Below are 57,671 nucleotides of genomic sequence, written 5' to 3'. Positions count from 1 at the left end.
AAGTTGCTCTGAAAATTGATTAGGATCTGCAGCGGCTTTAAAAGCTTCTTGCGCTAGAATAGCGGAAGCTTGATGATGGCCATGGCCACCCCTTGAATCGGGAGGAAAACGTGTAATAATTACATCGGGCCTAAATTTTCTGATGATCCATACGGCCTCTCCAAGAACACGTTTTTTATCCCAAAATTCGAAAGTTTCTTCTGGGGTCTTCGAGAATCCGAAGTCATAGGCAGAGGAAAAAAATTGTTCACCTTTATCAATTTTTCGAGCAGCCAGTAATTCTTGCGTTCGTATCAAGCCAAGTTCAATACCCTGTTCTGTTCCGATCAGATTTTGTCCACCATCGCCTCTAGTTAACGATAAGTAAGCTGTTTTATATTTTTTTTCTTGGGCTAACCATGCAATCAATCGCGTATTTTCGTCATCGGGGTGTGCCGCAAAATAGAGTACCGATCCCAATGTGTTAAGTTTTTCCAGATTAAGTTTTATTTCAGCAGCATCCCACTGTGGGTTTTGTGCTTTAACGCTTGAAGTTGACAAGATACCCGCCAAAATTATGATAACAGAGATAAAAGGTCTTCGCATTTTTAAAGATAAAGATTTTGCTCAACAACAGATTGTTGATTATTGTAATTTTATTGAAAGCCTTTATAATGTTTGATTGATCCATATATATACTATATCGTACAAAGGTTATCATCCTGCTTAGGCTAATACAAAGTGTAGGTTTCAGTTATAGGTAAAAGCGCTGTAAAATCTTAATTATCGATGCTTGAACGAATAATATGGCATAGATAAAAAAAACGGAAATCCCAATCAAGTTGGAATTTCCGTTTAACAATTAAAATATTTTTTCCTGAAACGAATTTTTAGAGAATAGTTATTTTGTCGCTTCGCTCCAAGTGGCAACCTTTAACATAGTAAATATATGTAGAAAATATTGAGTTCTGTCAAATTACTTTAATTAGTTTTCCACATCGCTAAATTTTGTCAACATTTTAGTTTTTGGGAAATGTATACTACATTGTTACTATACGCTTAAGAGACTATAGTGCCACGACACTTATTGTTTAATAGACAGACTGCTATCTTCATACCATCTAAATAACGTCGTAAGATTTGCTTAATTGTTTGGGCAAAGTGAAATTCATATTAATCGCTATACTTCAAACGTTCAAAAAAAACTTAGACACATTAAAGAAAGTTTCAAAATCATACTTTTAAGTAAAAGCTATTTATCAATGGCACCAAGAACACGTTTCATAAATAAATTTAACGCGTCTTTTTTAGAATGACCTTCTTTAATTAATTTATCAACCTCAACTGCTCCATAAAGGTTTGAAATCAATTCACCAAGAACGTCTAGTTCCTCATCTTTCAAGGGAGCCTCTGTTAATGCTTCAAGTGTCTCTATGGTCTCTAGGACGTAGTCCACATCATTTTGCTCGATGAATTCTGTTAAATGCTTAATTACTGGAAGTTTCATTGAATAATTCTACTAATGCGTCCAACTTATTTGTTTGTACTTGATTAACCAATTTACCATTCTTGAAGGCAGCAAAAGTGGGTAAATTATTCACATTTGCCAATTTACGCGATTCAGGAAATTTTTCTGCATCAGCGATTATAAAAGGCACACTTTCATTTTCGCCTGCTAACTTTTTAAATTTTGGTTTCATTATTTTGCAATTACCACACCAGGTAGCGGAATATTGAACCATAACAATATCGTTGCTATTTACAATTTCTTGTAAATTATCATTTTCTAATTCTTGTAACATGATTTTATTATTAAGGTGATTGATGGAAGTCAACAGGAATCAGGAGCGACTCCTGTTGACGAGACTTGTCGTCTTCGTTTTTTGTTAGTGTTTCGCTAAATAATCAGCTACACCTTTTCTATCTGCATTCATGGCATCTTTACCTTCTTCCCAATTTGCAGGACATACTTCACCGAATTTTTGTACGTGTGCATAGGCATCGATCAGACGCAAATATTCTTTCACGTTACGACCTAAAGGCATATCGTTTACCGACTCGTGAAATACACGGCCAGTTTCGTCGATCAAATAGGTTGCTCTGTAAGTGACAGCAGAACCTTGTGCTAATGTGCCGTATTCCGGGTGTTCGACTTCTTGAACATCTAATATTCCCAATATACTTGATAAGTTACGGTTTGTATCTGCTAAGATCGGGTATTCAACACCTTCAATACCGCCGTTATCTTTTGCTGTATTTAACCAGGCGAAGTGCACTTCATTTGTGTCACAAGAAGCACCGATTAAGATTGTATTGCGTTTTTCAAACTCGGCAGCTGCCTCTTGGAAAGCGTGTAACTCAGTAGGACATACGAAAGTGAAGTCTTTTGGATACCAAAATAAGAGCACTTTTTTACCTTCTTTGACTGCTTTTTCAAAAATGTTAATTTGTAAATTATCGCCTAAATAATCGATTGCATCTACTGTAATGTTTGGAAAACTTTTACCTGTAAAACTCATAATATATCTTTCTTTTTTTGTTGTTACAAAGATACGGCAACTACGGTCAAAAAGCGAATTGATTTTGCCAATACACTATCGTCAAAATCTATTTTGACTCGATTCGAACAATAAATTTTTATTATAATAATGATACGTTAATCAAATGATCGGTAGATCGATTGAATACCTTTAAAAAATAAATAGATTAATAATGCGGCAGTTACAAATTTATGAACTCAAATAATTGCAGTTTTGCAAATCAAAACCTACTTTTGCGCTGTTCAATTTAAGAACAGCACAATGCTGGAGGGGTTCCAGAGCGGTCAAATGGGACGGACTGTAAATCCGTTGCTTCGGCTTCGAAGGTTCGAATCCTTCTCCCTCCACATTTTTTCTTTCTCACCAAATTCCATCTTATCGTATAAGTTTTAAGTTTGTTTGCGTGTTAATTATTGCAGATTACATGAAATCTTTTGATGAGGTTTTTGGGTATATCCAACGTCAATGGCATGAATAAAGCTATTCCGTTTAGGTCAAGACTTTTCTAAGGAAAAAAAATCTCTCGATTTGAGACTTACTATTGACTTATTTACAAAATAAGATTAAGTTTGGCTTTTGAAATGGCCCCGTAGTTCAACGGATAGAATAGATGTTTCCTAAACATTTGATAGCAGTTCGATTCTGCTCGGGGCTACACCAAAGAATGCGATGGTATCTATCGCATTTTTTGTTTAATAAGCCTTTTTATTTTGGTGTCAAAATTAAATCGTAATAGAATTGTCAATTTTTAATAATATTTCTATATTAGAATAATCAAATGATAATACAACAATTTTATCATGGGCTTTAATATAGATTGAATGGGAAAATTTTTGGTATGCCAATTTAGAAGGGTATATGCAGCTAATCCTGCTTTTTTTATCTTCTTTTCCATTTGGGTGGTTCTATTGACCTTTTTGGTAGCTTTTGTTCCCAAAGGAGATTCATTTCATTTCATAAACTCACACCACACTTTTTGGGCCGATATCCTCTTTACCATCTATACCTATTTTGGAGATGGTCTCTTTGTTATCGCTGTTTTTATTGCTTACTGTTGTATGCAGCAATGGAATTATGCTCGAGCTATACTTGGTACATATATCTTTTCGGGCGTCATCTGCTGTATGCTAAAAAATCTTTTCCATGCGGGTAGGCCTGCCAGTATATTCTATGGAGATCGAACATTCCATGTTGTCTCTTGGCTGCCTGTAGCCTACATCAATTCGTTTCCTTCAGGCCATACAACTTCAGCCTTTGCTATGTCAGCCACGATAGCGATTGTTTCAAAAAATAAATCTTTTGGGATCATTACCTTTGTTTTCGCGGCACTAACTGCATACTCACGTGTGTATTTGGGACAGCATTTTGTGATAGATGTATGGTTTGGCGCGATGTTGGGCACGGTCACGGCTTGCTTTTATTTGCTCGCAATGCCCTATGTTTTAAAAAGTAAACGCATGTCATTTAGCCTAAGATTTCTCCAGATCAAGTTTTAAATCCAAATGTCGAGCAGCTGCCTCTTCCAAAAATTAGGCGGGGCTTGTTTCTTTAAATAAAGATAGTCGCCCTACCATAAAAAACATGAGTAGTCCGAAGCAGGCAAAAATACCGTAAGAATAGCGCAGGCTAAACACTTCGGCGATATATCCAATTAAAGGTGGCCCCATTAAAAATCCTAGGTAGCTGATGCTTGAAACCATAGCTAAGGCTACGCCAGAAGGTACATTTTTATTTTGTCCGGCAAGGCTATAGATCGAAGGGACATTGCAGGCTACGCCTATACCTACCAACATAAACGCGAGGGTACAGATGATAAATTCAGGGTAAATAACCGAGGTCATCATTCCGATGAACATTAACAGGCCACTGTATTGCAGCGTTCTTTTTCTACCTAATTTGCGGATGACCGCATCGCCAACAAAGCGACCTGTGGCCATCATGATCATAAAAGAAGCGTATCCAACGACAACGAATTTTTCGGGCGCTTGTACGATTTCTTTAAAATATACCCCACTCCAGTCAAACATTGCTCCCTCTGTTGCCATACTGAAAAAGCCAATTATACCAAGTTGAAGTAGTCCGCCTTCTGGTTTAGCGAAGAAACTGCGTTTTTCCTTTTGGGGAGATTTTCCTGGCACCAAATACTTGTGGTTGATTAGCGTATTTCCGATGACAATGATTAATATGAGTAAGAAATGGGAGAGCGTATTCAGTCCAAAGTTCATCGTCAATAAACCGACTAAAGCTCCAGTAAAGCCTGCGATACTCCAAGCGCCGTGAAAAGAGGTCATAATTGATTTTTTGAAAATCTGTTCGGTGGCAACTCCTTGGGTATTAACCGAAATATTACACATATTACCGCTTACCCCGAATAGGAGCAATATGGCCCCCAATTGCCAGGCATTCTGTGCAAACGGTATGGAACATAATACTAGGGCATAGGCAATGGGTACAATGCGTAATACACTAGCGCTACCATATTTTGTGACCAGTTTTCCTGAGAGTGCCATCGTGGCTAGTTGACCAACGGGGAGCATTAATAATATGGTACCTAATTGCCCTTCACTTAAGTTGAGATGTGCTTTAATAATTGGAATGCGACTCGCCCACGATGCAAACGCAATTCCCTGGCAAAAAAAGAAAAGTGAAACCGCGATTCTTATACGATGTCGCTTCTTATAAAGATCTTCTTCTGAGTGAGTTAACGTTGCGTCCATAGTTTCTGATTTGAGGGTGCAAAGTTAAGGATAAGTATTTCATTAAAGAATATATTGAGTCAAAAAATACGTAAACTTTTAGATTTCGAGATAGGTACGTTAATATGCTGCTACTTTATGTCGGTCTAAGCAGAAGATATTTATGTGCGACACATTTGTTTTGACTTATTTTAAACACGATCGGATTAAAAATCTTCTTTATTTCATGGTGGTTTGTTCACTACCTATTTTAACTTTGTATTGGCAAAAAATTATGAGCCTCCTAGATAACATGATAAAGAAACTATTTTTAAGTATACTACTGGCCTATGCTGGAACAGCCTCTGTTGTTGCCCAGCAACCCACATTTCTATCCCATCCGACACTAAGTCCCGATGGTAAAGAATTGGTATTTAGCTATGAAGGCGACCTTTGGAAAGTGGGCAGTCAAGGTGGGGTTGCTGTTCGGCTGACCGGAATGGAAGGAAACGAGATCAATCCGCGCATTTCTCCGGATGGAAAATGGCTGGCATTCTCAGCCAATCAAAATGGTAATATGGATATCTATGTGATGCCGCTGGCGGGTGGAGATATTCGTCAGCTTACTCATCATGATGCTTCGGATGAAGTGGACAGCTGGAGCTGGGATAGTAAATCACTTTATTTTACCTCATCCCGTTATAATAGAATGAGTGCCTTTCAGGTTGCCTTGAATGGTGGAACGGCAACAAGATTGTTTCTCCATATCTTTAATTATATCAGCAATGTGGTGCCCACACCATCAGGCGAATTATTGTTCAATGACAGCTGGGAAGGTTATAGTTCAGTGAACCGCAAACGCTATAAAGGAGCTTTCAATCCAGATATTAAGGCTTATAATCCCAAAACAAAAGTTTTTCACCAGTATACGGATTATATTGGTAAAGATTTTTGGCCGACAGTAGACCAGAAGGGAAATATATATTATGTGTCCGACGAAAGCAATGGTGAGTACAACCTCTATCAAATAGCGGGAAGGACAAAAACTCAATTGACCTCTTTCCCAGAATCGATCAAACGCCCGTTTGTCGCGGCAGATGGTAGTAAAGTCGCATTTGAAAAGGGGTACCAACTTTATATTTACGTTGTCAATGCAAAGAAAACAATGCAGCCTAGCATCGCCCTTAACCGCAACCAGGTCTTAGGAAAGCTGAAGGAGTTTAACATTTCAGGTAACATCAGTAATTTCGACGTTGCTCCGGACGGAAAAAAATTGGCGTTCGTATCCCGTGGGGAATTGTTTGTGTCGGATATCGAAGGAAAGTTTGTTCGTCAGATGCCAAGTCAGGGCGAGCGTATTATGGAAGTTAAATGGCTTAAAGACAGTAAAACATTGCTCTATAACCAAACGTATCTAGGGTATCAAAATTGGTTTTCACGCACAGCAGACGGCAAAGGTGAGGTAAATCAATTGACAAAAGATCTGCGTAACAATCGTGACATTACATTTAATGCAGATAAAACAAAAGCTGTATACTTGAGCGGGCGTGATGAAGTTCGTATACTGGATTTGACAAGTTTGAAAAGCCAGACGGTAGTTAAGGATGAAATCTGGGCGTTTCAAAATTCTTTACCTTCATTTTCTCCGGACGGGAATTATCTTTTGTTCACGGCTATACGCAATTTTGAACAAGATATCTTTGTGCATAATCTGAGAAATGGGCAAACGACAAATTTGACAAATACAGGTGTTACGGAGGCTGCACCATATTGGTCTCCTGATGGCAAATACATTTATTTTGCGAGCAATAGAACCAAACCGTCCTACCCTACCGGTATGCAAAACTCAAGTATTTTTCGGATGGCATTGACCAACTTTGATCAACCTTATCGTAGCACAAAGTTTGATGAATTATTTATAACACCTGAAAAGAAAGATACGACAGTAAATAAAACTGGTGCAACTAAGAAGGAAAATGCTGCTAAGGATAACAAGAAAACTGGTGCCGACAAGGTAAAGTCAACCCCAACACCAACTGCCGAAGTCAAGAAAGCCGTTTTGGTCCAATTGGATTTAGAAGGATTACGTGACCGAATTGAGCAAGTCAGTCCAGCATTTGGAACACAATCTGATCCTTTGGTGATACAAAAGGGAGATAAATCTTATTTGTTCTATTCATCCAATCACGAAGGGAAATATAGTGCATATCGTACCGTATATGAGTTGTTTACTCCATCCAAAACCGAAAAGGTCGCTGATGGAGGCATGGGCCAATTTGTAGAGGCTGCTGGTAAATACTTCGTATTGAGCCGAGGAACAATTCAGAAATATAACCTGGATCTGAATAAACTTGATGCGGTCACAATGAGTTTTAAATTCAATCGGGATCTTGAGAAGGAATTCAGTCAAATGTTTTACGAAACATGGGCCAATCTGGAGGAAAATTACTACGATAGTCACTTTCATGGGGTAGATTGGGTAGCTGTTAAGAAGAGATATGAACAGTATCTTCCAGGGATAAACGATCGGACAGATTTGCGTATCCTATTAAATGATATGTTGGGTGAACTCAATTCTTCGCATTTGGGTTTTAGTTCAATGGGGCAGGAAGAACGTAAACCGTTTGGTTTTGTAACGAATGAAATCGGTGTACTTTATGATTCCACTAACCCCTACAGGGCTAGCTATATTGTCCCAAATGGCCCGGCTGCAAAAAAGGAAGTTGATATTCGAGAGGGGGATGTCCTTGTTGCTATCAACGGAACAAAATTAAACACACAGGCCGACCGAGATAATTATTTCACCTGGCCTTCTTTGGAGGAAGAGATCCAATTGACCCTCGATCGCAAGGGAAAGGAAATCAAGACAAATATTCGCCCGGTATCAAGTGCAGCTTTTAAAGATCTGCTTTATGACCAATGGATTAGAGACAATCGTAGCCGGGTGGACGAGTTGAGCGGGAGCAAGATTGCTTATTCCCATATGAAGAATATGTCTGATAGCGAGTTGCAACGCTTTTTGATTGACATGGCTGAGCAGGAGAACAACAAACAGGGGATTATTTTAGACTTAAGGTATAATACAGGAGGAAATGTTCATGATGAAGTTTTAAGGTTCTTGTCTCAGCGTCCTTACCTAAAATGGCAATATCGTGGCGGTAAGCGTGCACCACAAAGTAATTTTGCACCGGCAGCCAAACCGATTGTCCTGTTAATTAATGAGCAATCTTTGAGCGATGCAGAAATGACCGCAGCGGGCTTTAAGGCATTAAAACTGGGTAAAATCATTGGTAACGAGACCTATCGTTGGATTATTTTTACGTCAGCAAAAGGCTTAGTTGACGGATCAAACTATCGACTTCCTTCTTGGGGATGTTACACCCTGGATGGTCAGGATCTCGAGCAAACTGGAGTTGCACCAGATATCCTTGTGAAAAATACAGTCCAGGATCGGATGGAAAATAAGGATCCGCAATTGGAAAGAGCAATTAAGGAGATCCTAGGTTCTATAAAATAATGCTATTATCCACTAGAATTATTTCATAAAAATGGGCTGTCCAACTTTGTTAAACAGCCTATTCTTTTGCAACGCTTTTTTTTCCTGAATATATTTTTTCGCACCTAGTCATTTGTCGTATTTGCTATTCTTCGCTTTTCATTCTATAATTTAACTCATCTAGTTCTAACGGATGTACTGTGGAGATTAGTAGCTGAATTTAAATGGTTTTTTATTTTTAAGTTTCTGTCTATTAGTTGTTAATGGGTTTTTGAATTTAATTTTGAAATTGCTAATTGTGTTGCATCCTTTCCAAAAAACTAAAGAAGAGATCATATGAAAAAGATTCTTTTAGCGGTAAAAAAGGCTTGATCGGCAGATTGGGATAAGATGACTCCACAGGAGCAAGGCCATTTCTATGGTCAATGTAAGAGGATAGTTGTGGATTTTTCTTAGATGGATGATTAGGAAGTTGTAAATGAAAAAATGAAATCAATGCATTTGGATAAACCGATAGCAATGCAAGTTAGGCGAATGATTATGGGAAAGATGACTGTTTCAAAAACAATGTACAATATAAAGCGGAAGATCAATTAAACTCTAGGACTCTTTATACAGTCCGCATGATCATTACAAATGCATTAGCAATCTCCCTTGAATGTCATAAAAGTGAAAGAAATATTCTTTTCCACTTGACATTTTCTACGGTGAAGCTTACATTTGGATTATCGAATGACTTCGTAGCTCAGTTGGTAGAGCAACAGACTCTTAATCTGTGGGTCCTGAGTTCGAGCCTCAGCGGGGTCACTTTCAAAAAGCCGTTTTACGTGAGTAGGATGGCTTTTTTTGTTTCTAAAACGACGAGATAATTTACTCTTTTCAGTTTTTAGCTTAATATTATTAGTAGCGTGGGAGGTTATAAAATTTGGCTATGAGATCCGCTTATTGAATTTGTCAGCGAATATTTTCTGCTAGGAAAACATAAAACTCTTTAATCTGTTATTAATTCAGGAAATTAATTGCGTAAATTTGTATTTCAGAAGATAAGCTTATGGAAGACAAGAAGATTTCGATATTGTACGTTGATGATGAAGAAAACAATTTGTTTTCTTTTAAAGCGACATTTCGGCTAAAGTATACTGTATTTACCGCCATTAGTGGCGCTGATGCAATCGATATTGTCAAAAACAATCAAATACACGTTATTATTACGGATCAACGTATGCCAGAAATGACTGGGGTAGAGTTTTTAGAGCAGATTATTAAAATTAATGCTGCCCCTATGCGTATCCTTTTGACAGGATATACGGACATGGCTGCTGTTGTTGACGCCGTTAATAAAGGAAAAATCTTTCATTACCTCAATAAGCCTTGGAGTGAAGAGGAGCTTGATCAGACGATTCAGCGCGCTTATGATGTATATGCAGAACGTCAAAAGATTGTAGAGACAAACTCTCAGCTAGAGACTTCTAACGACCAATTGGAGTTTTTGTTACGCCAGAAGCTACTTTCGTAACAATGAGATAAGTTTAGGAAAGTAAGCTTTTAAGCTTTGTTGATGTTTTCTGGCAGTTTGATGATAAGCTTTCCATCGTCTATAATGGTTTGTGAAAGCATTATTTGCTCGGTATGACGACTGTAAAAGTTGTTCCTTGATCGGGTTGTGATTGCACTTCAATTTTTCCCTGGAGCTTCAAAAGTGCATTTTGGACATTGTAGAGTCCAAACCCCATCCCTTTAGCTTGATCACTAGCTCTAAAGAATAGTTTGAATATATCGTCAACATATTCTGGCGATATCCCTATTCCATTGTCGCTCACAACTATTTTGGCTTTACGTTGTGATACCAAAACAGATAGCTTGACGAATTGATTCTCTCGCCCCTTACTTTGATATTTAAAAGCATTAGAAAGAAGATTATGTAAAATGAGCTCAAGAAGTGCCTTGTCTCCATTAAAAGTCTCCTTTTGATCCACTGAAATTTCAAAGGCTACATCTTTGTTTTGCGTATACATGCTGTAAAATTGACGTATATTGCCGAAGAGCTCTTCAAAATTTATCTCGGACAGCAGTAGCTCGCCTCTTCTTAGTAAATAATAGTCACGTAGGCTGTCAATATAGGCGTCTAAACTAACTAATGAACTATCCATTAGCGAGAGCAACTCATGAATTCGGTCTACGCTGTCAAACTCCAGTCCAAGTTTCACAGCGGAAAGAACTCCGGTCAAGGGATCACGAAGATCGTGGCTAACACTATAAGCAAACTTATCTAATTCATCATAAGCCTTTTGTAGCTCGCGATTTTTTACTTCAAGCATGGAGTTTGCAACATAAAATTTATTTGCCTCTTCTATAGCCGAAACAATCTCTTCATTCATCCAGGGTTTACGAACAAATCTAAATATATGTCCTTTATTGACTGCTTCAATTACAGTTTCCATATTGGCGTAAGCTGTTAGAAGGATACGGATTGGCTTTGGAAAGTCTTTTTTTATGCGGTGTAAAAAATCAATGCCCATCTCATCAGGCATGCGTTGATCGCAGAATATGATACGAATATCCGGATGAGTATGAAGTATCTTTTCAGCTTCAGTTGTGTTCGATGCTGTATAGATCGTATAATCGTATCTAAAGTTCGCTTTAAAGCTAACTAAATTGTTGGCTTCATCATCGATATATAGTATTTCAAACTCCCTCTGCATAATTTTATTATATGGTTTTATTCCCTTACAAAAGATATGAAAAAATAATAGTTAATTGACTATTTTAAGTTTATAGTTACACTAATCATTCTGCTGAATTGGAATGATTAGTGTAAAACTTGTACCCTGCCCCACTTTTGAATCTAAAACAATCCGACCATGATGTTTTGCAATAGTATTGTAGGCAATGGACATTCCCAGACCAGTCCCCTCGCCGACGTCTTTCGTTGTAAAAAATGGTTCAAAAATGCGTTCATGAATTTCTTTTGGAATACCAATACCATTATCGGCGATTTTAATAAAAACTGAAGAATCATCGCTATAAACTCCGGTCTCAATATATATTTTTCCACCGATTTCGTGGTTGAATTTTTTATTTACAGCATAAATAGCATTTGTAACAATATTCAGAAATACTTGATTAAGTTTACCTGCATGACATTCTACTTTTGGCATATTTCCATAGATCTTATCAACCTCTATTGTGTTATTCAATAGACTATTGAGAATAACCATCGTTGATTCAAGTCCCTCATTCAGATCGGCAAATTTTAATGTATCCTCATCCACACGTGAAAAAATCCGTAAACTTTTGACTATTTCCGCGGTACGGTGAGCTCCATCGTGCATACCTTTTAATAAAAAATCTACCTCTGTTTTTAAATAATCAATATCTAGATCGTCTTTAAATTTTTTGATCTGAATTTGTTTTTCCGTATCCGATATACCCTCTTTAAAGGCAATACGTTCCACTTCCTCCAGTGTTTCCCAGATCATCTTTATGTCACGTTTTAATGGGGCAACGTTCGATGTGACAAAATTGATAGGGTTATTGATTTCATGGGCAACACCGGCTGTCAACTGACCAAGGGACGCCATCTTTTCAGCCTCAACAAGCTGAGATTGTGTTTCCTTTAGGTGCGTAAGCGTGGTCTGTAGAGACTCGTTAGATTGTGTCAATTCACGTGTTCGCTCATCCACTTTTTGTTCCAACACTATGTTTTGCTCACGTATTAATCTTTCGTTTTCTAATGAAATCGCTAATTCCCTGACTTGTGACGCTTCTTTCTCTTCTTTTAAGATATTGATACTATAAGCGAGACCGAATGATAATAGAGCCATTTCAACAACGGAAGCAATTTGTACCGCATTGCTTGTAAAATCGTTGTACTGTAGGATGCCATAGTCCTTTAGTAAGAATACTACTGAACCCAACAATAAAACCGTCCAACCATAAACAAAATATTTAGCGGGCTTATAGCCTCTTATCATCACACCATAGGATAAGTAAAGGACGAATAAAGACCCTGCTCCAGTTGTTAATTGCATCACTGTAAATGCCAGTTGTGTAAGGTTTAATAGCGTAAGAATTACACCAATGGCAAAGAGGACAATAAAAAAAGTGATCACACGCCGTGATCTAGGAGCATTTTTCGATAATTGGAGGAATGAATCTGCAAAAAGTAAGGCACATAATCCTGATAGACATCCAAAAATAATCGGCCCTTTTGTTGCGAAATATGTCCAATTTGGCCATAAATATTGAAAACTGTAACCTTTAATTCCCATTTGTGTTATTCCTGCACAGAGAACATATAGTACATAATATAGATAGCCCCTCTCCCGAACAGAGAAAAATAAAAATAAATTATATATTGCCATGATGCAGACGATTCCGATATAAATACCGCTTAATAAGCTATCATCATTCATTTCTTTTAAGAAACTTCGTTCGTTACTTAAATAGATTGGTAGAATAATCTGTTCGGTACTCTTAACTCGAATAAAAAATATGGTTTTCTTATTCCCTGTTAATTGAATGTCAAATGCGTAATTGGGTACCTTATATTTTCTAGCCGAAAAAGGGCGATGCTCTCCCAGCTTGATCGATTTATAACTCCCATCTGATGATGGTATAAATAATTCGACCTCGTCAAGAAGAGGATAGGAGATCTCGAGAAGGAGCTCAAGTTTATCTTTGCCCTTATTTATCATCGGCAACCGGAGCCAAATATCAGACGATGATGTACCTAAATTGGGGACTTTGCTGCCCAAAGATTGGAAGGATGAACCCGAAGTGTCTGCAAAATTAGGCTGTCCATTGCCTTCGTAGCGTTCTAGGCCATATCCGATCAATAAACGCTGCGTTGGGTGTTCTATAATTACCTCTCCAAAACAAGGCGAACTATATGTACAGATAAATAGGAAAATTAGATTAAGCCAGCATCTCATCACAATATGCTATTTTTTTGCTTCTGCGATAACTAAATTCATAGAGACAAGGAAGCAGCCCGCTTCGTCAGCTTGATCCAATGCTTTTTGAAATTCCTCCATCTCGGCGGTGCTCAATTGTTCTTTTTCGACCATTTCTAGAAGGATTTTATCTAAAAATAGATACCGGTTAGCTTCTTCTTTCGAGCGAGTAACCATACAAAATGTTTGCAATTCTACGTGTTTAAAACCTTGATTTAATAGATCAGAGGTTAATTTATTTCCGGCCCAGCCATTATTAACTTTTTCATCGGTCAAATAATGGCATATTTTTGCCTCAATACCGACGTGTTTACTATAAAATGTCAGACTATTCCAGATGGTCTCAACGATAACCAGCGGTTTACCCTCGATCAAAACACGGTGAACCTCGGCAAACATTTTTTGTGCCTCCAATAGATGTTGTACAACGCGTTCCATTCTAATACCGGAGATGGAATTGTCTGGAAAGCTAAGTTTGTAAACCTCACCTTGAACGAAGTCCACATTTTTTATGTTTGCAGCGCTTGATTTCGCATGCTCAATTAGGTTGTTATCATGATCTAAACCAACGACTAGTACGTTATCACCCAGCATGTTCGCCAAGTTGATGGCATCCATCCCAGTGCCACAACCAAGATCGACAACCACACCCTCTTTAATCGAATTAAAAGGAGTGTATGAATGTATTTTCAATTGTTTAAGAAAATCACCGGTATCCATCAAGTATCCGGCATTATAATGCTTATTGTCCATCACAAAATATTTAAATTACGATCATCTGGCCTATGGTCTAATGATGTATGTTTCAGATTTTTAATAATCTCATTTAGATCCCATTGATTCAAATTCGGAATATCAATTTGATAATGGATTTCAATTTCTTTATTCCGCAAAGTTTCTATGCGGACAATATTGGAATTATTACGAAGGGAAAGAATTGCATCTTTGTTTTCTTGATCGGCTTCGGTTAGGGTTTCTAGGTTTCGCATAATCATCACAGTTGCCAGCAGGTCTAGCTTAGGATAATAAAATGTACCATTATTTCCAACACTGGTGTCGATCCGGTAGCCAACACTTTCTGCCAATTTCACTGTATAAGGAGCGCATAAAGCAAATAGCGATTTAATGCCGACCTGTGTACTGATTGCAGCGCCAGCCCGTGTTAAAAATATGCTACCAATGCCGTATCCAGCAATCTCTCGCGAGTTCCATAGCCCACAACCTTCACCTGTTCCCTGTTGCGCATACTCATAAACTAGGTCTAAAATTTTAGCATCCATGGATCCGGTTGCTTGTTCAATCGGAAGAGGTTCGCTACCACCAGATACGTGTATGCGTACTCCTCCGTAGACTTTGTCGCCATCAAGGGATTCTACGATCAGGACGAATGATGCTGGATTATACATCCAGTCATTTTTGGAGGAAGTCACCTTCTTTACGCCTATAGCAGTTAATACATGCGCGTGTCCTTCTATGAAACGTTCACAGGTTTGGGGATCGTCAATAGCCCGAAATGCTCTTAGTCTTACTACTGGACGTCCTTCGTTGAATAATAATGCCACCGAATGCTTGATTTATCGTTTAAACGCAAATCTAATCAATTAAATGCAAAGCTGTTTATTCTTCAAATAATTTATATCTTAAAGAAATTATTTGCACCTTTTAATGATGAAATTATTTGATTTTTTTCATCTACAAAAGGAAATATTGCCATTTTAACTGATTTCATCGAAAATATTTTATTGTCTTGTTAAATTATATTTTTGACATCATAATGTCCATCTAACAACATTAATGTTTCTGCAGGGTATTTTTATAAATCTGACCATCTTTCATAATTACCAAAAAGTTTTTATCTGGATCTGCCAACAGCTTTAGATCCTTGATCGGGTCGCCATCAACCAGAATGAGATCTGCCAGAGCTCCTTCCTCAACAGTTCCTAGCTTGCCGGGATATGGACTTCTTAATCCTGAAAGCTGTAGAAGTTCGCCATTATCGTGTGTAACCATTTTAATGATTTCAGCATTTGTAAACCACTTTTGAAGTCGCAATATAAAAGCATTCTGCAATTTATTCAGATCAGGTTCAAAAAGGAAATCTGTACCCCAGGCTAGTTTTACGCCATATTTTTTAGCCATGGGCCACACTTTTTCCTGACCTTCTATGACAGGTTTACGCTTAATTCTTCGTTGCGGATCCATATCGGGTGTGTCTTCTACAAGATTTTGTAAGCTTAGCCAAATATTGTTTTTTGCGATTAGCTGCAACGTTTCTTCGTCAAGCAATTGTCCATGTTCAATACATCTTACACCAGCTTCGATCGCTCTTTGAATCGCTCGTGGTGTATATGCATGTACGGTCACATAAGTTCCCCAATCCTCTGCGGCTTCCACTGCTGCCTTCATCTCGTCGAGGGTATATTGAGTTACATCTACTGGATCGTACGCAGAAGAAGTACCTCCGCCTGCCATTATTTTAATTTGACTCGCTCCAAATCTTAAATTTTCTCTCACTGCAGTCAATACTTCGGCACGCCCGTCGGCGATAAATGTGGCACCATATCGTTCTGCACGAGAGACTACTCCAAAAAAGCGGCGTGATTTTTCTTCAGGAGTACGAAAGTCCCCATGCCCCGCCGTCTGGCTTATCGTAGCCCCAGATGGCCATATCCTAGGTCCCAAAAGTTTGCCCTTATCAATGGCAGCTTTTAACGGGAATATTGGACCACCGACATCACGTATGCTTGTAAAACCACGCATTAACATCTGTTGAGCCGAACTGCCTACTGTATTGAACAAGAATTCTTCCGATAAGTCATTTGTCATCATCTGTGGCATTGTCAAAGCGCCAAATACCAGATGTACATGGGCATCAATCAAACCCGGCATGAGTGTTTTGCCCTTACCGTCAATTCGAATGACATCCTTATCTTTCGCTTTAATAGGAGACGCGCTTATGTGTTGAATGGTGCTGCCTTCTATTAAAACATACCTTGGCGAAGTTAGCATTTGACTCGTAAAGTCAATCAGTTTGACATTTTCTATTAAAACCGGCTTCTCCTGACCTTGGATAGCTTGTAGAAATACTATACAAAGAAATAAAGTTAGTAATTGACTTGGACGCATAGTATGAAGAATTACGGTGATATATAATATGACAAATAAATTTTGATTTCAACGAACTGATGTCAGCTCAAAATGTATCTTCTAAGTTAAACTATAAATTTAATATATTTTAGATGTTTCTTCATAAATTTTTTCTCGACTCCTTTTTTTGGATAAATAGAAGCCAATAATACTAGCATTCATTAAAAAAGAGTTAATTTTATTCCATTATGATGTATAAAAAAATCATTCGAAGTCATTTAAGTGGTGTAATTCCGAAGATCAGTACTAAAAAAGAGCTGTTCACCTTTTCTTTCTTGCTCGGTTTATCAGCCTATCTCTTCCTGATCGTTTTTCAACCATTTGGAACGTACAATTTTGATCATATCCATAAATTTGTTTTGTTATCCGGATATGGTGCAATATTATCTGCAGCATATGTACTAGTTTCTATTGCCTTACGTAAAATCGAAACTATTGCGATGGAGTTGTTTCGTATTACTCTGGTACTATTAGTAACAATTTTTTTTAATTTCATATATCATGGTTGGATTATTAATGGTGCTCCTCTACAATGGGATAACTTTCCTTATATTGGATTGTATACACTGTCACTTTATAGTCCAATTGGAACAATTTATTTTTTGCTTCGAATAAATAGATATAGTCCACATCCTATACAAAATAATCCGCTGAATGTTGGAATTCCGATAAATTTGGATGCGCAATCAAGTCAAGGGAATGATTGTCATTCTTTGACATTGGTCAGTATTCCAAATGGAAGCCAAACATTAACATTGAAGCCGGATGATTTTATTTTCGCAAAATCGATGGACAATTATTGCATGATCTATTTCAGAAAAGAGGATACACTTAAGAAGCAAATGATACGAATAACATTAACGCAATTGTCTCAGATTCTAAATACGGGGGCTATCCACCGGTGTCACCGATCATATCTAGTCAACTTTGAAAAAATATTGGTAAACGAAAGAAATGCACAAGGTTTTTTGTTACGTTTTGCAGATGTTGACGATTTCGCCATCGTTGCAAGGTCTGCCATTGAATCCGTTCGACCCTATCTATAACCAACAGCCAGCTGCGCTATTGTCAATCATCCCTAAAACTTGCCATACACCACATAATTTTGTGTATTCCTAAACTGGAGCATAATTTCGCTTTAAAAAAAGTTGAAAACTAAAAATTTAAACCTGCTCCTACTATTTCTTTTTTTCGGAATATATTTTATTCTTGATTATTTGTTCTTTTCAACACTGCAATCAACTCTAATTAACTATATTCCTAGCCGGTTTTTAGGGCATGTGTGCACTTATTCTATAAGCGTTTTACCACTATTTTTGGGAGCAATGCTGCTTAAGCCAAAAGAATCAGATAAAATCTTCACAAAATTCGGGTTAAATGGTTCTTTTCTACAAGGGATTTCTTTTGGATTAATGACAACCTTACCTATGTTCTTGGGTTACGCCTATATTTTTACCATAAATCGCAAAATAGATCCAAACACGCTATTAATAAATAGTGTATCTTCAGGATTCTTTGAAGAGATCATCTTTCGTGCCTATTTTTTTGGTTTAGTTTTTCGCTATACCCGACTTGGGTTCATTCCATCCATTTTTGCGACGTCATTCCTCTTTGCCTTACTGCACCTTTATCAGAGTCAGGATTTGGTTGAATTGGTTTTGATATTTGGCGTTACGTTCTTCGGCGGTATCCTTTTTTCGTGGTTGTATGTCGAATGGAAGTTCAATCTATGGATCCCGATCGCACTTCATATTTTTATGAATTCAGGCTGGATGATTTTTGATGTTGCTGACAATGCCGCTGGAAATGTATGGAGCAATTTCTTTCGTTTTTTTACTGTTTTTATGGCGATTGTATGGACGATCTTGCATGAGCGGAAAACGAATGCTGGTCTACAGGTCAAGTTGAGAAATTTATGGCTGAACAGTTAATTGGATATCTCATTTCAAAGGGCGTTTGTGGCTTTACATGTGTTGTTGCAAAATGACCCTCTTTAAGATCATTTGACCATTAGTTGTGGACAAAATAGCTGCTTTGGTGGCCCCAAACTCTTAAATAATCCCTGAAAACCAGTATTTTTTTTGGCATAAGATTGGCTAACTTGATGTTTATGAATAGACTGTTATTTTTGCCACTATTGCTCTTGATCGGATCAATCTTAGCCATTGGAACATTGAGTTGTGATCGCACTACAAAGGATAAAGGCACAGGTGCAAAAGATTCATCTATAGTTAAATTAGTAGCTGTAAAGGATACGATCACTCTTGCGCAATTCCCTCCTTTGCCAATTGATTATGAAAAGACGAAGGTTTTAAAAAACAGCTATGTGGTTGATCGGTCAGGCGTTGAACTTCATCAGGGGCCTGATCAGTCTGCGCCGGTATTGGGAAAATATCCCTATGGTACCAAACTCGATGTTATTGCTGAAGAAGGGGATTGGGTTGCTGTAATGGATCGCATTCAACGGGATTATAAAGGAGCACGAGGTGAGAAGGGGGATGTGACGCGATGGGAAAAGGTATATGTCGCAAAGTCGAAGCTGGGAAAACAAGACCAAATTACAATATCACCAAAAGATTTAAACTTAATCGTTTCTATTACGATAAATGGTCGAGAAACCTATTATGAAAAAGGACATTCTTTAGATGAATATCTCCGGTTAGAATTGATCGATGAGCAAACATTTTCTGCAGCTCGTAAAACTTCGAAAGACTACTTGATAAAGGATACCATGTCTTATTTTAAAAATGGGAAGGTATTGGAACTGCCTTTGAAAAATGGGGAAAAACTAATATTTAGGGATAAGGGTGTCGATAGTGAATTGGAAGAGCAGTATTCGTATAAGGGGCATTATGATTTTCTAAATGCTTATGCAGTGGAAGGGAATTATTGGGAAAGTTCTGATGTACGCCTTTTTGATAAACAGGACGGTCATTTAATTGTGGAGTGTGGTGCCTCTCCCTTCTTTTCATCGGATAAAAATTACCTCATGACTTTGCTGGCTGATCCTTATGAATCCACGGGCGACTTACAACTCTTCCACGTGAAACAAGGTAAGGTTTCACCAATGCTTTTTGTCAGGTTTAAGGAGTGGATGCCAACTTGGAAGGAGGAACTGATATTTTGGGGGAAAGATGGTTGCATCTATACCGTTGCTAACCATATCAATGGTTATTGGGGGGATGAGGGTGCTTTAAATGAAAAAGCACAGTTTATTAGAATCAGCATATTACCGCAGTAGAAAATAGTTAAGCCCTACTTTTATTGACCGGAATACTTAGATAGTATTATTTTTCTGTTCACTAAAACTATTCTAACCTGTACCTGTTGTATTCATAAAATTAGATTATAGTTTGTAATTTAGCTGGATGAAATTAAGAATATTATCATTATTTACAATCATTTTTATGTTTTCCATGTGTTGTATGGCACAAGAGCAACCATGGAAGGAGCATAATAAATGGATTTGGGGACCTTCCGTAGGTTATCAGTATCAAAGTGGTAATTTTCTGAAAGTTTCAGGCTGGGGATTGTTTGCCCCTAATGATTTTCAATATATGAAAATTGATGCCGGCGCTAATTTTAGCTGGATGGGAGGTAAAGCAACTGTCATTCCAGAATTGGGGTTCACCTATTATCTAAATGATTTTGTTCTGTTCCCTTTTGTGAAAGCCGAACTCACGCCTTACACAATAACGCCTAAAGTCGGAGCTAGTCTCTTTTCTATTGTTGATCTCGGTATAGGTTATGGACTTGACTATAACACAAAGAAAAATTTTAAGCCAATTGATGGATTTACTGTGTCGGTCGGTGTCAATATCCCGCTTAATTTTCATATTTATTAATAGAAGCATGCAAAGTAAGATTCCCTATCTTTTTCCCGTTGTATTTATCTTATTGGCACTTATTGGACGTGTTAGAGCACAAGACTACTTAATCGGCCCTACCTTGAGCTACCAATTTCAAAAGGGAAGTATAATAAAAAGTGGAGCTTATTTTGCTTTTCCTCTTGATGGTGATCATATTTTGCGAGCCGATGCCACAGCCAACTTTACCTGGACTCAAAAGAAATTTGCCGTCATCCCTGAGGCTGCGGTAACTTATTATCCTCAAACATATGTTCTGACTCCGTTTTTGCGTACAGAACTTAGTCCCTATACTATAACACCGAAAGTTGGGCTGAGCTTAGCGACTTTATTGGATATTGACTTGGGATATGGATTTTCAATCAATGACAAGAAAGATTATAACCCTATAAAGGGATTCGCAGTATCTTTACGATTCAGTATTCCGCTAAATTATAGAATCAATATGTAGTTAGATTTTCTTTGTGTCTCGTTAGCCTAATTAAACACTTCAAAAGCCTACTTTGCCAAGATCATTTTTGATTATGGTCTGTTTCTATTTTAATTTATTGTACTACAGTGCTAATCTCTTTTGGGCTAGTTGTCAAGCCACTTCTTGAATGCATTGACTCTTTCCCGTGAAACAATGAGTTCATCCGATGTATAGTGCTTAAGGTATATTTTCAACCGGGCATTGGAATGTACAGCAATACTTTTGATGGCATCAAATTGAACGATCGTGCTTCGGTTGATCCTGAAAAAATCTTTAGGGGACAATTGCGGTACCAGGACGTCCAGCGTCTGATCCAAAAGATAATTTTCATTTTCATTGGTATAGAGATAGGTGCCTTTGTTCTCACTATAAATACATTCAATATTCTGGGTTGTCACTAGTTTTATGTTTTGGCCAAGTTTTATTGTAAAGCGTTCCTTATAGGTGGGTAAAGCGTTTCTAAATAAAGCTTCTAATGATATTAGGTCCAAATGGGTATTAGATCCCCTAAAATGAAGGAATTTTTCAATTGCATTTTTCAATTCTTCATCATCAATCGGCTTAAGTAAGTAATCAATGCTGTTTTGTTTAAACGCACGTAACATATACTCATCGAATGCAGTGGTAAAAATAATAGCCGCACTTGGCTTAACCTGCTCGAGGATATCAAATGAAATCCCATCTGCGAGTTGCACATCCAAAAAAAGTAGATCAGGTTCAGTATTTGACATAAACCATTCTACAGACTCCTCGACAGTTTGCAGTACAGCAGATACCGTGTAACCCATGTTCTCCAATTTTCTTTGCAGTAGTCTTGCTGATGGAAGTTCGTCTTCTATGATTAATATTTTCATGGCTTGTATAGAATGCTTATTTGTCGTCGGATCTTTGTGTTCTTAATTTAGTGCGCGTTACAGCGGAAGAGTTTGGGGGTGGGGCGCAATTTCTTTGATAATCGGTAGCCCAACTGAAAACAAGGTATCGCTTTCCTCAATATACACGGGTAAATCGGAGAGTATTGCATACCGCTCCTGAATATTTTTTAGGCCGATTCCCGAGTGCCCATGGAGCACCTTCTTCTTTTGCAGATTATTGTCAACATAGAGGTAATCATTTTTTCGATAAATCTTTAATAAAAGAGGTTTTCTAAGTGAAATAACATTGTGTTTGATCACGTTTTCGATCAGCAGTTGAAGTGAAAGAGGTAGAATAAATCCTGTATGCTGCTCTTTATCGATCTCTAAATCAATCTGAATTCCCGCTTCGAATCGAAGGCTTAATAGATTCAGATAAGCTGTTGAAAAAGTGAGCTCATCCTGTAGTGAGACGAAACTTTTCTCTTTGTGCTCCAAAACATAGCGATAGATTTTAGAAAGATCAGTGGTAAACATGCTGGCCTTTTGGGGGTTTTCCTCAATTAAACTATTTAATACATTCAGACTGTTGAACAGAAAATGCGGATCGAGTTGATTCTTTAGCGATTCAAATTGTGCTGTTAGTAGTTGCTTTTCTTGTTGAGATTCCTTGATTTGATAGTCTTTGAACCTTTTATAAAAGTAGAGACCAAAAAAAATCATTGAAATGCACCATGATATCATCGCTGTTTGGAAGTAGTATGCAACGCGCTGCTGATGAGTAAAATTGTGAAAGCGTTGAGCGAAGCTTTTAGTAGCATCCGGGTAGAATAAGCCGGAGAAAAAAGCATTCACAATAAAAACGACTGCTATGGTCAAGAAGAAACTTACACTATAAAAGATAAGCATCTTTTTCCCAAAATCTTTACTGCTAGGGTATTTATTTCCTACCCACTTCGACAGATAATTATGGCCTAGGAAAAGAAAAAATCCGTATAAAAGGCCTCTAGCCATATTAGGGTGAAAAATAATGGATTTCCAAGGGATATCGTTATGGTCAAGCTTGGCCATAACCACAAAATAAGTGCTTACGACCAAGCTTGCCAATAACGCTTGTATAATTGCTTTAAACGGTGCTTTTTTCACGAAGTAATTAATTGCATTCTTTTAACAGTTGTTCTGCCCGATCTTTGCCCCATGATGGCGCAAAGGGAATGGAGACTTTTTGTTCATTGAATAAAGATAGTGCTTTCTTAACATCCTCACATTCTTTATGGGTATCTTGATTGAAATATTTTTTTGCGTTCATTTGGAATTCTGCGAGGCCCAATACTGCTCGTGGATTATTGGGGGCCAATGCAAGTGCTTTCTTATAAAGGGCTATGATGATAGGTGACAGTTCCCTGCCTTTTGTAATTGGATCGGTTATCATTAATGCTGTCTTGTTCATCGCCCGTAAAATAAGCCATTCAGGATTATTGTCTTGTGCAGTGCTGTTCAAAATATCTTCCGCAGATTGTATATATTTCGCTTGTGTTTCTTTATTTTTCTCTTTAAAAGAAGCAGTTGTAAACACCATTGCCTGGTAATACGCCGGTATCCAGTTGTCTTTTTCTACCTGTGAAATACGTTCTAGAAGAGCTGCCGCCTTTTGTGTCTCTCCTGACTGCCATAAGCCCATGGCCTGCCCCATGCTTTTTTCAAAATTGCTCTGTGCAAATGTTGTACTGCTTATTAAGCAGATAATGACGATAATAATCGATTTCATAATTTTTAGTTTAGTAGTAAGTATTTTTATTATTGTTTTTTCGAATTTACAGGGGTGAAGTTGCGTATCGTTGCTCTCAATTAAAAACAAATTTGGATGAACCGACGTATTTCCCTGATGAGCTGTTGCTTCCTATAGATTATCCAGTTGATTGTCTTTGTCGTTTTTACTGATCGTCCAGAAATAGCCAAGAAAAACAAATCGTTTGGCTGTAGGAACAATCGGTCTACGGTTATAAATTCCCTGTGAATTTGGTTGATCTGCATACTGATAGCCGTAGATAGGTGAAGCGCCGAGAATATTACTGACGGAGAAATGGATTATTTTTTGTTGGCTATAGAGAAATGACCAGCTCATGGATAGATTGTTATAACCCCTGATGTGACCATCCATAAAGGAGCTTTGGTTAGGATCGTTATAATTTCTGCCCGATACGTAAGCGTTCGTCAAACTGAGTTGTGAACGAAGGCTAGAAAACCAATATTTTCCAACGATATTAAAACTATGTTTATAAACATAAGGCGGAGTCACAGTCGACGGATAATTCGCTTCATTTCTCTTGCTGTCTGTGAAGGAATATGATATCCAGTACTGTAGATTTTTTACACTGCTGCTATTTTTGTAAAATAGGTCAAAGCCTTTGACATCTCCGCTTCCATTATTGCTATATTGGCTATTATATTGGGGCGTTACACTATTGTATTTAACCAAGTTGTTGTAAGTTTTGTGGTATGCTTCTAAGCGAAGTAAATGCCCTCCACGCACATAGAAATAATTTGCGATATAATGTTTGGCCGCTAACCAGTCAAGCTGAGGAGCATATTTTAATACTGGTGTAGGTGCCTGCTGATGGAATTTCCCGTAAGCAACAGAGAGCTGGGTATATTTATTTAACGCGTATCCCATCGAAGCCCTCGGTTCTAACGTTTTCTTGTTTTGCAAATTGGAAGACGTTTCTCGTAGGCCGATCTTCCCGATCAAGTTTGGTAAGAAGCCAAAGGTTGTTTCAGTATATAGAGCCATCATTTTGCTCTGGAATCCATACATATACTCAAGGTCTTGCCGGTGGTATTCTTCTTGATAATTTGTGTCAAAGTATTCTATTCCCCCAATGCTTTTAATCTTATTGTTCCAGATTTTACTCAATGTTGCTTTTAAGTGAATGCTCTTTTCATCATGAGGTAGGTAAACCTCATCGTAATGAACCTTATCGGTCAGATAGCCTAGGCCCATGCCCGATTCGAGCGTCCAGCGGTTCCCTAAATTCTGGCTGAAGCTGATATTGGTATAGGCGTTGTTGGATTTCTTTTTCACCGGGACAGGGTGTGGGTAATTGATGTCTGCTTGGTAAAGCCCCATATTTTCGAAAGTGTAAGCGCCATAAATATTTAGAAAGCCTTCTTTAAATTGATGACGATAAATCATTTCTCCAGTGGCATTTTCATAGGGTTTCGTCCAATTAATGTCTGGTGTAATAATTTTTGAATAGGGGCTTAGGTTTGTATAATTGCTGTTGAAGGTTAGCGAATTTTTGCCCCATTGTAAAGTATGCCCTAACCCTAATCCAACAGAAGATAGCGAAAGTTCTGTTTTGGATTGTTCTATCGTATTTTCGGTGTTCAGGGCTAGAATGCTCGACAGTGCATTGCCAAATTCTGCAGAATAGCCTCCAGTAGAAAAATTCACTCCCTTAAACAACATGGGCGAAAACCTGCCCCTGACAGGAATTTCATTTGGGGTTGCGGTATAAGGTTGGGCAACTCGGATGCCATTAATGTAAGTCTGTGTTTCGGAAGCATCTCCACCGTGGACCATAAGACGTCCATTTTCTCCTCCAACCTGTGCTCCAGGCAATGTGGCCAGCGCGCTGATGATATTGCCCATGCTTCCTGCGGTAGTGACAATATCCAATGGACTCATTACCGTGTTTTTTCCGGAGCTATTGGCTTGTAGAACCCCTGCCTGAATCGTGACTTCCTGTAAGCGATTTTCACTTTCTTGCATTTGAATAATCAGTAATTCTTTTTGAGGTAGCTGGATAGGCCTGTTATATGTTGGGAGGCCCACAACAGACGCTTTAATGATTTTATTACCTTGTTCATTGGTCTCAAACACGAAATTTCCAAGCGAATCGGTGGTACCACCATCATAGGTGCCTTCAATATAAACGTTGGCTAAATATATAGGTTTGCCGTTTTTGCCCAGCACTTTCCCTTTCAAGATGGACTGCGCCGATACGATTGTAATACTCAAAAATAGTAAGGTTAATAACAGCTTCATTTTTCTTTAATTTTATTCAAATATCCGCGGCTGTAAGTGTTCCTGCGAAAAAGAGTGGACGAAATGTCAAAATATCATGATGAATTGAGGGAACCCAATTTTATACTGTAAATTGGTGCCGAAAAGCACTGTTTGATAAAAGCAGTTTAAGGTATAATTTAAGACAAGAAAATACGAATAACTATTTTAAATGACTGTTTATATGCTGTACGAATGTTGACTGTGTTGAAATTCTTAACGGCTATGATGTACCACTTGAAACAGCCCACACAGTTACCACGTTATAAGCTAAATGGAGAAATGGGGACGAGCAATTATTTTAAACTTGCTTTCGAAAATATTATAGCTTTTTTGATTAATACATAATATATCGTAAGTCGCGAAGCGCAGGCTCGCAGAGCAAGACAATCGGTAACACCAACATGAATAATTTTACGCGTTTAGAACAACCAACAGGTCGGCTTATCACAGTCGATGACAAAGAATATCTTTTTTTTGGTGGAACTTCCTATCTAGGGCTGGCAACAGATAAAGCCTATACGTCTATTTTCATAGAAGGTATACAGCGGTATGGTATCAACAACGGCACTTCACGAAATAATAATGTGCAACAGGCCATATTTCATCAAGCTGAAGAATATGCGGCAAGGCGTTTTGATTTTGAAGCGAGCTTATTGCTCTCCAGTGGATATCTGGCTACTCAGTTTTTGATTAAAACATTGGCCGGCGAAGGAGAAATGCTGTACGCCCCCTCCTGTCACCCCTCGCTGTGGTTAGACGAAAAACCAGACGTAGCGGGAAGTTTTAATGACTGGGCCAATTCTGCAGTTGCATATATTAACCAATCGTCGCAAAAATCGTTTATTATTGTCAGCAACAGTCTCGATAATATGAAGCCGGAAATTTATGACTTTACTGTCTTTGCACAGATTGATTCAAGCAAGCGTGTGTTGTTGTTGCTGGACGATTCTCATGGAATTGGTGTTATACGAAAAAATGGCATTTCGTTCAATAAGAGCCGTTTTAATTTGGCTAATATTGAACTGATTGTTGTGGCTTCATTAGCGAAAGGTCTGGCAACAGATGCTGGGTTGATTCTTGCAGATGAGGAGCGCATCCAAAACCTAAAAAAATCTAATTTTTATACCGGTGCATCTCCGAGTTCACCCGCGAGCTTATATGCATTTGTACATGGAGAGGAGATCTATTTACGGCAATTCGAAAAAATGCAATACAACAGCAGTTATTTCAATGCACGTATAATGTCCAGATTAAATGCTGTGCCCAATTTTCCTGTCTTTTCATCAAAGGATATCAACCTTTATGAAACACTAATGGCATCAGGTATATTGGTTTCAAGTTTTCCCTATCCGCTTGCTACAGACCCGCTATTGAACCGTATTGTGGTGAATGCACATCATACTGAAGCGGATTTGGATCGGCTAAGTCATGCTATTGGCATAAATTGAATTTTATCGCACAACTATAGAGTCAACATCTTGTAAATTAGCTAATTGTTTTTATTTTTGGAGTTTATTTTAGTGGTTGAAGAAATCTAGGGTCTCGTTAAATGATTGTAAATGTTTGGCTTTTGGAAGCTTATTTATCAAAAAAGTATTTAAATAATTTCCATTACTCATTTTAAAACAATACTTTTGCATCCCCAAACATTAGTTGGCTTAAGGGTTGAAAAATAAATAATTACAGTAAAATAGATATGACTAAAGCAGAAATTATTGCAGAGATCTCTACCAAAACTGGCTTAGAGAAGGTAGATGTTCAAGAAACCGTAGAGGCGTTCTTTAAAGTTGTCAAAAACGCAATGATCGGAGGAGAAAATGTATATGTAAGAGGTTTTGGGAGCTTCGTAGTCAAAAAAAGAGCTGAGAAGACTGCAAGAAACATTTCAAAAAATACAGCAATCATTATCCCTGAACACTTTGTTCCTAGTTTCAAGCCAGCTAAAATTTTCGTAGAGAAAGTAAAGAATGGCAATAAATAATCTTTAAAATAGATTAATATGGCAAAAACCAAACAGATAATAGTAATAGGATCAGTAGTAGCCTTGGTTGCTGTGCTTTTGGCGCAGCCTATTAAAGGTTTGGTGAACAAAGAAAAACAAACTGCTGCAGCATCTGAATCGAAGCCTTCCAATGAAATAAATTTGGAAAATATATCTTCGATGACAAAACAAGGTTTAGATGCTAGTTTAGTCAAAGAAATTTCCGATATTGAGGGCCAAGTTGCAAAAGCTTCTGGAGAGGATAAGATAAAGCTGTTGCAACAGTTGGCAGATAAGTGGGATGATGTTGCTAAACCAGCCCCTCAGGCTTTCGTGTATGAGGAAATGGCAAAGGTTTCACCCAAGTTTGAGTATTGGTTGAAAGCAGGTAACGCATATCGTGCTGCTTATACAAATTTGCAAGATTCTACTTTGTCGCAGGCGTTGAATCAAAATGCTATTCATGCTTATGAGGCGGCGTTAAAAGCGAATACAAGTAGTTTGGAAGCAAAAACAGGATTAGGTGCCGCAATGGTATCGGGAACGAATAATCCCATGGCAGGTATTGCCTTATTGCGGGAAGTCATTGCTGCAGATCCTAAAAATTTAGAAGCAAATAAAACTTTGGGATTGTTTTCATTACAGTCCCGTCAGTTTGACAAAGCTATCGAGCGTTTTAAGACCGTTATCGATCAAAAACCCGATGCCGAGTCATACTTTTACTTAGCCACGGGCTACGAAAATATTGGGATGAAAAAGGAAGCTGTGACTGCTTTTCAAAAAAGTAAGGAACTGGCAGCCGATCCTTCCCTATCACAATTCATTGATCGAAAGATTGCTGAATTGAGCAAGTAATTAATTTATTATTTTATAATCATTAAAAAATTTAGCTATGCCAAGCGGAAAAAAAAGAAAAAGACACAAAATGGCTACTCACAAACGTAAAAAACGTTTAAGAAAAAATAGACACAAGAAAAAATAGTCTTGTGATGAGCTTTTAAATATCTTGGCCCATTTTGCTGAGATAGCTTTACGAAACGATCTACATATCTGTGAAGGGTATGTAGATTGTTTTTTTCGTAACAACGTTCTTTAAATGTTTAATCGGATACCAAAGATTGCGATAGGATATTGCATAGGTATCAAAAATGAGTAGCTTTTGGTAAAGGAATTAATTATCGATTCAACTCCTGATAAAGGGGTAACTATTGCTTTACTTCAAGATAAGCAGCTTGTTGAACTTAACCGTGAGCCCGCAAATAATAACTTCGCCGTTGGAGATATCTATCTCGGACGTATTAAGCGAATTATGCCAGGGCTTAATGCAGCATTCGTAGATGTAGGCTACGAAAAGGATGCTTTTCTACATTATTTAGATTTGGGTCCTCAAGTTCAATCTTTGCTAAAGCTTACCCGTATAGTAAAGAATGGCAGTTATCAAGAGAAACTGCTCAATAGTTTAAAACTTGAAAAGGATATCGATAAAGCTGGTAAGATCTCTGATGTCTTGAGCAAAAATATGCTCGTGCCAGTACAAATCGCCAAAGAACCCATTTCAACAAAAGGACCGCGTCTGAGTTCAGACCTTTCAATAGCAGGTCGTTTTGTCGTTCTGGTACCTTTCTCAAGTACTGTTTCCATTTCCAAGCGTATCAAAGGTAGTAACGAGCGCAACCGCCTCAAGAAGATTGTCGAAGGGATTAAGCCATCAAATTTTGGCGTGATTATCCGTACAGTGTCTGAAGGTAAGGGGGTCGAAGAACTACAACGCGACTTATTGGACCTGATCTCAAAATGGGAGCTATTTACCAAACGTCTTCGTAGTGCTGAACCGCCGCAAAAGGTTCTTGGAGAAATGGATCGTGCATCCACTATTCTACGGGATATTTTGACCGACGAGTTTTCGCATATTTATGTTAATGATCCTTCGATATTCGAAGAAACAAAATCATATATACACGATATCTCTCCAGATTTGGAGAAAATTGTCAAGCTTTATAAACATAAAGAGCCAATTTTTGATCATTTTGGAGTTGAAAAGCAAATCAAGGCAGCTTTTGGCAAAACGGTAACATTACCAGGTGGTGCGTATCTCGTTATTGAGCATACCGAAGCCTTACATGTTATCGATGTCAACAGTGGTAACCGCTCCGCTAATAAGGAGAATCAGGAAGACAATGCATTGCTGGTCAACATGGAAGCAGCAAAAGAAATTGCGCGACAGCTGCGTTTACGTGATATGGGCGGAATTGTAGTCATCGATTTTATCGATATGCATAAACCCAATCATCGAAAAGAGCTGTATACGTTCTTAAAAGAATGTATGGCGTCGGATAGAGCAAGACATACGATTTTACCACCAAGTAAATTTGGATTGGTACAAATTACACGTCAGCGTGTCAGACCTGAAATGAATATTGTCACAAACGAAAAATGTCCGGCTTGTGATGGGACAGGTGAGATCCGATCAAGTATTGTCGTGATGGATGATATTGAAAATAATTTGAAATTTATTCTTCAAGAACAAAACGAAAAAAAGGTGACCTTATGTGTTCACCCTTATATAGACGCCTACATTAAGTCTGGTTTGATTTCTAAAAGAATGAAATGGTTCATGAAGTACGGAAAATGGATTAAAGTAAATCCAATGACGTCATATTACCTAACTGAATTCCATTTCTTCAATGCGAAGGATGAAGAAATCAAGTTATAATAGAAAGAGATTAACGAAAAGGGTTAGTAGAGATACTAGCCCTTTTTTGTTTCTATACGGCTTCTATTTGTCTGTTTTTAAACCCAATGGATCATTATGCCATCTTTTTCCATTTTACGGAAATAAGTCATTTGCCGTTTAGCATAGCGGTGTATTTCGGTCTCCAGTTTTGTGATGAAAGCAGTGTAATCGAGCTGCCCAAGCAGATGTAGCGAGGCATATTTATATTCCAGACCATAATACTGCAGTTGCTCGTGTGTGATTCCTTCGGCCAATAATTTCTCCACTTCTTCTAAAAAGCCTTCTTTCAAGCGTTGTTCTAGTCGTTGGCTAATGTGCGAACGTCTAGTTTCCACAGGCGGATTTAATCCGATAACAATGCTATCTACTGCTTGTTGCTGCACGATGTGATCGGGGTGATTCTCTAAAAACGCTAATATTTCTATTGCTCGGATGATACGTTTTTTAGTCGAAAGATCGATTTGAAAGTTCACAGGTAGTGTATATTCCTGAAGACGTGCTAACAGCTCCGTCTCGGGATATGCAAGTAATGACTCCTTGAAGCCTTCGATTGATGGGATCAGCGCATAGGGATTTTCTTGGATTACACTTTGAATATATAAACCAGTACCACCACACAGGATGGTATGTTTTCCCTTTTCTAGAATGGATTGTTGGGCTTTACGGAAGTCAGCAATAAAATTTCCGAGATTGTAGCGTCTTCCCGGTTCATGTATGTCGATAAGATGATAGGGAATATCTTGGTATTCCGATAGGTCTTTTCCCGTACCGATGTCCATTCTTCGATAGATTTGGCGTGAATCAGCACTGATGATTTCAGCATCAATGTGTTGGGCCAGTTGGACGGCAAGTTTCGTTTTTCCAGAAGCTGTAGGCCCTAAGATAACGATAACTTTCTCCTTTGGAACAGCCTGCTGCTCCAAAAGAGAAAGTATAGGATTTAATCTGTCTATCACAGAACAAATTTAGTCCATTTTTCTGTTCCTTCGTTATTTTTTACGACAGTATCGATAAAAGCCATACCTCTTACGCCATCATATACTGTTGGAAAATCTTGTTGTTCAGGAGTAGGGTTTTTTCCTTCACGTTTTGCAGTCACAGTCGCAGCAAAATTACGATAGATATTTGCAAATGATTCCAATAAACCTTCCGGGTGACCAGCCGGGACACGGGTGTTGTGTGTTGCAAACGAACTTAATGTATAGGGAGCACCATATGCATTTCCTGTACGATAAAGCTGACGCGGTTGATCAAGCATTTTAATGATCAAATTGTTAGGATCTTCATTAGCCCATTCCAATCCACCTTTTTCACCATAGATGCGGATGCGAACGGCATTTTCTTCTCCAGCTGAAATTTGGGAGGCCATCAATACACCTTTTGCTCCATTTTCAAAACGTAAAAGTACCGAACCATCGTCATCTAATAGACGGCCTTCAACAAATGTTGTGAGGTCCGCACATAATTCTTCGATTTTCAAACCGGATACATATTCTGCTAAATGTGCAGCATGTGTGCCGATATCGCCCATAACCAACGATTTACCAGAACGTTTTGGATCTGCGCGCCAAGCAGCACCAGCATTACCTTCGCGTTCTGTTAAGCGGCTTAACCAACCTTGAGGGTATTCAACAACAATTTTTCTGATATTTCCGAAGTGACCTTCTTTGACCATCGCTTTTGCTTGTTTAACCATCGGATAGCCAGAATAAGTATGTGTAAGGCATAGTGTGCGGCCTGTACGCTCTACAGTTTCTTGTAATTCTTTTGCCTCTTCAACAGATACAGTCATCGGTTTCTCAACCACGACATCGAAGCCTTTTTCTAGCGCTAATTTAGCGGGAGCGAAATGCAGAAAGTTCGGTGTTACGATCGTTACGAAATCCATGCGCTCTCCTTCGGGAAGCAAAGATTCTTTCTCGATCATCTCCTCATAGCTTAAATAGACACGCTCAGGTGCTACAAATAGGTCTTCTCCAGATTGTTTTGAAATTTGTGGATCAATACTAAAAGCACCACAAACTAACTCAATCTTGCCATCCATAAAAGCGGCAATACGGTGTACAGCTCCAATAAAGGCATCATTACCGCCTCCAACCATACCCATGCGAAGTTTTCTCTTCATAACGTTATTATTTTTTGATTATTTATTTTTCAAACCCTTACAGTGTACAATATACACAATTTAGCTTATTTTATGTATAAAATCATCTTGATGCTACCCATATTTTCCTTTGGAAAGCCATACGGATATTGTTTAATTAATGCTTTCAGCTCTTCTTTATTGCGATAAACATGTCTTTTTGTGTCTGCTACCCAAAAGTTGATCGGAGCTGTTACTTCTTTGACAACAAAGCCGATTTTTTCAAGAGAGGAGTGCTGACTCCAATCGCGATCAGTGAAGGTCATAATATCGCCAGGTGAGAAATCTTTGCAGAAAGCCTTGATCAATTTGCTTAACCCACCAATTACATTAAATCCCGCTTTGTTACAGAAGCGTATAAGCTCGAACGAACGATAGTCATCCTCCCTGTCCATCATGCGGCGTCCTCCAGAGAAGATAGCGACAGCGACAAGCTCACCCTTCTCAAAGAGTCCATAACGATATTTACCAGGCAGAGCAAGCTGTAAATGATGTTCCACGAGGAACTGTAAGCTTGTCTTTTTATCGATCCGTGCCACCACAGTCTTGCGTGCGAAGATAAATTTGTTGTTTTTAGTTCGCGAAACAATACGCTTGATAATGAGTTCAGACTTGCTTGCTAATAGGTCTTCATCAATATGAATACATGGTTCGGAAGTTTGGCTCCTAATAGGCTTATTGTTAGGGTATAACAATATGGTTGTTGTTAATTCAAGGGAGGATATTTGTATAAATCCATCAACTTCAAAGAGTTGTAATGAGACTTCAAGCGCTTGCTCAAGTCTAAGCTTAAATTGCGTTGACAAATTTAAAAACGAAGGATCCATAAAACAAAAGTAACTTTTGTGGAAGTCTTCACGAAATATTCGATTTTAATAATTATCCGTACCTTTGTAAGCGAACGTATAATGGTTCTACAGCGTATCCTTAGTTAGTTTAAAAGCAGAGCGAATCCGGTTCAGAAATTATTCGGACATGAACCAAAATTTAATTGTGCAAAATTTCACTAGGTACGAAATGATCTTTAAGAGCAAACGACGTGTAATGAACTCCTATAAATAGGAGTATCTGCACTTAAATAAATAATTATTTATATATGAAACTTCCGATAGTGGCGTATGGCGATCCTGTATTAAGAAAGGTCGCTGAAGAAATAGATGAAGACTATCCTGATTTAAAGAAATTGATTGATGACATGTTTGATACCATGTATGCGGCGCATGGTGTTGGCTTAGCGGCACCGCAGATAGGCTTGCCTATACGTATGTTCGTTATCGATGCAACCCCTTTTGCAGAAGATGATGAAGAAAATAAAGCAATGCTCCAATCGTTCAAAAAGGTTTTTATCAATCCCATCATGGTAGAAGAGTCTGGTGAAAAATGGGCTTTCGGAGAAGGATGCTTAAGTATCCCAGATATCAACGAGGATGTATTACGTCATCGGAATATCCGCATTAATTATCTGGATGAAAACTTTGAGGAACACGAAATGGATCTCACTGGTTTGGCGGCGCGTGTTGTTCAGCACGAATATGATCATATTGAAGGAAAGTTGTTTACCGATAAATTAAGTACGTTGAAAAAAACGATGTTGAAAAGCCGGCTGGATGCCATTTCGAAAGGAAATATCCGCGTTGGTTATAAAATGCGATTCCCACAGCAAAAGAAAAAGCGTTAGTACAGACTAACGCTTTTTCTTTTATCACGTCTCCTTGTTTAGCGGCTGGAGTTTATAAGCACAAGATTCAATCGTTTCATTCGTCTTTACAATTTACTGTTGAAACCGAATAAATAATTCATCAGCATCTCCTACAGGTAATTTAAGCGGTCTAAGGGGGTCCACTCAATCCAGGCGAGGTAAGTATAAACGATATTTAACGGCTGTCATTCGTATAAAAAATACAACTGCAGCTCCGATAAAGGCTGCCCATGAAACATCGAGATCAAGATGCACCAATAAAATATATATGAGGCCACCACCTAAACAGGCGGTAGCATATACTTCTTTCTTAAAGATGAGCGGTGTCTCATTTAAGAGGACATCGCGTGTCATGCCTCCACATACTGCGGTAAACATTCCAAAGATAATGGCAGCATAGGTATTACTCTCGTAGTTGAGTGATTTTTGCACCCCTAATATGGTAAAAAAGCTAATTCCGATGGCATCAAAAAGTGTTAATGTACGATAATAACCATACAATTGTCTATTGAAAATAATGGCGATTAAAATTCCGATGAAGATAGCAATGAGATAATTGCTGTCATTTACCCAGACTGGGCGCAGATTTAAAAAAATGTCCCGCATAGATCCCCCACCAATGGCCGTAACAAAACCTAAAAAGGCCGCTCCAAAAATATCAATATCCTTACGTTTTGCTGACAGGGTACCTGATATTGCAAAAAATAAAGTGCCAAGCAAATCGCTTAGATAAAAATAGTTGGCATCTGTAATCATGGTAATCCTTTTAAGTAGTTTTCATTTAAGCTCCAGTTGGTGCCGCATTATAAAGAAGCACTCCCAATTGGAAAAATTTCCCTTCCCTGGACAAATTTAAGAGAAATTCTGATAGGTTAAATTCACCTGAAGCAAATTGCTTTTAGGCTGGTAAGGTCTTGTACATCCCCTAATCATAAGTGTTCGATGATCCACGCAATGGTGTCCGTATCGTAGATGGCATGTATAGATAACATTCAGATCTTCTGATAAATACATTTGCAAAAAAATTACCATTGACACGCTGTTTTTTTGGTTCGTTCCAATGGAAAGAGCGGAATGATGGATTTAGAATTTTAGAAGCGGAAACCTGTACTGAAATAAGGGTACCAGCCTTCATCCGATCTTGTCATCACAAAATGCAATGGAAGCGCATCTGCGACGATATAATATACGCCCCCGCCCACACCTTGATGAAACTTACCACTATTATAGCCTTTTGCCCATACTTTACCAATGTCGTACATGCCCATGAGTCCGAATTCACCCGGAAGAACATAGCTCTTGACATCCTTTATTTTAAGACGTGCCTCCAAATTATTATAAAGCATCTGCTGTCCTGCAAATCGATATTGGCGAAACCCTCTAAGGTTTTCGTGACCGCCTAGAAATAAATATTGATAGAATGTAGGATTTCCGACAACTGCTCCCCCGCCCGTTCTGTTGGCGAATATAATGCCTTCATGGAGTACACTAAAATATCCAGTGATAGCAGCATTTAACTGCACCGAATTTTTTGAATACTGATTGAGTCCAAAATAAGAATTCAAATCGGCTTTGATATAGATTCCCTTACTTGGATTAATCTTTCGATTACGTGAGTCTTGTGTTAAAAAAGCATTGATACCTGCAAAAGCTTTGTCTTTGGTAATTGACAAGCTATCGTAAGAATGTAAAGCCTGAGGATTTAGAATAAATCGATCTTCATTCTCATTAGGATCTAAGTGATAAAATTGGATATGTGGACCTACGGCAACGTTTAGCGTGGATGAAGGTTTCCATCTTAACTGTGGATTGATATTGAAGATATTAAATCTACTTCGGTAATATTTTGCACCATACTGCTCCTTTAAAAATGGTGAGTTATTTCCTACGCCGAAGAAATTCTGTGTGTTGTCGGGAGCTTTCGCTAAGGCATCGATAACTATATCAGCATCGCCGGCGGCAGCAGTCCATTCGCCTCTATAGTGAATTTTATATGCTCCGGTGCGAAAGGCGGTTGCTACGGTGAGCTGTTGCCTATAGCTAAAGGGGCTTTTTCTAAAGCCACGCTGATGTGTGTAAGCTGCTCCGAGTCCGAGGGAAATACCGTCGTCTGCATTATAACCTGCAGTAACCAAGGGAAGCCAGGTATTGTAGAGGTTTACCGGAACAAATTGCGTGTTGATGCTATCTTGGGCATAATGAAGCTTTATTTTCTTCTTTTCACCGAGCATAACAGAATTTTTAGTGTTTTCGTAAAGCTGTATCCTTGATCTGCTCTGATTGATAGTATAAGTCTTTGGTGTGCTATCGCCTATAATTCTTAGTTTGATGGGAGATTGTGCATTGTCGATGAAAACAGAATCTTTTCCATCACCTAAATAGAGGCGAATCTCTTTTGTCAGGGTATTTTTGTAGGTTTTGTCCATCAAAGTTTTGGTGACTTTGCCTACTTTGTTGATCTTCGAAACTTTGACTTTTAAGTTTTTACTTCCGGTGCTCCATATTTCTACTTTTTCGTTTTTGTCGCTGAGATGAATATCGACAATGTTATTGATAAAATTGTAATACTCTTCCATCGCAGTGGGCAGTGCATCACGGCGGCTTTGAAGTGTTTTGAAGATTTGTTCTCCACGAATAGTAATGGACGACTGTGGGAGGCTGTGTACGGATTGCCATAACACCGAATCTGTGAGGCGTGTAACAAATTGCTTCACCTCTTTGGTCCATTCCTTGTGGGAGAGCTGGTTGCTCGGATGAGCATTTAAGAAGCGGGATTTGAAAAGAGAATAGCGAATGTCGGGAATGCCCGTTGTGAATCCTTGCATGACTGGATTGACGAATTGCTGATAGATGTCTTTCATTAGAAAACCTTGCGTGACACGCAGTGCCTGGTCGCGATCGCGGGGAATAGGAATATAGTCTTTATCCTGATCTGTGCTATCCTGATTCTCATCGTACCATCGCCATTGATCCTCATGTCGGTCCCAATCACTGACCAGCACATCCAACATCCTTGCGCGTAGGTACGCTTTGGCTTTAAAATTGTCGTCATTATCTTCCTGCAACTTTCGCACAGTTTTAGGACTATTGTCTGAATCTCCGAGCGGTTCACGCTCCTCCAGTAGAGCTACTGTATGTTCAAAAAGCGGAGCATATTCGCCTAATAGACTATCTTGTGCTACAACGCCAATGATGGGATGAGCATGTGCGACGTTTACCGCATTGGCCAAGGCAGGGATCATCAGCGCGGAATAGGGATGCTGAGCACTAGTGGCGTCATCCAATACATCCTGCACAAAGGTACCGTGTAATTCTTCCGGTATAAGGGATTCAGTTCTTTTATTGACCGATCGCAGCGCCCATTCCCTTCCCATAGAATCTATTAGCCTTAAAGAAACCGATTGCATCCCACCGCCTTGTTTAACAGGACGCAAACCGCCATATAATGTGGAAAGTTGAATCAAGGGCAGAGTGGTTTCTGCAGCCCATTCTTTGCGGTAGTTTTCGCCGAGGAAGAACTTTTTAAATTTACTGGCTTTACCATATTTTGCGTTTGCTATGACATTTATACTGTCCTTAATGAAGGTTTGAGCAAAGGGTGTGCCCTGATTCGTATGCAACCCTGTATGCTTTTGCTGTGAATAAGCATGACTAACAAGAAAAATAAGAAAGAATGGTACGACCTTTTGCATGCCTATTGTTTTTCAAATTTATAAATGATCCCTTTATCCTGATTGCCAGCTTCGCTGCTGACATAAAGATTCAGTTTAGAATCAAAGTTAATACCTTCGGGTTGAGGAAAGATCTTCCGGTCTAATGGAAAGAGCGATTTTACACGAAAATTCTCATCCGTCACAACAAGAGCTTTGTCTACCGAAGATAAGATGTACCACTCTTTACTATCCGCTTTTTTTGCTAAAGCTGATGGTTTAAAGGTCTTTTTGATTTTAGTATCAAAAGCACGAAGCTCATCAAGCTGAATTGAAAATTCTCCTTTCGGCTGGAATTGACTGTTTTCGTCAATTGAAAAGATGTATCCAGAGGTTTGTGGCTGCTTTCTATCGACCTTGCATTCCTTACATAATACATATGCCTGGTTACTTTCGCGATCGATAAAAAGCCCTTCGTATTCTCCTTTTGGAAGTAAATTCTTCTGTTCGAAAACATTTTTTATATTATCCTTTTCTGCAATAGGAAAAGAATATATGCTGCCATTACTCTTTAAGATAAAGAAATGTGTATTGCTTATCGAGATATCTTCATAGTCGCCATCTTTCCCAAAAGGGGTGAAGGTGACTTTTTGTGTGGGCTGGTTAAACTTATATAGAAAGCCCTGTTCATCCTGAATGGCATAAATATCATCATCCTGCCCCGGAAGAAAGGTGATCCCTGATATTTCCAGTAATTCGTTAGGTAAACTCATCTTGCTGCCCGAAGATAATGTGTAGGGAATGCTTAGTGATTTTTCAGCTTGAACATAAGCTAGTTTGTTGCTGTTTTCTTTGGTTGTATTATTTGGGTTGCAGGCAAGTAAAATAGCCGATAATAGACTTAAGATAGCAGTTGTATGTAGGGTGGTTTTTTTCATATTTCTATTAGTATGTTTTCATTTGATGCATTCGGGGGCCTTTCAGAACAAATTTAGATACCATGTTTTTAGTCTCGGACTTTCAAATTACGTATGTTATTATGAATTACCTAATTGAATAGGTACACTGTTCCATTTTAGCTTTTAAATAATCAGGGATTTGCTGTTGCGAAACATTTTTATGCTGTGTTTCTATCGCTTGGTTTTGCCCCTTGTCATTCAGTGATGTAGCTTCGGTGTCGTCCGAAAACTGGATATCAAACATCTCTTGTATTTGACGTGCCAATGCCGGATCAAGCAGCGGAAAGCAAGTTTCTATACGGCGGTAAATGTTGCGGTTCATCCAGTCTGATGAGCCGAGATAAACGAGCGTTTGGGTCGGATATTGAAAAATAAATATTCTTCCGTGTTCTAAATATCTTCCTACAATCCTTTTCACGGTGATGTTTTCACTTAGTCCCGGTACCTGCGGTTTTAGTCTGCAGATACCCCTGATCAACAACTCTAGCTTTACCCCTGCCCTGCTCGCTTCATATAATTTGTTGATTAACGATTCTTCTTCCAGATTGTTTAATTTAATTTTTATTGTTGCTGGAGCTCCAGCTTGAGCTGCATGGATGGCTTGGTCAATCAGCTCTAAAAACGTAAGCTTGAGGTTGAACTGTGCTACTAGTAGATGGTCAAATGATAGTTCATTTGGGTTGTGGGGTTTCCTTCGTGCCGGAAGAAACTCAAATAGCAAATTTAATTCGTAGGTCAGCAGCTTATGAGAAGTGATAAGGAAATAGTCTGTATAAACCTTAGCTGTTTTTTCATTTAGATTTCCCGTACCCAGTAAAGCACTTTGTCGGCCTGCCTGACGTTTGACCAGTGCTATTTTGGCGTGAACTTTTAAGTTTGGGATACTGTAGGTGATTTTTACGCCGTTTTCTTTCATCAGTCGAGACCAATGTATATTATTAGCTTCATCAAAGCGCGCTTTCAATTCTACAAATACATTGACCTGTTTTCCATTTTTCGCTGCGGTAGCTAATGCTTGTGCAATACGCGAATCGCCTGCTATACGGTATAAAGTCGTATAAATCTCGTCTACGGTTGGATCTATCGCAGCCTCGTTAAAAAAACGCAGTATGGGGTCGAACGATTCATAGGGAGTACAGATCAACATATCTTCCCGGTCTATTTGATCAAAGATAGATTCTTCGAAATTGTTATCGGTATTGATTTGTAGTTGTTTCGGATACAAAAGGTTCTCTATTTTAATTGGGAATGAGAAGAGGTCCTTCAAGTTGTGGTAGTTTCCGCCTTCAACAATGCTACTTTTCCGTAGGTCGAATAAGGCTGCAAGTCTTTCAATTAGCCGCTCTGGTAGATTAGGTTGATAGAGAAAGCGCGTCGCATAGCCAAGATCACGTTTGTTGACCTCCGATTCGATTTTCTGTGCAATATCGCCTTCAAATTCGTCTTGAAGATTTAACTCGGCATCTCTTGTGATTTTAAAGGAATAGAAACTTAATGATAAATTTCGTATAGCCATGGGCAGAAATGCTTTGATTATATCATCTATTAGGACAACATATTTGCCGTTGTTGGTCTCGCAGGTAAAAAATCGACCAATATAGTTTGATGGGATATTTAGAAATGTTACTGCTCCTGTATTTTCATCCTCAACGACGAAGTATAGCTGATTATTGTCTGGAAAAAATGACGTATCATCGATCGGGATAATTTGCAGATAGGAAGCAATTGTATTGAAAAAATAGTGTGCAGTTAGGCCCTTTATTTCTTCGGGAATAGCTTGGTTGTAAATAAAAAATATACTTTCTTTCGCTAATTCTTGAATAATATCAGTGAGTAAGAGCCCGAATTTTTCCTGTTGTTTGTGTATGAATTTTGACGCTTTTTTATATGTAGCGATGTCTATGTTAGGGATGAGCTCTTGCGGATTTTGTTTTATTATTTTTTTTCCAGCCATCAGTACAGGCATTCTAACGCGATAAAATTCATCCAGATTGGATGAAAAAATAGCTAGAAATTGCAGTTTTTCCAATAGAGGGACCTCTTGACGACCAGCTTGGTCAAGAACCCTATCATTAAACGACAACCAGCTAATGTCTCTGTTTATATAAAGATCTTTCATCATCATCCGTATACTTTTTTTGTTATAGCAGTCTATTTGGGAAAACATCGATACTTGATGTCGGTCTATTTTAAGCTAATGATTGAATTCATTGGACTTTTTGGATAAAATAAAAGAAAGTACATGAATTTTGATTATGAGGAACTAAGACGGTCTTTATCGGAAATTAAAGTAGGGTGGCTCCGATAAAAGAAACGACTGATATCACAAGTCCAAACATAAAAACTCCATATGCGTATCGTAGAAGTTTGTATTTTCGGCCTAATACCACACCTTGCGAATAAACATCCTTGGTAAGCATGCCATATAGAAATTCCGAATCGACCATTACCTTCTGCATGCCTTCGTTGTAGTCGTCGAGTTTCATCTTGTAAAAATTCCCAAAAAAGAGCAGATTGACTGATTTTTGTTCGATTTCCTCTTTTGAGAATTTACCAGAGGGAATTTTGGGGATTGTTGACAATATTGCCATGACCATGGTTGCTACCACGGCCGTTGTTAAGATAATTGTTGGGATAATAAGGTGCTCGTTGGCATCTAGTTTCCGAAATAAGACAGCAATCACGACGGAAAGGATAATAGAATTGACGGTTAATAAAATATTAGCCTTATTGTCTGCCATATCACTTAATCGTTGATTGTTTGATGAAGTAATCCGGAACATAGTCTCTATTCCGCGTTCAGGCTTGCCACTTTTCTCTTTGTCTTTCTTATCTTCTTTGTTTTTCTTGATGGATTTCTCTTGTTTTTTTTCCAGTTCCTTTAAATTCATCTCCTTTTTGGCATTAAGCTTTTGTTGTGCATATTCAGTATGGTAATGATGGCTCATTAGGAGTTTTATCGTACCGGCTCGCCATACATCTTTGTCAATCTCTTTTCCTAACACCGCTTCCGCTTCTGCTTTCATAAGTTTATTTCTAGTAACAAAATCATCACTTCCAAAATGAAATAAGTCAGCATCGCAGAGAATTTGCTCAAGCAGGTTTGTTGGATCCTGAGGCATTCGAGTTGCTAAAATACAACCTTTAATTTTTTCCTGTACACCCTGCGGTATAGCTTTTTCTCTCAGAAATTCCAAGGCAATTTCGACACTTCTCTTTTCATGGCCAATGGCATTGTCGGATTGAACATACCCAAGATCATGAAAGTAGGCTGCGCTAATAACAATAAAGTGCTCCTCCGCTCCTAATTGGTAATACCGCAAAATTTCCTCCGCCGCACTCACAACGGAACGTGTGTGTATCGTATTATGGAAGCAGTGGCAGACTGAAATATTTTCTGTAATATAATTTTCAGCATATTCTTCTACCTGTTTTAAAAGCTGAGCGTAATCTATCATGGATCAATATGATTTTATTTCGAATAAAAGTATCTAATATCTTTAATTTCTTAAAAATAAGACCTCCTTATTATTTATTATCCTACATCAAATTTACAGAAAAAAGAGCTATTCAGGTAGCGATTAATTCTATACGCTATAATAAATACATTATTGGTATGGTCAGATGGGTAATCCAATAGTATTTCCGTATAATACATTTGCTTGATGAGAGGTTGCTCACATTAAGGTTAGGTACGATGTTTCAACTAAATGCTTTATCGATTCTACTCCTCTTATTCCTTAATGTAGAATTTGTATACCTATAGCTTAGCCTTAAGTTAGGTTTAGTATGGGTTAGACCTATACTAAACCTAAACAAACCCTAACTAAACCCTAACTAAACCCTAAACTAAGCTATAACATGGTAGCGTCTTTGATGCCTTCGATAGGCCGTCCTATATTACGCATTCGGCAGGCCATTTAGCACGGCGCTGCCTGCGGCATACAACCTAATCACGAGACCACGCTTTAGTGCCCAGTGAACGTAATACAATTTGCTCCTACAATGCTGCGGTGCCGGCCTAACACGGCGGTGCCAACGGCATGCAACCTACACAAGATACCGGTCAGGAGTGCCGCGGTGCGCCTTCCACCGGCTTCGTCCTCCCGGGCCATTCAGCTCGGCGCTACCTGCTGCATGCAACCTGGGCAAGATACCGGTCATGAGCCCCGGCGCGTGTGTTCCACATACTTCGACTTCTCCAGCAAGGTCGTATAGCGCAGCTGCTGGCCGCCCGCCTCCCCGCCCGGAGAACCTTTCACCGGCCATCTGCCCCTTAAATTCCGCTCCGGGAGACTGATTCCCAAAAATAATCTTCCATCCTTCCAGCGAGTTATGTCCAAAATGAAATAAATAAGAACAAAAGGCTTGGAAGTTTGTTTGTAAACTTCCTATCTTTGCACCACTCCGCAAGGGAGGGACGGTTGCTTCGAGAGAAGGAACCCTGAAAAAAGAAGGGTTTAAGAGAAGTCTGGCAGGATCTAAAATCCCGCCCGGTTTATTTTAAACGCGGAAATCGAAAAAAGCGAAAAAAAAACTTCAAAAAGTTTTTGGAAGTTCAAAAAAGATTTCTACCTTTGCAGTCCCAACGGAAACGGAGGGAAAAACAAAAAAGATAAAGACGGCCTGGTGCCATCGGAATAAAGCGGATACGGAAGTTGAAGCGACAAAGTTCTTTAAGAAAACACAATCATGTAAGCGTGACGAGTAGACAAACGAAAGTCATGAACAAATTCAAGTAATTGTTCGATTCGATCCAAGATCAGAGATATAAAAAAGAATTCTGATTATTATAAATAGTTGGAATCAAAAACTTCATTTTACAATGGAGAGTTTGATCCTGGCTCAGGATGAACGCTAGCGGCAGGCCTAATACATGCAAGTCGGACGGGATCCGGTGGTAGCTTGCTACCACTGGTGAGAGTGGCGCACGGGTGCGTAACGCGTGAGCAACCTACCTCTATCAGGGGGATAGCCTCTCGAAAGAGAGATTAACACCGCATAATATAATTTCCCGGCATCGGGAAATTATTAAATATTTATAGGATAGAGATGGGCTCGCGTGACATTAGCTAGTTGGTAGGGTAACGGCTTACCAAGGCGACGATGTCTAGGGGCTCTGAGAGGAGAATCCCCCACACTGGTACTGAGACACGGACCAGACTCCTACGGGAGGCAGCAGTAAGGAATATTGGTCAATGGGCGGAAGCCTGAACCAGCCATGCCGCGTGCAGGATGACTGCCCTATGGGTTGTAAACTGCTTTTGTCCAGGAATAAACCTAGATACGTGTATCTGGCTGAATGTACTGGAAGAATAAGGATCGGCTAACTCCGTGCCAGCAGCCGCGGTAATACGGAGGATCCGAGCGTTATCCGGATTTATTGGGTTTAAAGGGTGCGTAGGCGGCCTGTTAAGTCAGGGGTGAAATACGGTGGCTCAACCATCGCAGTGCCTTTGATACTGACGGGCTTGAATCCATTTGAAGTGGGCGGAATAAGACAAGTAGCGGTGAAATGCATAGATATGTCTTAGAACTCCGATTGCGAAGGCAGCTCACTAAGCTGGTATTGACGCTGATGCACGAAAGCGTGGGGATCGAACAGGATTAGATACCCTGGTAGTCCACGCCCTAAACGATGATAACTCGATGTTGGCGATAGACAGCCAGCGTCCCAGCGAAAGCGTTAAGTTATCCACCTGGGGAGTACGCCCGCAAGGGTGAAACTCAAAGGAATTGACGGGGGCCCGCACAAGCGGAGGAGCATGTGGTTTAATTCGATGATACGCGAGGAACCTTACCCGGGCTTGAAAGTTAGTGAAGGATGCAGAGACGCATCCGTCCTTCGGGACACGAAACTAGGTGCTGCATGGCTGTCGTCAGCTCGTGCCGTGAGGTGTTGGGTTAAGTCCCGCAACGAGCGCAACCCCTATGTTTAGTTGCCAGCATGTAGTGGTGGGGACTCTAAACAGACTGCCTGCGCAAGCAGAGAGGAAGGTGGGGACGACGTCAAGTCATCATGGCCCTTACGTCCGGGGCTACACACGTGCTACAATGGATGGTACAGCGGGCAGCTACATAGCAATATGATGCTAATCTCTAAAAGCCATTCACAGTTCGGATTGGGGTCTGCAACTCGACCCCATGAAGTTGGATTCGCTAGTAATCGCGTATCAGCAATGACGCGGTGAATACGTTCCCGGGCCTTGTACACACCGCCCGTCAAGCCATGAAAGTTGGGGGTACCTAAAGCATGTTACCGCAAGGAGCGTGTTAGGGTAAAACCGATAATTGGGGCTAAGTCGTAACAAGGTAGCCGTACCGGAAGGTGCGGCTGGAATACCTCCTTTCTAGAGTATCGCGGATCGGTACTCGTCACGTTACATATGATTGCAAAAGAAGAAAAACATCAGAAGAAAGTGCCCGCCCCTAAGGGAGCAGGACCGAGAGAGATAGATGAACAGGAAATAGCTAGTCCCGTAGCTCAGTTGGTTAGAGCACTACACTGATAATGTAGGGGTCAGCAGTTCAAATCTGCTCGGGACTACGAAAATTAAAGGGGAATTAGCTCAGCTGGCTAGAGCACCTGCCTTGCACGCAGGGGGTCAACGGTTCGAATCCGTTATTCTCCACATCTCCGGGAGGAACATCGACAGATGCTCCATAAAAAAAGCCGGAAAAAGAGTTCTTTGACATATTGAAAGAGAAAAAAAATTACAAGAGAAGACAACAGTATAGAGACAATACGTGTATGTGTCTGATGTAGAGAGGAGACCCTCGGTCAAGGCCGAACGAATCTTTACGTAGCATAGGTGTATATATATCAAAAGCAGCCGCATAGTGGCAAAAGGCTATGCCGGTGAAGAAAGTAAATAAGGGCACACGGGGGATGCCTAGGCTCTCAGAGGCGAAGAAGGACGTGATAAGCTGCGATAAGCTGCGGGGATTGGCAAATGCGACGTGATCCGTAGATTTCCGAATGGGGCAACCTGGCTATTTGAAGAATAGCCGTATAAAACGCGAACGCGCTGAACTGAAACATCTAAGTAGGCGTAGGAGAAGAAAATAACAATGATTTCCCAAGTAGTGGCGAGCGAACGGGAAAGAGCCCAAACCGTTTATGTTACGGCATAGACGGGGTTGTAGGACCACGAGATTGTACAATGCTATGAACTGGAAGCAGGTGGGAAACTGCGCGACAAGGGTGAGAGCCCCGTACAGGTAAAGAATGTTGACATAGTGGTATCCTGAGTACCGCGGGACCGGAGAAATCCTGTGGGAATCCACCAGCACCATCTGGTAAGGCTAAATACTCCTGAGAGACCGATAGTGAACCAGTACCGTGAGGGAAAGGTGAAAAGAACCCCGAACAGGGGAGTGAAAAGAACCTGAAACCGTGTGCTTACAAGCGGTTGGAGCAGACGAGTTCTGTGACAGCGTGCCTTTTGCATAATGAGCCTACGAGTTACTCTTGTCTGGCAAGGTTAAGTCCTTCAGGGACGCAGCCGAAGCGAAAGCGAGTCTTAATAGGGCGGATAGTCAGATGAGGTAGACGCGAAACCTTGTGATCTACCCTTGGGCAGGTTGAAGTTGCAGTAACATGTAATGGAGGACCGAACCGATAAACGTTGAAAAGTTTCCGGATGACCTGAGGGTAGGGGTGAAAGGCCAATCAAACTGGGAAATAGCTCGTACTCCCCGAAATGTTTTTAGGAACAGCGTCGGCGTAGAGTTTGATAGAGGTAGAGCTACCGATTGGGTGCGGGGGAGTCAAATCCTACCAAATCCAGACGAACTCCGAATGCTATCAAATATAGCCGGCAGTGAGGCTTTGGGTGCTAAGGTCCAAGGCCGAGAGGGAAAGAACCCAGACCATCAGCTAAGGTCCCCAAATTCGTTCTAAGTTGAACTAACGAGGTCCGGTTGCCCAGACAGCTAGGATGTTGGCTTGGAAGCAGCCATTCATTTAAAGAGTGCGTAACAGCTCACTAGTCGAGCGGCCGGGCGTGGATAATAAACGGGCATCAAGAACGGTACCGAAGCTATGGATTTGCACTGAAAGATGTACATCTGGTAGGGGAGCATTCCATCGCCGGAGAAGCACAGTGGTAATGCTGTGTGGAGGTTATGGAAAAGCAAATGTAGGCATAAGTAACGATAAGGCGGGTGAGAAACCCGCCCACCGAAAGACCAAGGTTTCCTGATCAACGTTAATCGGATCAGGGTCAGTCGGGACCTAAGGCGCACCCGAAAGGGGCAAGCCGATGGACAACTGGTTAATATTCCAGTACTCTTCATAACTGCGATGTGGTGACGGAGTAGTGACACTGCCGCGAACTGACGGAATAGTTCGTTGAAAGGCGTAGGTATTGGGGTTGTAGGCAAATCCGCAACTCTAGCTGAAACCCAATAGTACAGCAAAGCTCCGGTGGCGCTGATAGAGCAGGTAAACAGACTTCCAAGAAAACCCGCTAAGCTTCAGGTTATGAAGACCCGTACCGCAAACCGACACAGGTGGTCGAGGAGAGAATCCTAAGGTGCTCGAGTGAGTCATGGCTAAGGAACTCGGCAAAATGGCCCTGTAACTTCGGGAGAAGGGGCGCTGTCTCGAAAGAGCAGCCGCAGTGAAAAGGCCCAGGCGACTGTTTAACAAAAACATATGGCTTTGCAAAATCGCAAGATGAAGTATAAGGCCTGACACCTGCCCGGTGCTGGAAGGTTAAGAGGGGATGTCATCGCAAGAGAAGCATTGAATCGAAGCCCCAGTAAACGGCGGCCGTAACTATAACGGTCCTAAGGTAGCGAAATTCCTTGTCGGGTAAGTTCCGACCTGCACGAATGGTGTAACGATCTGGGCGCTGTCTCAGCCATGAGCTCGGTGAAATTGTGGTATCGGTGAAGACGCCGATTACCCGCAACGGGACGGAAAGACCCCATGCACCTTCACTATAGCTTAACATTGAGATTGGGTACAGGATGTGTAGGATAGGCGGGAGATGTTGAAGTGGCTTCGCCAGGAGTCATGGAATCAACCTTGAAATACCGCCCTTTCTGTATCCGGTTTCTAACTCGGCAATGCCGAGGACATTGTTTGGTGGGTAGTTTGACTGGGGTGGTCGCCTCCAAAAAGGTAACGGAGGCTTTCAAAGGTAAGCTCAGTACGCTTGGTAACCGTACGCGGAGTGCAATGGCATAAGCTTGCTTGACTGTGAGACCGACAAGTCGAACAGGGTCGAAAGACGGACATAGTGATCCGGTGGTTCTGTATGGAAGGGCCATCGCTCAAAGGATAAAAGGTACGCTGGGGATAACAGGCTGATCTCCCCCAAGAGCTCATATCGACGGGGAGGTTTGGCACCTCGATGTCGGCTCGTCACATCCTGGGGCTGGAGAAGGTCCCAAGGGTTGGGCTGTTCGCCCATTAAAGTGGCACGCGAGCTGGGTTCAGAACGTCGCGAGACAGTTCGGTCCCTATCTGTTGTGGGCGTTGGAAGTTTGAGTGGATCTGACCTTAGTACGAGAGGACCGGGTTGGACAGACCTCTGGTGAACCTGTTATGCCGCCAGGTGTACGGCAGGGTAGCTACGTCTGGAATAGATAAGCGCTGAAAGCATCTAAGTGCGAAACTAGCCACGAGATGAGACTTCCTTATAGGGTCGTAGGAGATGACTACGTTGATAGGCCATAGGTGTAAAGGTTGAGAGACCAAAGCCAAGTGGTACTAATAGCCCGAAGCTTTCTCAAGCAGACAGACACTGTTGTCTTCCTCTTTAATTTTTGAAACGTACAGAAACGTGACTCTTTCAGTATATATGTCAATTGGCATGGATATGCTCATAACTGATCATACCATAGCAGCCAATAAAGATTTTTAGGTGCCTATATCGGCGGTGTCTACCTCTTCCCATTCCGAACAGAGCAGTCAAGCCCGCCAGAGCCGATGGTATTGCCGTAACAGGTGGGAGAGTAGGTCGGTGCCTTTTTTTACACGGAAGCCCTTGCTGGAAACAGTCAAGGGCTTCTTTCGTTTGGATAGGGCCTGGTCTGTTGTAGTATCCGTTTTATTCTGGACGTGTCCGATTTAAACGCAGCAGATGGTTGAATGGGCTGTATTACGGGACGTTAGAATGGATAGGTTAAGAATAGTTCATATAAGTTATCTTGTGAAGGTTTTCGGGATGGGCGGAAAAGTTTAACATTCGATCCTAAGAAAGTAATGGTAACATTTTATAAAGTGGCTTATTAAAATGAATGGTCTATTAGAGGGTACTAACTTATGTAATGAAAAGATATAAATTATTAAGGTTGGGCCAAATGATGACCGCTGTTTTCATACTTATATTTTCCACAACACTGTGTGGTCAAAAGAAAAAGGAGTATGCGGATTGTATTGTTTTTATGAATGGTGATAGCTTATACGGAAGAGTTTCTTCAGTTAAAGATGGAAAATTAATTTGGAGTGATGGGGATGAGCAAATGGAATTTTTTCTAAACTAGGTTTATCGTGTTTATCAAATAAGCAAAGACAACGTATTCGCTCCTTCTTATATAGAAAAGGATTGGAAAAGGTCAAAAATACAAAGCCTCAGGTTTTTCGGATAAATAAAGGAAAATCAGGGGGAATTGAAATTTGCTGAACTGGTTCAGGATGGTCAAATGATGGTTTATCATTTTAAAAGTTCAAGCTTTGCAGTTGACGCGGGAACATCCGGGGCTCTTATCGGTTTCACAACAACGAAATATTGGTGTGTTCTTAAACGCTGTTCGGGAGAGATAATTGAATTGAATTGAATGATGTTGTGGAAGATATTCTAGGTCATGATGTGAAAAAAAGGGCCAAAAGCATTATCAGCATTAATAAAAGATGAACCTATAATTTTAAAGGAATTCTTACTTGAGCGAAAATATAGCTACAAATTGTTTCTAAATTATATAAAAAGATACAATGAAGTCAGGTTAAAAAAAAAGCTGGATCGGAAATCGCTGGGGAATATTTAGTTTACTAGGTTATTGGCGTCATTTATAACGCCAATAATCTAGTAAAAGATATTGTGGGGTATAGGAGTTTACCCTTCCTCCGTATAAAAATCAATTAATGAGGATATATAAGGATCTTCCCAACCGTCCGAGATGTTTTCAAAATCTTCATCGGGTATATTTGTCTGTCTAATTTCTAGGGACGTTCCTCTTTTATGTTCATGCAGTTTTAGTGTAACGATAGAGGGAGTGTCTGTTTCTCCAAAATACCATTCCTGTACGATTTTTGTCGAAGGTTGTAGTTCCAAGAACCGGCCAGTAATAGCTCCGTCCCATAGAGAGAATTCGCCATTAACAGTAGCGTCTATGGACACCAGATCACCTGTCCAAAGACGAGCCGTAATTTCAGTAGTTAATGCGAGATACAGCTCCTCTGGAGTTGCAGGAATAATAGCATATTTCTTGAATTCTTTCATAATGCAAAGTTACGCTTTCTTGTAATTTACCACTTATTTTGACTTCATTTTTATTTATCTTAATTTTATCGCAAACTATGAGGACAACATGAGTAATTTTCTGCCGAATGCTTTAGTGAAAAAATTAGGAGTGAATCCGTTATTTGATAAAAACGCATTTATAAAAGTACATGAGGAGGGGATTCGGGCTACGGCAATACGCCTTAATCCAAATAAACTGGAAGAATGTCCATTTGACAGTAAGGGTAAAGTGCCTTGGTGTAATGCAGCTTATTATCTCCAAGATCGTCCAGTGTTTACATTAGATCCTTTATTTCATGCCGGTGCTTACTATCCGCAAGATGCCTCTTCCATGTTTATAGATCATATTATTCAATGTTTGAAGCTAAATCTACATGCTGTTCGGGCGTTGGATTTATGTGGCGCTCCCGGCGGAAAGTCTACGTTATTAAACAGCAGCCTCCATCCCGATTCGCTCTTGGTTGCTAATGAAATTATTAAGAGCAGAGTTACAATTTTGCAGGATAATTTAATGAAATGGGGAAATGCTAACACAGTAACAACAAATAATGATCCTGCTGCCTTTAATCGTCTTCCTGGATTTTTCGATTTAATAGTAGTCGACGCGCCTTGCTCTGGGTCTGGTATGTTTAGAAAGGATGCCGATGCCATAGAGGAGTGGTCCGAAGCTAATGTGAAACTTTGTAGTGAAAGGCAACAGCGTATTTTGGCTGAAAGTTTGACAGCCTTGAAGGAGGGGGGCTATCTGTTCTATTCGACCTGTTCTTATTCATCAGAGGAAAATGAAGACATCGTCGATTGGCTATTGGATAGCGGCGATTTTGAATCTGTTGAAATAACGGTTGAAGATAATTGGGGAATTGACCATACTTTTTCTGTGAAGCATCGCGGACACGGCTATCGGTTTTATCCACATAAATTAGGAGGGGAAGGTTTTTTTATTGCTGTTCTTAAGAAAGTTGGTGAACAGGAAATGTTTAATAGAAAAAGGATTAAACCCGAAAAGTCAGATGTGCCCAAAGGGATTTTAAATGATTGGATTTCAAATAGTGATAGTTTGCACACCTTCCTTCATCATGAAGATATATATGTTTTTCCAAAAATGTACGAAAACGATCTAAAATATCTTCAAAATGTACTCTATCTCAAGAATGCAGGAACTAATGTGGGTAAGCTCAATAGGAAAGAGTTAATACCGAGCCATGCATTGGCTTTGAGTAATTATTTAGTAGAGTATAAGGCGGTAGACTTATCGCTTGAGGACGCGCGTAATTACCTTAGAAAGGAGAATATCGTTGTGGATACATTTGCTGGTATCCAAGGATGGGCAATAGCAAGGTTTCAAGGCCAGCGATTGGGCTGGATGAAGGTATTACCTAACCGAATCAATAATTATTATCCAAAAGAACTTCGAATTGTAAATTTATAAGATCTGCTCGTACATCTGTACGAATAGTGTTTCGGGAGTGCTTTCTTATAAAAGTTTTGCCTAAGAAAGGCTGACGATAATTGAGCAGATATCTTCGGCAACTTCCTCTTTCGATTTTAGGCTAAACTCATGGATATTCCCTGATCGTTCAATTATAGTAACCTTATTTGTGTCGGTGGCAAAGCCAGCTCCTTTATCCTGCATGGAATTGAGAACGATAAAATCTAGGTTTTTTCGAATCAATTTATCTTTGGCATTTTCCAACTCGTTATTGGTTTCCAATGCAAATCCAATGAGCAGTTGTTGCTCATTCTTTTTAGCTCCTAAAGTAGCCAGAATATCGACTGTTTTCTTCAGTTCAATAGCGAATTTGTTTTCTTTCTTTTTTATTTTTTGGGAGGCTACATGAATGGGAGTGTAGTCTGCTACAGCAGCGCTCATCACAACAATATCCGCCGTTTGGAAGTGTTCTTCACAAGCACCTAACATATCGGCTGCTGAGGTTACTGAAATTTTAAGAATACCTTGAGGACTTTTCAGGGCGCTGGGTCCTGAAATAAGGGTGACATCCGCTCCAAGTTCTTTGAGTTGCGCAGCGATGGCATAACCCATTTTTCCACTTGAATGATTGCCAATAAAGCGGACTGGGTCTATAGCTTCATAAGTAGGGCCGGCAGATACTAAAGCCTTCTTTCCCGACAAAGGGAGCCCTCGGTCTGAAAATTTAACTAAAAAATCCATTATTTCTTCCGGCTCAGCCATGCGCCCTTCACCTATCAATCCACTAGCTAATTCCCCGTTCTCCGGAGGAATTAAGATATTGCCGTAAGAACTTAGCTTTTTGATATTGGATTGTGTAGAGGGATGTTTCCACATATCTAAATCCATCGCCGGAGCGAATAGCACCGGACACTTCGCTGATAGATATACGGCTGTTAGCAAGTTGTCGCACAATCCAGTAGCCATTTTGGAAATGGTGTTTGCTGTTGCAGGAGCGACTAAAATGTAATCAGCAGATAGCGCGATTTCGACATGATTATTCCATTCCCCGGTATTTGGCTGGTAATAATCAATAAGCACTGGTTTTTTGGAAAGTGTAGAAAGTGTAAGCGGCGTGATAAAGGCCGTGGCTTCTTTTGACATAATTACGTTAATCTGGGCATCTGCTTTTATCAACATGCGGATGAGGGGTGCAATCTTGTATGCGGCAATACTGCCGCATACAGCAATTACAATATTTTTCCCAGCTAAAGCCATTTTTTACGGATTAGTCCTGCTCTTTCGAAGGATTTCTGTAGTACACTTTATCGTTTAAAAATTCATCGATTGCAACCAAAGTAGGCTTTGGCATACGCTCATAATGTTTTGAAATCTCTATTTGTTCGCGGTTTTCGAATACCTCTTCCAAGTTATCGTTATTACTTGCAAACTCCGCAAGTTTTCCGTTCAATTCTTCTTTAATGTCTACTGCAATTTGGTTCGCGCGTTTAGAAATAACTACAATAGATTCATAGAGATTGTCAGTGCCTTTGTCCAATTGTCTCAAGTCACGTGTAACTGTAGAATTTGGAATTGAATTATTATTTTTTTGACTCATCTTTTTGGGTATTTTCTTGTTCTTTTTTCGCCTTTTGTTCTTTGATATATGCTTCCTGTTCTGAAAGAGCCTTATTATAATCTTTCACCTGGGAGAGTGCAGTTTTAATGCCTTTTTCAGAATTTTCCCGAAGGGATTCTGCTTCCTTCATATGCTTGCTGTTTGGAAAATTACTTGCGAAGTTACGGTAATAATCCAAAGCTTCATCAAATCTACTTTCTTGTTTCAGGAAGATACTTTTTGATGCATATATGTATTGAGCCTTTAATGTCAAAAACTCAATTTCTTCTGCATATTTTGTATCAGGGTATTCTTTTAGGACATTTTGCAAAGCAATGACCGCCGCCCTATAATCATCATTAAGCCCCATGTCGTAATACAGTCTTGCATTGGCAAAAGCTTTAAGCTCTAGCTTATCTCTTAACTTCTGAATAAGATCAGAGGCTTCTTTAGATCGCTCAGATTCGGGATAAAGATTAACAAAGAGCTGTAATGCGTCAATTGCCTTTCGTGTATTTGCTTGATCCAATGTTGATCTTGGAGAATCCAAGTAATAGCAATAGGCATGCATAAACCTACATTCTTCTGCTCTTGCACTATTGGGGTATACATCAGCAAAATCTTTAAAGTGAAATGCCGCTGACGTATAATCTTTCAAACGGTAATTGGCAAATGCCAAATAATAGTAAATATTTTCTGCTTCAGCTTGTCCGCGGAATTTCGTCCGCAAGTCATCAAACAAAACTAACGCCTTGGTATATTTCTTTTTTTCATAAAGTTTTACAGCCTCTTCGTATTTTTGAGCGATATTATTGCTTGCGCGCAATTTCTCAAATTTACTCTTACAACCAGTAAATACCAATAGAAACATCATGCCGGCACAGATAGCCGCTATACGCCTATTTAAAAACATTTTACAAAGATAAGTGAATTTGTTATACTAATCAATTAAATTTTATTGCGCAATATAGTTTAATAATTTTTTGATCGCAAAAACATGATTTCTTATTAACATACTTTAACTCGATCAACAGCGCGAGATGAAGATATTGTCATATACTTGTTGTTTTTGTGGGGGCATTTAGGCCTAAGAATATACATTTTAAAATATTTGACTATCTTTACATATTACAATCATTGAATAGCATTAAGAGTATGACATTAAAAGAAAAAGTTGAGCAAGCACTAGATACCTTGAGACCATATTTGGAAACTGATGGCGGAAATGTGAGTGTCGAAGAGATCACAGCGGATAATGTCGTGCGTTTAAAATTATTGGGAGCATGTGCTTCATGTTCAATGAGTATCATGACCTTCAAAGCGGGCTTAGAACAGGCAATAAGGAAGGCTGTTCCTGAAATTACAGCTGTTGAGGCAATTAATTTAACAGATCCCGACTCTCCCGAAGCGACTCTACCCCCTGTTAATTAGTTGTGCTCTTAACACAATTTAACGGCTAGTTCGGCTACTTTTGTTTAAATTTGTTCTATGAAGTTGCTGATTTCAATATTTCTTATCACCCTTTTGACTTTTTTCTTTTCCGCATCACATGCTCAGGAAAGGAAGATTGTTCAATATTCCGGTATTGTCACAACAGTTGGATCTGGGCTACCGGTAGGTTATGCAACAGTCACTAATTTATCTTTCAGAAATGAAGCATTTGCCGCAAATAATGAGGGTTATTTTTCTTTTGTAGCACATGTAGGGGATACCATTCGTTTTACATCTGTGGGGTTTGATCCACTAACGGTCACTATTCCTGAAGTCAAGGGCGACAAGTATACAGCAAATATCGTTATGCAAAATCTCGTTACGGAACTACCGATGGTAACCCCATACCCCTGGGCGAGCATTGAAGAGTTCAATATTGCCTTTATGAATCTTGACGTTTCTGAAGATAATATTGTGAGAGTAAGAAGATCCTTATCTTATGAATCTTTAGCTGCAATGGCTGCAGTAATACCGCGTGATGGAAACGAAATGCGATCAATTAACAATGCGCAGAGCTTCAATACGATGAATAATAAGGTCATCAATCAGCGATATGCTAATCCGTTGTTAAATCCTTTTGCTTGGGGTAATTTAATCCAGCAAATTACTAAGGGAAGTAAGAGCCGAAAAACTTCAAATTATTAATTTGTTGTCTTCAATTTGCTTAATTCTTTGACGCTTACTTTGGCAGAAAAGTAAGAGACTAGCGCAGAAATGCCAGTGACTGTTACAAAAACCAAAAGGTAGTCGCTCCATTGACTTACCATAGGGTAACTGTCAATAATCGTATTTGCACCATCTTCTACGCGAATAATTCCATAAGTTGATTGTACATAATTAAATATTGCACCTATCAATAGCCCTAAGAAACAACCGATAACAGCTATCATGAGGCCTTCATAAAAAAAGATGCGTTGAATCAGGTCATTACCACCGCCGAGACCTTTCAGAATCGTCATATCCTTTTGCTTGTCCAGTACAAGCATTGTTAGTGAACCCACAATGTTAAATATTGCAATAACGCTAATCAAGGTCAATATAAAGAAAACCACCCATCGTTCTACGCGTACATTTTTATATAAAGTTGGATTTTGTTCTTCTCTATTCTTTACGATATAATCAGGCCCGATTTTCTGTTGTAATAGCCGCTCGAACGCATTGATGTCTACGCCATCTTTTAGATAAAATTCGATTGATGAGACACGCTGATATTCTCCAAGAACCTCTTGGGCAAATGAGATTGGGGTAATGATCAAATTGTCGAAATCTTGTTGATAACGCAATACTGCGCCCGGAGTAATCGATCGTATATTAAATTCCTCAGCAGGATTTGATGAATTTTTCACCCCTTTTCTCGGAGAATATACTTGAATTTGCTCAGCAGGTTTTTGTAATGGAATCCCCAGGTTGGCCTGAACACTTGCGCCTAGAATGGCCAGATTAATAGAATCGTGTTTAAGCTCATATTGACCGTCTACAATAATACTGTCTCCGGTTGTTTTACTTAGTGATTGCGGCTCAATTCCTTTTATATTAGCAATAAATTGTCTATTTGAATATTGCAGTAATACCTTTTCTTGTAGAACTTCCGTGTAATGAATCACATTGGGGTCTTTTCTTAATTCATCAAAAGCTGCACTTTTTGTATCGAAAAGTTTTCCCTTGGAGGGTTCTATCTTGAGTTCTGGAGCAAACTTACTGTACATAGACAAAATAAGTTGTTCCATTCCATTGAAGGAGGAAAGCAATATAATCAATGCAGCACTACTTACCATTACACCGATTACACTAATGGATGAGATAATATTAATGGCGTTGACAGATTTCTTGGAAAAAAGATATCTTTTAGCAAATAGAAAGGGCAGATTCATGACTTTTATTGTCGAATAAAAGGATTGGAATTTTTTTCAAAGCCAATCGTTGTGGATGGCCCGTGCCCAGGATATACAACAGTATCATCGGGCAAAGTATAGAGTTTTGACTTTATACTATCCAAAAGCTGTTGATGATTGCCTCCTGGAAGATCTGTCCTACCTATGCTGTTGCGAAAGAGCACATCCCCTCCAATCAGAAATTTTTGATGAGCAGAGTAGAAACAAATATGTGCTGGAGAATGACCCGGTGCCAGAATGACTTCTAGTTCGTCATTCTCCAAGTAAATGGTATCACCGTCATTTAAAAATGTTTCTCCAATTGGAGAGATGTCATATCGGATGCCCATTTGAGGGGCATAATTCTGAACAGCTACTAAAATAGGTACTTCACCTTGATGAAACTGTGGCAACAAACCATATTTTTCATGAACAAAATTATTTCCTAAAACATGGTCAATATGGCAATGTGTATTTAATAGAAGTTTAGGTCGAAGCTTATTGTCGGCGACAAAACTTACTACTTCTTGCTGCTCGTGCTCTCCATACATGCCCGGATCAATGATAATTGCATTTCCAGACTCGTTGTA

At 39.5% G+C, this 57,671-nt stretch carries 46 protein-coding genes, 5 tRNA genes and 3 rRNA genes (2 of these 54 only partly in view); 25 read left to right on the top strand and 29 right to left on the bottom strand.

The features are described from left to right. The 4 genes from VXM68_RS05040 to VXM68_RS05025 all read right to left on the bottom strand — a co-directional run. Window positions 1–585, bottom strand: the beginning of a protein-coding gene (locus VXM68_RS05040; protein WP_294185648.1) for a PIG-L family deacetylase. It extends 1,869 nt beyond the left edge of the window; the window shows 585 of its 2,454 coding nt (coding positions 1–585); the start codon lies at window positions 583–585; the stop codon falls past the left edge of the window. 646 nt (window positions 586–1,231) lie between these two features. After that, window positions 1,232–1,486, bottom strand: coding sequence for a hypothetical protein (locus VXM68_RS05035; RefSeq protein WP_209576910.1), 255 nt, complete (start codon window positions 1,484–1,486; stop codon window positions 1,232–1,234). Beyond that, window positions 1,467–1,781 carry a co-chaperone YbbN gene (locus VXM68_RS05030; RefSeq protein ID WP_293955850.1) on the bottom strand — a complete coding sequence of 105 codons (315 nt, stop codon included), beginning with the start codon at window positions 1,779–1,781 and terminating at the stop codon, window positions 1,467–1,469. Before VXM68_RS05030 ends, VXM68_RS05035 begins: the two co-directional genes overlap by 20 nt. A gap of 84 nt (window positions 1,782–1,865) precedes the next feature. Next, window positions 1,866–2,498 (bottom strand): peroxiredoxin, encoded by a 633-nt coding sequence (locus VXM68_RS05025; RefSeq protein ID WP_293955849.1) that lies wholly within the window; start codon window positions 2,496–2,498, stop codon window positions 1,866–1,868. Between the two features lie 287 nt (window positions 2,499–2,785). Between VXM68_RS05025 and VXM68_RS05020 the strand changes: the two genes are divergently transcribed. From VXM68_RS05020 to VXM68_RS05010, 3 genes are all read left to right on the top strand, one after another. Then, a tRNA-Tyr gene (locus VXM68_RS05020) sits at window positions 2,786–2,866 on the top strand. Window positions 2,867–3,102: 236 nt separating this feature from the next. Next, window positions 3,103–3,174, top strand: a tRNA-Arg gene (locus VXM68_RS05015). Window positions 3,175–3,340: 166 nt separating this feature from the next. Further along, complete coding sequence (locus VXM68_RS05010; RefSeq protein WP_367210619.1) at window positions 3,341–4,015, top strand: phosphatase PAP2 family protein; 675 nt, start codon at window positions 3,341–3,343, stop codon at window positions 4,013–4,015. A gap of 33 nt (window positions 4,016–4,048) precedes the next feature. Here VXM68_RS05010 and VXM68_RS05005 read toward each other — a convergent pair whose 3' ends face one another. Continuing rightward, entirely contained in the window at window positions 4,049–5,236 is a 1,188-nt protein-coding gene (locus VXM68_RS05005) for an MFS transporter (RefSeq protein WP_367210618.1), read from the bottom strand. A gap of 271 nt (window positions 5,237–5,507) precedes the next feature. On the opposite strand from VXM68_RS05005, the gene VXM68_RS05000 reads away from it, so the two are divergent. From VXM68_RS05000 to VXM68_RS04990, 3 genes are all read left to right on the top strand, one after another. Then, on the top strand, window positions 5,508–8,711 hold the full coding sequence (locus VXM68_RS05000) for a S41 family peptidase (RefSeq protein ID WP_367210617.1): 3,204 nt from the start codon (window positions 5,508–5,510) through the stop codon (window positions 8,709–8,711). A gap of 713 nt (window positions 8,712–9,424) precedes the next feature. Then, window positions 9,425–9,497: transfer RNA gene (locus VXM68_RS04995), tRNA-Lys, on the top strand. 244 nt (window positions 9,498–9,741) lie between these two features. Beyond that, window positions 9,742–10,206 carry a response regulator gene (locus tag VXM68_RS04990; RefSeq protein ID WP_367210616.1) on the top strand — a complete coding sequence of 155 codons (465 nt, stop codon included), beginning with the start codon at window positions 9,742–9,744 and terminating at the stop codon, window positions 10,204–10,206. 100 nt (window positions 10,207–10,306) lie between these two features. Here the strand turns inward: VXM68_RS04990 and VXM68_RS04985 are convergent, their stop codons facing one another. From VXM68_RS04985 to VXM68_RS04965, 5 genes are all read right to left on the bottom strand, one after another. Continuing rightward, complete coding sequence (locus VXM68_RS04985) at window positions 10,307–11,392, bottom strand: hybrid sensor histidine kinase/response regulator (protein ID WP_293955845.1); 1,086 nt, start codon at window positions 11,390–11,392, stop codon at window positions 10,307–10,309. A gap of 81 nt (window positions 11,393–11,473) precedes the next feature. Next, on the bottom strand, window positions 11,474–13,624 hold the full coding sequence (locus VXM68_RS04980) for a 7TM diverse intracellular signaling domain-containing protein (RefSeq protein ID WP_367210615.1): 2,151 nt from the start codon (window positions 13,622–13,624) through the stop codon (window positions 11,474–11,476). A gap of 9 nt (window positions 13,625–13,633) precedes the next feature. Then, window positions 13,634–14,398, bottom strand: a complete 765-nt coding sequence (locus tag VXM68_RS04975; protein ID WP_367210614.1) for a methyltransferase domain-containing protein — start codon at window positions 14,396–14,398, stop codon at window positions 13,634–13,636. Then, on the bottom strand, window positions 14,398–15,207 hold the full coding sequence (locus tag VXM68_RS04970) for a hypothetical protein (protein ID WP_367210613.1): 810 nt from the start codon (window positions 15,205–15,207) through the stop codon (window positions 14,398–14,400). Before VXM68_RS04970 ends, VXM68_RS04975 begins: the two co-directional genes overlap by 1 nt. Window positions 15,208–15,436: 229 nt before the next feature. Then, complete coding sequence (locus VXM68_RS04965; RefSeq protein WP_367210612.1) at window positions 15,437–16,771, bottom strand: amidohydrolase family protein; 1,335 nt, start codon at window positions 16,769–16,771, stop codon at window positions 15,437–15,439. Between the two features lie 209 nt (window positions 16,772–16,980). Here VXM68_RS04965 and VXM68_RS04960 point away from each other — a divergent pair, with 209 nt between their 5' ends. From VXM68_RS04960 to VXM68_RS04940, 5 genes are all read left to right on the top strand, one after another. After that, window positions 16,981–17,838 (top strand): LytTR family transcriptional regulator DNA-binding domain-containing protein, encoded by an 858-nt coding sequence (locus tag VXM68_RS04960; protein ID WP_367210611.1) that lies wholly within the window; start codon window positions 16,981–16,983, stop codon window positions 17,836–17,838. Window positions 17,839–18,117: 279 nt separating this feature from the next. Beyond that, entirely contained in the window at window positions 18,118–18,723 is a 606-nt protein-coding gene (locus tag VXM68_RS04955; protein WP_367210610.1) for a lysostaphin resistance A-like protein, read from the top strand. A gap of 179 nt (window positions 18,724–18,902) precedes the next feature. Continuing rightward, entirely contained in the window at window positions 18,903–20,033 is a 1,131-nt protein-coding gene (locus tag VXM68_RS04950) for an SH3 domain-containing protein (protein ID WP_367210609.1), read from the top strand. A gap of 184 nt (window positions 20,034–20,217) precedes the next feature. Next, complete coding sequence (locus VXM68_RS04945) at window positions 20,218–20,637, top strand: hypothetical protein (protein WP_293955837.1); 420 nt, start codon at window positions 20,218–20,220, stop codon at window positions 20,635–20,637. Window positions 20,638–20,644: 7 nt separating this feature from the next. After that, the gene (locus tag VXM68_RS04940; protein WP_367210608.1) at window positions 20,645–21,109 is read left to right on the top strand and encodes a hypothetical protein; all 465 of its coding nucleotides are present in this window, start codon (window positions 20,645–20,647) and stop codon (window positions 21,107–21,109) included. 125 nt (window positions 21,110–21,234) lie between these two features. Here VXM68_RS04940 and VXM68_RS04935 read toward each other — a convergent pair whose 3' ends face one another. From VXM68_RS04935 to VXM68_RS04920, 4 genes are all read right to left on the bottom strand, one after another. After that, entirely contained in the window at window positions 21,235–21,984 is a 750-nt protein-coding gene (locus tag VXM68_RS04935) for a LytTR family DNA-binding domain-containing protein (protein WP_294185658.1), read from the bottom strand. 57 nt (window positions 21,985–22,041) lie between these two features. After that, window positions 22,042–23,130 carry a sensor histidine kinase gene (locus VXM68_RS04930; protein ID WP_294185659.1) on the bottom strand — a complete coding sequence of 363 codons (1,089 nt, stop codon included), beginning with the start codon at window positions 23,128–23,130 and terminating at the stop codon, window positions 22,042–22,044. 7 nt (window positions 23,131–23,137) lie between these two features. After that, on the bottom strand, window positions 23,138–23,752 hold the full coding sequence (locus tag VXM68_RS04925; protein ID WP_294185660.1) for a tetratricopeptide repeat protein: 615 nt from the start codon (window positions 23,750–23,752) through the stop codon (window positions 23,138–23,140). 132 nt (window positions 23,753–23,884) lie between these two features. Further along, a complete protein-coding gene (locus tag VXM68_RS04920) occupies window positions 23,885–26,032 on the bottom strand; it encodes a carboxypeptidase-like regulatory domain-containing protein (RefSeq protein WP_312364074.1) in 2,148 nt (715 codons plus the stop codon). A 422-nt stretch (window positions 26,033–26,454) separates the two neighbouring features. On the opposite strand from VXM68_RS04920, the gene VXM68_RS04915 reads away from it, so the two are divergent. From VXM68_RS04915 to VXM68_RS04900, 4 genes are all read left to right on the top strand, one after another. Then, entirely contained in the window at window positions 26,455–27,501 is a 1,047-nt protein-coding gene (locus VXM68_RS04915; protein WP_367210607.1) for an 8-amino-7-oxononanoate synthase, read from the top strand. A 248-nt stretch (window positions 27,502–27,749) separates the two neighbouring features. Further along, complete coding sequence (locus VXM68_RS04910) at window positions 27,750–28,034, top strand: HU family DNA-binding protein (protein ID WP_046673299.1); 285 nt, start codon at window positions 27,750–27,752, stop codon at window positions 28,032–28,034. Between the two features lie 18 nt (window positions 28,035–28,052). After that, complete coding sequence (locus tag VXM68_RS04905; RefSeq protein WP_294185663.1) at window positions 28,053–28,889, top strand: tetratricopeptide repeat protein; 837 nt, start codon at window positions 28,053–28,055, stop codon at window positions 28,887–28,889. Between the two features lie 304 nt (window positions 28,890–29,193). Next, the gene (locus tag VXM68_RS04900; protein WP_293955829.1) at window positions 29,194–30,747 is read left to right on the top strand and encodes an Rne/Rng family ribonuclease; all 1,554 of its coding nucleotides are present in this window, start codon (window positions 29,194–29,196) and stop codon (window positions 30,745–30,747) included. 77 nt (window positions 30,748–30,824) lie between these two features. Here the strand turns inward: VXM68_RS04900 and miaA are convergent, their stop codons facing one another. The 3 genes from miaA to VXM68_RS04885 all read right to left on the bottom strand — a co-directional run bounded on the left by miaA (window position 30,825) and on the right by VXM68_RS04885 (window position 33,738). Beyond that, window positions 30,825–31,724 carry a tRNA (adenosine(37)-N6)-dimethylallyltransferase MiaA gene (gene miaA / locus VXM68_RS04895; RefSeq protein WP_367210606.1) on the bottom strand — a complete coding sequence of 300 codons (900 nt, stop codon included), beginning with the start codon at window positions 31,722–31,724 and terminating at the stop codon, window positions 30,825–30,827. Next, window positions 31,721–32,893 (bottom strand): Gfo/Idh/MocA family protein, encoded by a 1,173-nt coding sequence (locus VXM68_RS04890; protein ID WP_367210605.1) that lies wholly within the window; start codon window positions 32,891–32,893, stop codon window positions 31,721–31,723. Before VXM68_RS04890 ends, miaA begins: the two co-directional genes overlap by 4 nt. A 65-nt stretch (window positions 32,894–32,958) precedes the next feature. Continuing rightward, entirely contained in the window at window positions 32,959–33,738 is a 780-nt protein-coding gene (locus VXM68_RS04885) for a hypothetical protein (protein ID WP_367210604.1), read from the bottom strand. Window positions 33,739–34,007: 269 nt separating this feature from the next. Here VXM68_RS04885 and def point away from each other — a divergent pair, with 269 nt between their 5' ends. After that, the gene (def, locus tag VXM68_RS04880) at window positions 34,008–34,589 is read left to right on the top strand and encodes a peptide deformylase (protein WP_293955825.1); all 582 of its coding nucleotides are present in this window, start codon (window positions 34,008–34,010) and stop codon (window positions 34,587–34,589) included. A 165-nt stretch (window positions 34,590–34,754) separates the two neighbouring features. Here the strand turns inward: def and VXM68_RS04875 are convergent, their stop codons facing one another. The 6 genes from VXM68_RS04875 to VXM68_RS04850 form a co-directional block, all read right to left on the bottom strand. Next, window positions 34,755–35,366: a trimeric intracellular cation channel family protein gene (locus VXM68_RS04875; protein WP_293955824.1), complete on the bottom strand. Its 612-nt coding sequence runs from the start codon at window positions 35,364–35,366 to the stop codon at window positions 34,755–34,757. A 335-nt stretch (window positions 35,367–35,701) separates the two neighbouring features. After that, a complete protein-coding gene (locus VXM68_RS04870; RefSeq protein ID WP_294185666.1) occupies window positions 35,702–38,302 on the bottom strand; it encodes a BamA/TamA family outer membrane protein in 2,601 nt (866 codons plus the stop codon). 2 nt (window positions 38,303–38,304) lie between these two features. After that, a complete protein-coding gene (locus VXM68_RS04865) occupies window positions 38,305–39,198 on the bottom strand; it encodes an SdiA-regulated domain-containing protein (protein WP_293955822.1) in 894 nt (297 codons plus the stop codon). A 106-nt stretch (window positions 39,199–39,304) separates the two neighbouring features. After that, the gene (gene ppk1 / locus VXM68_RS04860) at window positions 39,305–41,344 is read right to left on the bottom strand and encodes a polyphosphate kinase 1 (RefSeq protein ID WP_367210603.1); all 2,040 of its coding nucleotides are present in this window, start codon (window positions 41,342–41,344) and stop codon (window positions 39,305–39,307) included. A 160-nt stretch (window positions 41,345–41,504) separates the two neighbouring features. Further along, on the bottom strand, window positions 41,505–42,677 hold the full coding sequence (locus VXM68_RS04855) for a Pycsar system effector family protein (protein ID WP_367210602.1): 1,173 nt from the start codon (window positions 42,675–42,677) through the stop codon (window positions 41,505–41,507). Between the two features lie 592 nt (window positions 42,678–43,269). Then, window positions 43,270–43,632 (bottom strand): hypothetical protein, encoded by a 363-nt coding sequence (locus VXM68_RS04850; RefSeq protein ID WP_367210601.1) that lies wholly within the window; start codon window positions 43,630–43,632, stop codon window positions 43,270–43,272. 409 nt (window positions 43,633–44,041) lie between these two features. On the opposite strand from VXM68_RS04850, the gene VXM68_RS04845 reads away from it, so the two are divergent. The 6 genes from VXM68_RS04845 (at window position 44,042) to VXM68_RS04820 (ending at window position 49,716) form a co-directional block, all read left to right on the top strand. After that, a 16S ribosomal RNA gene (locus VXM68_RS04845) occupies window positions 44,042–45,569 on the top strand. A gap of 123 nt (window positions 45,570–45,692) precedes the next feature. Further along, a tRNA-Ile gene (locus VXM68_RS04840) sits at window positions 45,693–45,766 on the top strand. 11 nt (window positions 45,767–45,777) lie between these two features. Then, window positions 45,778–45,851, top strand: a tRNA-Ala gene (locus tag VXM68_RS04835). 230 nt (window positions 45,852–46,081) lie between these two features. After that, a 23S ribosomal RNA gene (locus VXM68_RS04830) occupies window positions 46,082–48,963 on the top strand. 127 nt (window positions 48,964–49,090) lie between these two features. Next, window positions 49,091–49,202 (top strand): 5S ribosomal RNA (gene rrf, locus VXM68_RS04825). Together the 16S, 23S and 5S rRNA genes with 2 tRNA genes alongside form the textbook arrangement of a ribosomal RNA operon. Before the next feature lie 298 nt (window positions 49,203–49,500). Then, window positions 49,501–49,716: a hypothetical protein gene (locus VXM68_RS04820; RefSeq protein WP_367210600.1), complete on the top strand. Its 216-nt coding sequence runs from the start codon at window positions 49,501–49,503 to the stop codon at window positions 49,714–49,716. 569 nt (window positions 49,717–50,285) lie between these two features. Here the strand turns inward: VXM68_RS04820 and VXM68_RS04815 are convergent. Further along, entirely contained in the window at window positions 50,286–50,672 is a 387-nt protein-coding gene (locus VXM68_RS04815; RefSeq protein WP_209582119.1) for an SRPBCC domain-containing protein, read from the bottom strand. A gap of 88 nt (window positions 50,673–50,760) precedes the next feature. Here VXM68_RS04815 and VXM68_RS04810 point away from each other — a divergent pair, with 88 nt between their 5' ends. Further along, window positions 50,761–52,122: an RNA methyltransferase gene (locus VXM68_RS04810; protein ID WP_294186149.1), complete on the top strand. Its 1,362-nt coding sequence runs from the start codon at window positions 50,761–50,763 to the stop codon at window positions 52,120–52,122. A gap of 60 nt (window positions 52,123–52,182) precedes the next feature. Here the strand turns inward: VXM68_RS04810 and coaBC are convergent, their stop codons facing one another. The 3 genes from coaBC to VXM68_RS04795 are packed head-to-tail and all read right to left on the bottom strand — an operon-like array spanning window position 52,183 to window position 54,632. Next, window positions 52,183–53,379, bottom strand: coding sequence for a bifunctional phosphopantothenoylcysteine decarboxylase/phosphopantothenate--cysteine ligase CoaBC (gene coaBC, locus VXM68_RS04805; protein ID WP_367210599.1), 1,197 nt, complete (start codon window positions 53,377–53,379; stop codon window positions 52,183–52,185). Window positions 53,380–53,389: 10 nt separating this feature from the next. After that, window positions 53,390–53,719, bottom strand: a complete 330-nt coding sequence (locus tag VXM68_RS04800) for a DNA-directed RNA polymerase subunit omega (protein ID WP_293957344.1) — start codon at window positions 53,717–53,719, stop codon at window positions 53,390–53,392. Next, on the bottom strand, window positions 53,703–54,632 hold the full coding sequence (locus VXM68_RS04795; protein WP_293957343.1) for an outer membrane protein assembly factor BamD: 930 nt from the start codon (window positions 54,630–54,632) through the stop codon (window positions 53,703–53,705). The genes VXM68_RS04800 and VXM68_RS04795 overlap by 17 nt, the downstream gene beginning before the upstream one ends. A gap of 242 nt (window positions 54,633–54,874) precedes the next feature. Between VXM68_RS04795 and VXM68_RS04790 the strand changes: the two genes are divergently transcribed. After that, window positions 54,875–55,150: a NifU family protein gene (locus VXM68_RS04790; RefSeq protein ID WP_209582127.1), complete on the top strand. Its 276-nt coding sequence runs from the start codon at window positions 54,875–54,877 to the stop codon at window positions 55,148–55,150. A 57-nt stretch (window positions 55,151–55,207) separates the two neighbouring features. After that, window positions 55,208–55,855 carry a hypothetical protein gene (locus tag VXM68_RS04785; RefSeq protein WP_294186143.1) on the top strand — a complete coding sequence of 216 codons (648 nt, stop codon included), beginning with the start codon at window positions 55,208–55,210 and terminating at the stop codon, window positions 55,853–55,855. Here VXM68_RS04785 and VXM68_RS04780 read toward each other — a convergent pair. Next, complete coding sequence (locus VXM68_RS04780) at window positions 55,852–57,081, bottom strand: FtsX-like permease family protein (RefSeq protein ID WP_293957341.1); 1,230 nt, start codon at window positions 57,079–57,081, stop codon at window positions 55,852–55,854. The genes VXM68_RS04785 and VXM68_RS04780 overlap by 4 nt on opposite strands. A gap of 5 nt (window positions 57,082–57,086) precedes the next feature. After that, a protein-coding gene (locus VXM68_RS04775; protein WP_367210598.1) for an MBL fold metallo-hydrolase crosses the window boundary here: on the bottom strand, window positions 57,087–57,671 show its 3' portion. Its footprint extends 57 nt past the window's final position; 585 of the gene's 642 nt are visible here — the last part of the coding sequence; its start codon lies off the right edge, out of view; it ends in the stop codon at window positions 57,087–57,089.

This window comes from Sphingobacterium sp. R2 (assembly GCF_040760075.1).
GTDB lineage: Bacteria > Bacteroidota > Bacteroidia > Sphingobacteriales > Sphingobacteriaceae > Sphingobacterium.
This window is presented reverse-complemented; position numbering and strand designations above follow the sequence as displayed.

Bases quoted from the DNA above. Each gene is read 5' to 3' on its own strand.
- VXM68_RS05035 (WP_209576910.1), bottom strand. From the start codon at position 1,486: ATGAAACTTCCAGTAATTAAGCATTTAACAGAATTCATCGAGCAAAAT.
- VXM68_RS05030 (WP_293955850.1), bottom strand. From the start codon at position 1,781: ATGTTACAAGAATTAGAAAATGATAATTTACAAGAAATTGTAAATAGC.
- VXM68_RS05025 (WP_293955849.1), bottom strand. From the start codon at position 2,498: ATGAGTTTTACAGGTAAAAGTTTTCCAAACATTACAGTAGATGCAATC.
- VXM68_RS05010 (WP_367210619.1), top strand. From the start codon at position 3,341: ATGGGAAAATTTTTGGTATGCCAATTTAGAAGGGTATATGCAGCTAAT.
- VXM68_RS05005 (WP_367210618.1), bottom strand. From the start codon at position 5,236: ATGGACGCAACGTTAACTCACTCAGAAGAAGATCTTTATAAGAAGCGA.
- VXM68_RS05000 (WP_367210617.1), top strand. From the start codon at position 5,508: ATGATAAAGAAACTATTTTTAAGTATACTACTGGCCTATGCTGGAACA.
- VXM68_RS04990 (WP_367210616.1), top strand. From the start codon at position 9,742: ATGGAAGACAAGAAGATTTCGATATTGTACGTTGATGATGAAGAAAAC.
- VXM68_RS04985 (WP_293955845.1), bottom strand. From the start codon at position 11,392: ATGCAGAGGGAGTTTGAAATACTATATATCGATGATGAAGCCAACAAT.
- VXM68_RS04980 (WP_367210615.1), bottom strand. From the start codon at position 13,624: ATGAGATGCTGGCTTAATCTAATTTTCCTATTTATCTGTACATATAGT.
- VXM68_RS04975 (WP_367210614.1), bottom strand. From the start codon at position 14,398: ATGGACAATAAGCATTATAATGCCGGATACTTGATGGATACCGGTGAT.
- VXM68_RS04965 (WP_367210612.1), bottom strand. From the start codon at position 16,771: ATGCGTCCAAGTCAATTACTAACTTTATTTCTTTGTATAGTATTTCTA.
- VXM68_RS04960 (WP_367210611.1), top strand. From the start codon at position 16,981: ATGATGTATAAAAAAATCATTCGAAGTCATTTAAGTGGTGTAATTCCG.
- VXM68_RS04955 (WP_367210610.1), top strand. From the start codon at position 18,118: ATGCTGCTTAAGCCAAAAGAATCAGATAAAATCTTCACAAAATTCGGG.
- VXM68_RS04950 (WP_367210609.1), top strand. From the start codon at position 18,903: ATGAATAGACTGTTATTTTTGCCACTATTGCTCTTGATCGGATCAATC.
- VXM68_RS04945 (WP_293955837.1), top strand. From the start codon at position 20,218: ATGGCACAAGAGCAACCATGGAAGGAGCATAATAAATGGATTTGGGGA.
- VXM68_RS04940 (WP_367210608.1), top strand. From the start codon at position 20,645: ATGCAAAGTAAGATTCCCTATCTTTTTCCCGTTGTATTTATCTTATTG.
- VXM68_RS04935 (WP_294185658.1), bottom strand. From the start codon at position 21,984: ATGAAAATATTAATCATAGAAGACGAACTTCCATCAGCAAGACTACTG.
- VXM68_RS04925 (WP_294185660.1), bottom strand. From the start codon at position 23,752: ATGAAATCGATTATTATCGTCATTATCTGCTTAATAAGCAGTACAACA.
- VXM68_RS04920 (WP_312364074.1), bottom strand. From the start codon at position 26,032: ATGAAGCTGTTATTAACCTTACTATTTTTGAGTATTACAATCGTATCG.
- VXM68_RS04915 (WP_367210607.1), top strand. From the start codon at position 26,455: ATGAATAATTTTACGCGTTTAGAACAACCAACAGGTCGGCTTATCACA.
- VXM68_RS04910 (WP_046673299.1), top strand. From the start codon at position 27,750: ATGACTAAAGCAGAAATTATTGCAGAGATCTCTACCAAAACTGGCTTA.
- VXM68_RS04905 (WP_294185663.1), top strand. From the start codon at position 28,053: ATGGCAAAAACCAAACAGATAATAGTAATAGGATCAGTAGTAGCCTTG.
- VXM68_RS04890 (WP_367210605.1), bottom strand. From the start codon at position 32,893: ATGAAGAGAAAACTTCGCATGGGTATGGTTGGAGGCGGTAATGATGCC.
- VXM68_RS04885 (WP_367210604.1), bottom strand. From the start codon at position 33,738: ATGGATCCTTCGTTTTTAAATTTGTCAACGCAATTTAAGCTTAGACTT.
- def (WP_293955825.1), top strand. From the start codon at position 34,008: ATGAAACTTCCGATAGTGGCGTATGGCGATCCTGTATTAAGAAAGGTC.
- VXM68_RS04875 (WP_293955824.1), bottom strand. From the start codon at position 35,366: ATGATTACAGATGCCAACTATTTTTATCTAAGCGATTTGCTTGGCACT.
- VXM68_RS04870 (WP_294185666.1), bottom strand. From the start codon at position 38,302: ATGCAAAAGGTCGTACCATTCTTTCTTATTTTTCTTGTTAGTCATGCT.
- VXM68_RS04865 (WP_293955822.1), bottom strand. From the start codon at position 39,198: ATGAAAAAAACCACCCTACATACAACTGCTATCTTAAGTCTATTATCG.
- ppk1 (WP_367210603.1), bottom strand. From the start codon at position 41,344: ATGATGATGAAAGATCTTTATATAAACAGAGACATTAGCTGGTTGTCG.
- VXM68_RS04855 (WP_367210602.1), bottom strand. From the start codon at position 42,677: ATGATAGATTACGCTCAGCTTTTAAAACAGGTAGAAGAATATGCTGAA.
- VXM68_RS04820 (WP_367210600.1), top strand. From the start codon at position 49,501: ATGAAAAGATATAAATTATTAAGGTTGGGCCAAATGATGACCGCTGTT.
- VXM68_RS04815 (WP_209582119.1), bottom strand. From the start codon at position 50,672: ATGAAAGAATTCAAGAAATATGCTATTATTCCTGCAACTCCAGAGGAG.
- VXM68_RS04810 (WP_294186149.1), top strand. From the start codon at position 50,761: ATGAGTAATTTTCTGCCGAATGCTTTAGTGAAAAAATTAGGAGTGAAT.
- coaBC (WP_367210599.1), bottom strand. From the start codon at position 53,379: ATGGCTTTAGCTGGGAAAAATATTGTAATTGCTGTATGCGGCAGTATT.
- VXM68_RS04800 (WP_293957344.1), bottom strand. From the start codon at position 53,719: ATGAGTCAAAAAAATAATAATTCAATTCCAAATTCTACAGTTACACGT.
- VXM68_RS04795 (WP_293957343.1), bottom strand. From the start codon at position 54,632: ATGTTTTTAAATAGGCGTATAGCGGCTATCTGTGCCGGCATGATGTTT.
- VXM68_RS04790 (WP_209582127.1), top strand. From the start codon at position 54,875: ATGACATTAAAAGAAAAAGTTGAGCAAGCACTAGATACCTTGAGACCA.
- VXM68_RS04785 (WP_294186143.1), top strand. From the start codon at position 55,208: ATGAAGTTGCTGATTTCAATATTTCTTATCACCCTTTTGACTTTTTTC.
- VXM68_RS04780 (WP_293957341.1), bottom strand. From the start codon at position 57,081: ATGAATCTGCCCTTTCTATTTGCTAAAAGATATCTTTTTTCCAAGAAA.